This is a genomic window from Paenibacillus sp. FSL W8-0187 (genome assembly GCF_037969755.1).
GTDB lineage: Bacteria > Bacillota > Bacilli > Paenibacillales > Paenibacillaceae > Paenibacillus_AQ.
Window position 1 is genome coordinate 2,010,343 of record NZ_CP150206.1, and the last position, 57,671, is coordinate 2,068,013.

Below are 57,671 nucleotides of genomic sequence, written 5' to 3' on the forward strand. Positions count from 1 at the left end.
AAAAGCCTATTTCTTTAAGTGCTATGCTAAAATAATAATAGTGGGTTCTTTAGAAAAAGAAATAAAAAGCGGGGAGTTAGCATGCAAACATTACTGCTATGGTTGTTTTACCTTTCATCTTTTTATGCATTTATTCCCGGCATCTTGACCCGGATATTTGGATTCCGAGTATTTCGCAGGGGAGCAGGCTCGAACGACTTCGCCTTAACCTTTGATGATGGTCCTGATCCCGTCTATACACCAAGACTGCTGGATCTCTTGAAGCAGCATAATATGAAGGCAACGTTTTTCCTGGTGGGTTCTCATGCCGAGAAGCATCCAGAAGTTGTAAAACGCATTCATAGTGAAGGTCATCTGATCGGGATTCATAACTATGTTCACAAGAGCAATTGGTTCATGCGGCCGGTCACCGTCCGTAATCAGGTCAAGCGCACGGATGATATTATTTATTCCATCACCGGTGAGCGCTCGAGTTATTACAGACCGCCGTGGGGAATCGTGAATTTATTCGATTTTGCCAAGAATACCGGCTGCCGCATTATCCTATGGTCGTCGATGTTTAATGATTGGCGGAGCAAGATTGGCGCTGACAAGCTGACTCAGCGAATGCTTGCCAAGCTTAACGGTGGCGAGGTTATGCTCCTTCATGACTGCGGCACGACGGTGGGGGCGAACCCCGATGCACCGGAGCAAATGCTGATCGCATTGGAACGTGTTCTGAAAGTCGCAGAGCAGAAGGGAATGAGCAGCGTCCGAATCGACGACATGATAGCGAAGGAAAGCAAAGTGAAAACGAAGAAGCTGTCTCCTCTCAAGCGTATGATCGTCTCGTTGTGGCTTCTCTGGGAAAAAGGATTTCATGCGGTGTTTGCGCTCGAAACGGTTACTCCGGCAGATCCGATGCTGCATTTCCGGAAGCGTGCTTTTACCGGTAAAACGGTCGTGATGGAAGATGGCAGCCGACTTGAAAAGGGAGACCAGGTGCTAGAACTTCATTTTGATAACAAAAAATTGTTTGAGATCGGCAGCCGCTCCCGTTCGGAAGTACAGCTCGCCATCAAAATGATTCGTGCCGTGCAAAAAGACCTGCCTTCTCTGGCTAATATGGTGCTGGAACGGCCTGAGTACAAGGATATCAAGGGTTTGTATGCTGTTACCATGATTTCACGGGGACCGGAGCAATTCGGATTTCATGTCATGGATTTACCGCGGGGACTGTTTGCAAGCTCGTCCAGACTGTATCTGAAACTGCTGCTTAGCGTCATTCATCCGAAAGGGCAGGCCCGTCTTAAAGAGGGCAGTCAGATCATGGAGCCGAGAATGCTCATGATGCCGGTGGATGTGCTGATTGGCCGTTATGCTGAGAAGAAGAATCAGGCCCAGCCTCCATCCGAGGAGCAGCAGGAAATACAACAAGAACATGTGGGTGACATGGCCGTTGCCAGTGCATCGCAGGGTATGTAATTCATCGAACCGATTGTTTACTGTCATTATGTATGGATCATCTCTCAGATGGAATTTGGATTTAAAAAAGGGGTTATCCCTGCAGGCTTACCAATGCCTGCGAGGGATAACCCCTTTGCTTTGTTTGAATTAGATTTTCAATACGCCGCCTGAGCTGGCGTTCGTAACAAGCTTCGAGTAACGAGCGAGATAACCAGTCTTCACTTTCGGTTCGAAGTCAACCCATTTGCTGCGGCGTACAGCCATTTCCTCATCGGAAACGCCCAGCAATTGAATCGTCCGGTTATTCAGGTCAAGCTCGATGATATCTCCGTCTTCAACGAAAGCGATAGGTCCGCCTTCTGCCGCTTCCGGCGAGATATGTCCGATACTGATACCGCGGGATGCGCCGGAGAAGCGTCCGTCTGTGATCAGACCGACTTTGGCCCCAAGCCCCATACCTGCGATCTGTGAAGTCGGCGCCAGCATTTCTGGCATACCAGGTCCGCCCTTCGGCCCTTCATAACGAATGACAACCACATGGCCTTCTTTAACCTTGCCGTTGGCGATGCCGCTAAGCGCTTCATCTTGCGAGTTAAAGCAGATGGCAGGTCCTTTATGGTATCCTCCAACCGATGGATCAACGGCACCGACTTTGATGATCGAACCTTCAGGAGCCAGATTACCATACAGTACGGCGAGACCACCGCGCTCGGAATATGGGGAATCGATCGGATGGATAACGTTCTGATCCTGAATTTCGCAGCCCTCTACGTTCTCGGCTAGCGTCTTGCCTGTTACGGTGATGCGATCCCCGTGCAATGCGCCAGGCTTCTTAAGAAGCTCGTGCAGAACCGCGCTTACGCCGCCTGCCAAATGCACATCCTCGATAAAGTAATCCGAAGCTGGAGCCAGCTTGGAGATGTGAGGAACGCGGTCAGCAACTTCGTTGATTCGCTCCAGCGGGTAATCGAGACCGGCTTCTTGAGCGAGAGCCAATGTATGAAGCACCGTGTTGGTGGAGCCGCCCATGGCCATATCGAGCGCAAACGCGTTATCGATGGCTTCTACGGTTACGATATCACGCGGCTTAAGGTCCATTTTTACGAGCTCCATCAATTGTTTGGCTGATTGTTTAACGAATTCTTTACGCTCTTCGGCAATGGCAAGAATGGTGCCGTTGCCCGGCAGAGCCAGACCCAGCGCTTCGGCGAGACAGTTCATGGAATTGGCGGTGAACATGCCGGAACAGGATCCGCAGGTTGGACAACCGAATTGTTCCAATTCGAGGAGCTCATCATCATTGATTTTGCCAACCTGGTGAGCGCCGACGCCTTCAAATACGGAGGTCAGTGACAATTTACGGCCTTTGCTGTCCACGCCGGCTTTCATCGGTCCGCCGCTGACAAACACCGTTGGGATGTTGACGCGCAGGGCACCCATCAGCATGCCTGGCGTGATTTTGTCACAGTTCGGGATACATACCATACCATCGAACCAGTGAGCGGATACGACAGTTTCTAGGGAGTCGGCTATGATCTCGCGGCTTGGCAGCGAGTAGCGCATGCCGATATGTCCCATGGCAATTCCGTCATCCACGCCGATGGTGTTGAATTCGAACGGAACGCCGCCGGCTTCACGGATCGCTTCTTTCACGATTTTACCGAATTCCTGAAGATGCACATGACCCGGAACGATGTCGATGTAAGAGTTACATACGGCGATGAACGGTTTGCCGAAATCTTCTTCCTTAACGCCTGCTGCACGCAGAAGGCTGCGGTGCGGCGCGCGGTCAAAGCCTTTTTTGATCATGTCTGAACGCATTTTTTTGGTTGTCATGATGTCGATTTCCCCCCAGATCTATTATAAAATTGTTGCGCTTTAGCGCGGTCTTCCGGCAAAGCAGCCGGGTACCTGTAAACAGCGAATAGGTTTTAAATGAGTCTATCACAAAAAGGTAGGTTTTTCTACATGATATTAATAGGAAGCGATGGAAAGAGGCCTGTTGTGATGGCATGCAAAGAGCCTGTTCCCATAGGGTGGGCACAGGCTCCTATTTGAGTGATGGTGCTATTTCTTGCCGCCTTTGCGGCCAATTTCCTGATAAAATTCACGATTATGATTCCGCGAGGTGGCTTCGCCGCCCTTTTGACCGATTTCCTGGTAAAACTCGCGGCTATGGTTCTTGGACGTCGCTTTGCCGCCTTTTTTGCCGATTTCCTGGTAGAATTCGCGGCTATGCTTTTTAGCGGTCGCTTCGCCGCCAAGACGTCCTGCTTCTTCGCGGGTCATCTTTCGATTGCTGCTTGTTGCCATCACAAATCACTCCTTTACCGTCGTATTTGCTATGCGTATATGTTACTTACCACGGCTCATTTGTCATGAATCAAAACATTCGACTAAAGATTGGAAAATTCCCATTTCGGATCGATTTCTGAGTCCCAGCGTTAATTCCGTTTAAATCAGAGTTTATTTCATGGTTTAATAAGAGTATGATCAAGAATAGGATAGGGAGGTTTTTTACATTGCCGTTTGTTCAAGTGAAGGGACGAACCGTTCCCTGCAAAGGGATATTGTTTGATAAAGACGGAACGCTGCTCCATTTCATGGCGCTATGGGGAGGGTGGACCGATTATGTGCTCAAGTTCATGGAGGAACGGCTGGAATTAATGGGAGCCGGCTTCACGCTGCCGAAAGAGCAGGTGCTGGGCACAAAGCATGATGCAAGCGGGCGCGTTTCGGGTTACGATCTTCAGGGTCCGCTCGCCATGGGCACCGTGGAGGAGACAAACGGGCTATTGGCTTGGCAGCTGTACGCTGCAGGAATGCCCTGGAACGAAGCGATTATGCAGGTCCATCAAATTACGAAAAACGCCATGTATGAAGTTCGTCAGCAGAAGCCGGCATTCCCGATGCCGGGGCTGGAGAATTTTCTGAAGAAGTGCAGCTTGGCTTCCGTGAAGATGGCCGTGGTTACTTCGGATGAAACCTCAAATGCCAAGGAACAGCTGGAGTGGATGGGGCTTCACGCTTCCTTTACGGCCATTTTGGGAAGAGATCAGGTTCGAAACGGCAAGCCGCACCCTGAAATGACGGAGACCGCATGCCGCCTGCTTGGGATTATGCCCGAGGAAGCGGTGGTGATCGGTGACAGCAACGCGGATATGCAAATGGCGAAGCAAGCAGGCGCCGCTCTGGCTGTGGGTTTATTGACAGATGAGGGGGAACCTGTACATCTGACAGATGCCGATGTTATCATATCCGATTATAATGAATTAGACGTGCACAGGTAGACGTGTTATTTTAAGGGCTGTACGGAGGTGTAAAAGAGTGGAGAACAGGGAAAAGATCGAGCAGTTGGCAACATGGATCGAAGCGAGCGACTACATTGTTTTTTTCGGGGGAGCCGGTACCTCCACGGAGAGCGGGATTCCTGACTTCCGTTCGGCAGCCGGACTATACCAGAGCGAGCACCAATCTCCGTATCCGCCGGAGGTCATGCTCAGCCACACTTTTTTTATGAAGCATCCGGAAGTGTTTTACGACTTTTACCGGAGCAAGATGCTTCACCCGCATGCGCAGCCGAACGGCTGTCACCGTCTATTGTCGAGACTGGAGCATGACGGTAAGCTGAAGGCGGTGGTCACGCAAAATATCGACGGTTTGCATCAGACCGCTGGATGTTCTGAGGTGTTGGAGCTTCATGGCTCTGTGCACCGCAATTATTGCATGGATTGCTCCCGGTTCTACAGCCTGCAGGATATTCTGGACATCAAGGAAATTGTCCCGCGCTGCAAGGATTGCGGAGGACTGGTGCGTCCGGATGTCGTGCTGTATGAAGAGGAATTGGACCAAAACATCATCATGCGCTCGATCCAGGAAATATCGACGGCGGATTTGTTGATTATAGGCGGGACTTCCCTGACAGTACATCCTGCTGCGAGTTTGATATCCTATTTTCATGGGAGCAAGGTGGCCTTGCTGAATGCAGACCCAACCCCTTACGATCACCGGGCAGGCCTCTTGATTGCGGATCGGATCGGTCAGGTCATGACGCAGGTGGATAAGCTGATCAGCACGTAACGGCGACAGAGGCGGCGTGCTGCTGCACCTATAACTGTAATCGTTTTCTTGTCAAAGGACGACCAAACACGATAAGATGGAATTTAGCAATGGACCTATCACTTAGAGAGGCAGGGATTGTAAGTGACCTATGTGGCTAGCGAAGACCGCTATGAAGGAATGAAGTATAACCGCGTGGGGCGATCCGGATTGAAACTTCCGGCGATCTCCCTTGGATTATGGCATAATTTCGGTGGTGTCGACACGTATGAAAACGGGCGTAATATGATTACGCGCTCCTTCGATCTGGGCATAACCCACTTCGATCTGGCGAACAATTACGGACCGCCTGCAGGCTCTGCCGAAGAGACGTTCGGTAAAGTTCTCTCAAGAGATCTTAAGGCTTACCGTGATGAAATCGTCATTTCGTCCAAAGCGGGCTACTATATGTGGCCTGGACCTTATGGTGACTTTGGATCGCGTAAATATCTGGTAGCAAGTCTCGATCAGAGCTTGAAACGAATGGGTCTGGACTATGTCGATATTTTCTATCATCATCGGATGGATCCAAAAACGCCGCTTGAGGAAACCATGGTAGCGCTAGATCATCTTGTTCGTTCAGGCAAGGCGCTTTATGTTGGAGTCTCCAATTATTCGCCAGAGAAGACGCGGGAAGCGATATCGATTCTGAAAAGCCTGGGAACTCCGCTGCTCATCCATCAGCCAAGCTACTCCATGCTGGACCGTTGGGTGGAGAATGGACTGCTCGATGTCCTGGAAGAGAACGGGGTCGGAAGCATCGCCTTCACTCCGCTTGCTCAAGGACTATTGACCAACAAATATTTGAACGGCGTGCCTGGCGATTCACGCGCCGCAAGCGCATCCGTATTCTTGAACGAGAGCAATATCACGCCTGAAGCGCTGCGCAAGATCAGAGCCTTGAACCAAATCGCTCAAGCGCGGAACCAGAGTCTCGCCCAATTTGCTCTCGCCTGGGTCCTCCGCGGCGGCCGGGTGACATCTGCCCTGATCGGGGCAAGCAAGGTGAGCCAGATCGAAGACAATGTAGCTGCCTTGAACAACCTGGAGTTCTCGAAGGAAGAGCTGGATCGCATTGAAGCGATTCTGAAAACGGAAAACACCTCTTCCGCAGAAGGATGATCATTTGCCACTAATGATTGCATGCCGAACATAACATAGATTCCAACATACATGAATGGAGCGCCTCAGGATGATTACGGACCTGACAGGCGCTCCTTTTTTCATTGAGACATATCGGACTGACGATATCATTAAAGTTAAGTTAATGCGGATGATGAGAGGATATCCTTGCGGTACCGCGTTGGGGATCGGCCGACAAGACGCTTGAACTGACGCGAGAAATAGAGTGGATCGGTGAGTCCAACGGATGCGGAAACCTGCTCGATGGACAAATCGGGGCGTTCGCGCAGCAGCCGCTTGGATTGGTCGATTCTTAATTTAAGCAGATACGTAATCGGAGTCATGCCCGTTTCCTGCTTGAAGATGCGCGACAGGTATGCGCGGTTGTAACCTAGGCTAGCGCACATTTGTTCAATCGAGACGGGATGTGCGTACTGAGAAGCCATGTAATTGATCATTTGCTTCACCGTGCGCTGAACCTGCGGTTCTGCCAGTGTTAAACGGGATGGCCGGTCACTCCGATTCATGATCTCAGCCCAGATTAAATGCAGATAACCGATGGCGGCAATATGGGAGCTTTCTTCCCTGGATTGAAAATGGCTTTGAATAAGGGACACATAGCCGGGAATCGGGTTGTTCTCCATGAGATGGAGGACAGGCTTTTCGGGTGTGAGTCCCGAACGGGATACGCCTTCGCCGGCTTGCTCTCCATCAAAGGCAACCCACCGATAACGCCAGGGCTGGCTCGCATCGGATACATAACTGACAATCTGACCGGGATGGATAAGGAAACAGTCACCGGGGCCGAGTTGATACCTGTCGGTTTCGGTTCGAAATACGCCATGTCCCGACTCGATGATATGCAATAAGTAATGATCGTATATTTTCGGCCCCAATGCATGCTCCGGCCGGGTCTGGCTCTCACCAGCGAATCGGACGTGGAGCGAACCGCTGCCTTGCTGGGCAGGATTGGAAGCAACAGAATAGGTTGGTTTCATCATTCATTTTCCTTTACAATAAGTTTGGGAAAAAGAGGAATTACGGGGACATCGTTGATTTTATGAATTCATTGTACCTCCAGAAGTCACATAAATCCATATGTAACGCACAAGATTTCATTATCGGTTAACGAGATTTCCATTATACTGAAGACAGTAAAACTACCATATGTACAGGATGGAGTGATGGCAGTGACGACGCAAAAGCTTATGGAAAGATTTATGGACAAGCACGGTGAGAACCAGCATAAGGTTCGCATATTTAACGCACCCGGTCGCGTGAACCTGATCGGGGAGCATTTGGATTATAACGGAGGTTATGTGCTTCCGGCTGCCTTGGAGTTTGGCACCACCTTGATTATAAGGCCGCGCGACGATAACAAGGTAAGCTTTTCATCCACGAATATCCCCTATGAACTAACGATCAGCCTGGATGATGATTATGGCCACAAAAGCGATCAATGGACGGATTATCCGGTCGGCGTCATAACGGAGCTAAATAAAATCGGCTGCAATCTTAGCAGCGGTTATGACCTGCTCTACCATGGAGATATCCCGAACGGCGCAGGCCTCTCGTCCTCGGCGTCCATCGAAGTGGTCACGGCTTACGCTTTCTTGAAGATGGAAGGCAAGGAGACGGATACGGTGGAGATTGCGAAGCTTTCGCAGCGGGTGGAGAACCTGTTCGTTGGCGTCAACTCCGGGATTATGGATCAATTCGCCGTAGCCAACGGCAAGCAGGATCATGCCATTCTGTTAATGTGCGATACGCTGGAGTATGAGCTGGTACCTTTCCGGACCGGAGCATACAAAATCGTGATATCGAATACCAACAAACGGCGCGGACTCGTCGATTCCAAATACAATGAACGCCGCAGCGAGTGCGACCTCGCTTTGGAAATTTTGCAGAAGGAGCTGCCGGCGTTATCGTATCTCGCTCAACTGAATCCGGATCAATTCGCAACCTTGCAGGACAGCATCCGAGATGAAACCGTCCGAAGACGTGCCCAGCATGTCGTTGAGGAAAACCAGCGTGTGCATGATTCCGTGAAGGCTTTGAAGAACGGTGATCTGGAAGCATTCGGACAATATATGAACCAGTCCCACGACTCTTTACGTTATCTGTACGAAGTAACGGGCGATGAGTTGGATGCGCTGGTGGAAGAAGCTCAGCGGATTCCAGGCACGCTGGGTTCCAGAATGACGGGAGCCGGTTTTGGAGGCTGTACGGTATCTCTCGTGCACGAGGATGCGGTGGAGCGTTTCATCACGGAAGTGGGGCAACAGTACGAAGCCAGAATTGGACTGAAGCCGGATTTCTACGTATGCGGTGTAGGTCAAGGCGTGCATGAAGTGAAGGAGGGCGAATAATATGGCTATTTTAGTAACTGGCGGTGCGGGTTATATCGGTTCTCACACCGTAGCGGAGCTCTTGGAGCAGGGGGAAGAGGTTGTTGTGATCGACAGTCTGGAGACGGGGCATCGCGAAGCGCTGCTCGACGGAAAGCTGTATGTTGGCGATTTGCGTGACAAGGCGCTGCTGAAACAGCTGTTTTCGGAAAACGACATTGATGCCGTTATCCATTTTGCCGCGAATTCACTGGTTGGCGAGAGCATGAAAGATCCGGTGAAATATTACGATAACAACGTATACGGCACGCTGTGCCTGCTGGAAGCCATGAATGAAGCGGGTGTGCGGAAGATCGTCTTCTCGTCAACGGCAGCAACCTACGGCGAGCCTGAGAAGGTGCCGATCGAGGAAACGGACCGGACGCAGCCGACGAACGTGTACGGGGAAACCAAGCTGATGATGGAACGGATGATGTCCTGGTTTGATACCGTGCTTGGCGTGAAGTATGTGTCCCTTCGTTACTTCAACGCAGCCGGCTCGCATGCCAGCGGTAAGATCGGTGAGGATCACCGGCCGGAAAGCCATCTGATTCCGCTTGTCCTGCAAACGGCTTTGAAGCAGCGCGCAAGCATCTCGGTGTTTGGCGATGATTATGCAACGCCTGACGGCACATGTGTCCGTGACTACATTCATGTCAGCGATCTTGCGAACGCGCATCTGCGCGCGGTTGAGTACCTTCGCCGCGGAGAGTCCAGCAATGTATTTAACCTCGGCAACGGACTTGGGTTTTCGGTTAAGGAGGTTATCGAGACCTCGAAGCAGGTGACGGGCGCCGACATTCCGGTTGTCATGGAAGCTCGCCGTGCCGGTGACCCTGCGGTATTGGTGGCGTCATCGGACAAAGCGCGAACGGTTCTCGGATGGACACCATCCCGAACGACGCTTGAGGAGATTATCGAGAGCGCATGGAAATGGCACAGCAACCGTCCGGACGGTTACGGTGACAATTAATCCAAGGGGGACGATGACCATGAATGCAGCAACATCAGGAACTCCCGAATCCAAGCAGGTTCTTCATGCGATTGAAATGCTGGTGCGTTTTGCACTTCATAAAGGCCTGATTCAGGCAGCCGATGCCGATTACAGCCGCAATCTGCTGCTGGAGGATTTTGGATTCAGCGAACCGTACGGCGACGAAGTGAACGACCCGATACCGGATGGGCCTCAGACTATGCTCGACATCATGATCGATTACGGCGCGGCACATGGTATGATCCCCGAGAATACCGATACGTACCGGGATCTGCTGGACGCCAAAATCATGGGCCGGCTCATGGCAAGACCTTCGGAAGTAACAGCGCAGTTCCGGGCGGTCCAGCAGGAGCAGGGGATTATTGCGGCAACCCGGCAATTTTACAATCTGTGCATCGACTCGAACTACATTCGCATGGACCGCGTAGCCAAGAACGAATACTGGCGGCATGCCAGCGCGTATGGCGATATTGAGATTACTATCAATCTTTCCAAGCCGGAGAAGAGTCCGAAGGAAATCGCCATGGCTAAGCTGCTGCCTCCGCCGGTCTATCCGAAATGCCAGCTCTGCCGGGAGAATGTCGGTTATGCAGGCAGGGTCAATCACCCTGCGCGGCAAAACCTGCGGATTATTCCGCTGGAGCTAAACGGAGAACCATGGTTCTTCCAATACTCGCCGTATGTTTACTATAACGAGCACTGTATTGTATTCCATCACGACCATGTGCCGATGAAGCTGACTAAAGCGACACTTGCCCGCCTCTTGAGCTTCGTCGATGCCTACCCGCATTATTTTCTCGGATCGAATGCGGATCTCCCGATTGTCGGGGGCTCGATTCTCACGCATGATCATTTTCAAGGGGGACGCCATACTTTCCCGATTCAGAAAGCACCGAAGGTGGCCGGATTTACGCATGGGGATTATCCGGGCGTATCCGTGGCCATTGTGAAGTGGCCGATGTCGGTTATCAGGCTATCCTCAAAGGAACGGGAATCGCTCCTTGAATGCGCGAACAGCATATACGAGGCATGGAAAATCTACAGTGATCCTTCAGCAGATATTGAAGCGTTCAGCCAAGTGGACGGAGAGCGGGTCCGCCATAATACGGTTACTCCAATTGCCCGCCGAAATGACGAGGGCATCTATGAGATGGACCTGGTTCTGAGGAACAATCGCACGAATGAGCAATATCCGGAAGGGATCTTCCATCCTCACCGGGAGATGTTCCACATCAAGAAGGAAAACATCGGCTTGATTGAAGTGATGGGCCTGGCGATCCTGCCGGGCCGACTCAAGGAAGAGCTCGATCTAATCGCCGATATCCTGGCGGGGAACGAGGAGCTTTACGCGGACAGCAAGGCCACCGACCATCCGCTTGCCATCCATGGAGATTGGATCGAGGAGCTGCGAGGACGGGGAGCATCCTCGCCGGATAAGGCCGAGGCGATCGAGCTGATTCGCCGGGAGGTCGGCCACAAATTTACGACGATTTTGGAGCATGCCGGGGTGTACAAACAGACGGCAGAAGGACAGCAGGCATTTCAGCGATTCCTGAGTCATATGGGATACGTCTCAGACAGCAAATAGATATTCATCGATGGATATATGATGGATTGAAGTTAACGATAACGATGATCATCATTCAAACAGCCGATCTTTCTGGAGAAATACGGCTGTTTGTTTTGCATTAGGGGAATGGTATAGAATGAAAAAGCATGCAACATAGAATATAGATGCGAACAAGATGCAATGGAGGTAATGCACATGAGACCTTTTGTTTTTCATAATCCGACTCAATTGATTTTTGGCAAGGGCCAGCTGAGCGCTTTAAGTGGTGAAGTGGCCAAATATGGCCGAAACGTATTACTCGTATATGGTGGCGGCAGCATCAAGCGCAGCGGACTGTACGATCAGGTTATCGCATTGCTCAAGGAAGCGAATGCAGCAGTGACGGAGCTTGTCGGTGTGGAACCGAACCCGCGCCTGTCGACGGTTCATAAGGGTGTGGCATTGTGCCGGGAGCATGACATTGATCTTATTCTGGCCGTTGGCGGCGGAAGTGTCCTTGACTGCTCCAAGGCCATTGCCGTTGGCGCCAAATATGACGGAGATATGTGGGATTTCGTAGAGCGCAAAGCCGTTCCGCAAGCAGGTCTTCCACTTGGAACGGTACTTACGATGGCTGCAACGGGATCGGAGATGAACGGCGGCTCCGTCATCACCAATGAAGTAACGCAAGAGAAGATGGGCTGGGGAAGTCCTCATGCATACCCCTCATTTTCGATTCTGGACCCTGTACATACGTTCTCTCTTCCGCGGGATCAAACGGTGTACGGTATCGTAGATATCATGTCTCACGTGCTGGAGCACTACTTCCACCAAGACACCAACACGCCCGTGCAGGACGGATTCTGCGAAACGATACTTCGTACCGTTATCGATACGGCACCGAAGCTGGTTGAGGATCTGGAGAACTATGAGCACCGCGAGACGATCATGTACTGCGGAACGATGGCGCTCAACGGCATGATCAATATGGGGATGGCCGGTGACTGGGGAACCCATAACATCGAGCACGCGGTATCTGCCGTATACGATATTCCGCATGGCGGCGGACTGGCGATCCTGTTCCCGAATTGGATGAAATATAATCAAAGTGCGGATCCTCAGCGCTTCAAGTCACTTGCCGTGAACGTATTCGGAGTGGACCCGGCAGGAAAAAGCGATGAAGCCATCGGATTGGAAGGAATTAAAGCGCTTCGCAGCTTCTGGACTTCCATCGGTGCGCCAAGCACGCTGGGAGCGTACGAGATTGACGACAGCCAGATCGAGGCTATGGCCGATAAGGCGATGCGGTTTGGTCCTTTTGGCAACTTCCGCAAGCTGCAGCGTGAAGACGTCGTGGAGATTTATCGGATGTCACTATAAGGGTTGTCCTGCCGTTACATGACAAGGAATAGAATCATTTCAAAGCCTGCCGGCTCATGCCGTGCAGGCTTTTTAATTGGGACGTGGAATATAGATATGAAGAGATTTTCATACGTTTGAGGGAAATAATTGAAACTTTAGCAAACATTTTGCCGTATTACTTGTTATACACAGTAAGGAGTTCTAGAGGGGGCAATCAACATGGAAGCGTTATATTGGGGCTGTCTGATCGGAGGCGTAATATTTGCCATCGTAACCGTAGTGCTAGGCGACATACTTAGCTCGGCGCTTGACGGATTATTGGACTTTTTGTCAGTGGATTTTTTCAATCCGGTTGTGATCGCTGGAGGAATCACTGTATTTGGCGGTACCGGAATCATGCTGACGAAATACACGGAATTAGCGGCAGGTGCCCATGTAACGCTGTCTGTCTTAGCGGCTATCGTCATTTCGATTCTCGTCTACTTCGGCTACGTTAAACCGATGGCGAACAGCGAGAACTCGACGGGCTTCTCCATAAAGGAGCTCGCGGGCATGATCGGCGTTGTCACCGTACCGCTTCCTGCAGAAGGATTCGGTGAAGTGATGGTCAAGGTTGGCGCAGGCAACACGACGCACATCGCGTCTAGCTTTGATCGCCAAAGTCTCCCCGCAGGTGTCCGTGTGGTGGTTGTCGACGTTGTTGAGGGTGTCCTGAGAGTGTCCGAACTGGAAGAACGAAAAGGAGAGGATTGATTCAATGCCAGAATTCTTAGTAATTCCGTCGATTGTTGTAGGCGTCATTGTCGTGTTAGGACTTGCGTTCTGGGCCCGTTACAAAACGGTGAGCCCGGATGAAGCGATGATCGTAACCGGTTCTTTTTTGGGAAGTAGAAATTTGTCGGAGGATGAATCCGGCCGCAAAATCAAAATCGTGCGCGGCGGAGGCGCATTTATACTTCCCGTATTTCAGCGCTCCGAATTTGTATCGCTCTTATCTCATAAACTGGATGTTATGACACCTGAAGTGTACACGGAGCAAGGCGTTCCGGTTATGGCCGATGGGGTAGCCATCATAAAAGTGGGAAGCTCGATCGAAGATGTGGCAACGGCAGCCGAACAATTCATGGGTAAGCCGATTGAAGCGCTCAAGGGCGAAGCCCAGGAAGTGCTGGAAGGTCATCTTCGTGCCATTCTCGGTTCCATGACGGTAGAGGAAGTTTACCGTAACCGCGATAAATTTGCGCAGGAGGTTCAGGGTGTCGCTGCAAGAGACCTCAAGAAGATGGGATTGCAGATCGTTTCCTTTACCATTAAGGACGTTCGCGATAAGCATGGATATCTTGAAGCGCTGGGTAAACCACGGATCGCTACGGTAAAGCGGGATGCGGAGATTGCCGAAGCCGAAGCGGTGCGTGACGCGCGGATTCAGAAAGCGCGCGCGGAAGAAGAAGGACAGAAGGCCGAGGTTATACGTGATACCAACATCGCGGAAGCCGAGAAGGAACGGGAGCTGAAGGTCGCTTCCTTTAAGAAGGAGCAGGATACGGCGAAGGCCGAAGCTGACCAAGCCTATCATATCCAGGAAGCCCGTGCCAAACAAACGGCGGTTGAGGAGCAGATGAAGGTTGAGCTCGTTCGTAAGGAACGGGAAATCGATCTGCAGGAAAAAGAAATCATGATTCGTGAGAAGCAGTACGACGCGGACGTGAAGAAAAAGGCCGAAGCGGATCGCTATGCCGTTGAGCAGGCGGCCGAAGCGGATAAGGCCCGCAAGATGCGCGAAGCGGATGCCTTGCAGTATTCCATCGAAACCCAAGCTAAAGCCTCTGCGGAACAGAAGCGCCTGGATGGTCTGGCGGTTGCGGATGCTGAGCGTGCGAAAGGTACGGCTGAAGCCGAAGTCATTCGCCTGCGCGGTATTGCCGAAGCCGATGCCAAAGAGAAACTCGCCGAAGCGTTCCAGAAGTTTGGAGAAGCTGCTGTGCTCGACATCATCGTAAAAATGCTGCCTGAGCTTGCCGGCAAGATTGCTGAGCCAATCTCGTCCATCGACAAGCTGACGGTTGTTGATACAGGCAAAGGCGAGGGAGCAGCTCGCGTGAGCAATTATGTGACCGAGCTGATGTCCACGGCGCCTGAAATGTTGAAGAGTGTGTCAGGGATTGATGTGGAAGAACTGATTAAAGGATTGACCAAGAAGTCTGCCCCGGCCCAAAAGCCGGTAGCTGTGGAGCAGGAGCTTGTACCTGTACCGGTGCCTGTTGAGACAAGTGCTGCGAAGGAAGAATAGAACGAGCGGCAAGTAGGATTGGATAGCGCCCACAGGGAGCGGTACGGCACTTTGGAGTCTTTGGCAACCACATATGATTTTGCCGCGCTCTGATATTTCTGATAAGATATCCGAGTATACGCGTATGAATCAAAAAGAGGTGCAAACGTGAGCAGCTTACAAGTGGCTAAAGTGTTGAACAATAATGTAATCATAGCGAAGCATCCTCAACATGGCGAGGTTGTTGTTATTGGCAAGGGAATTGGCTTTAACCGGAAGAATAAAGACCGTATCCTGGCCTCCGCTGCCGAGAAGATGTTCATTTTGACCAAACCGGAGGAGCAGGAGCAGTATAAACAGCTGGTGCCTCATATCGATGAGAAGCTGATTGAGGCGATGAATGACATTATTCTGAACGCTGCCAAATCCAGCGACGCTCCTCTGAATGAGCATATCCACATTGCGTTGACTGATCATATTGCATTTGCCATTAAACGCCATGCCCAAGGTCTCTATATTCATAATCCCTTTTTATACGAAACCCGAGAGATGTATCCAGAGGAGTACGAGATGGCGGAATACGCCGTCCGTACCATCCGGGAGAAACTTGGGGTCGACTTGGGCCAAGAGGAAATCGGATTCATTGCCCTTCATTTTCACGGTGCGCTCACAAACCAGCACATTTCGGAGGTTCGCAAACATTCGGAGCTGATCGCGGATCTAGTACATACCGTTGAACAGCAGCTGGATTATACCATCCCGAGGGATTCATTGGATTATTCCCGTCTACTAACCCATCTCCGGTTTGCGTTGGAGCGGATTCGGCGGGGAGAAGCGGTAAACGAGACGAGTTCATTGGATGGTCTGCTGAAGCGTGAATATCCTGAGACGTATTCCTTGGCATGGAAACTGACAAAGATGATGGAGCAGCGACTGAAGAAGCCCGTATATCCCGCTGAAGCCGGTTATTTGACCATTCATCTGGAGCGGCTGGTCCAGCGCAAAGAGCAGGGCGAGCAAATGTGAAGATTTTATTAAGTCCCTTACCATGTGGTTGCAACGAAAAATGAACGATGTTACAATACGAACAGTTATGAAGCATAAAACTTCAAATCAAACGTGTAACTGATTCGATCAGGCATGAGTATTGCAGGAATTTGGTTGTTATTACCCATTTTTGGGTAATCTAATCCATGAGATTAGCCATCCATTTTCCCGTGGTTACTCATGCCTTTTTTTTGATTTGCTTGTTTTATGATGTTCTACATTCAGCTTGTGATCACAACTAGATAGAGGGTGAGAATTTTCATGTTTAAGCGGCTTTTTGGCGTCTTGCAAAGGGTCGGTAAAGCCCTGATGCTGCCCGTGGCCATATTGCCGGCGGCCGGACTATTACTCGGCCTTGGAAATATGCTGGTCAACCCTGATTTCCTGCAGTATGCACCGTGGCTCAATGCGGCTTGGGTTCAAGCAGCTGCCACTGTCATGATGAATGCGGGACAAATTGTGTTCACGAATTTATCCTTGCTGTTTGCAGTGGGGGTTGCCGTCGGCTTGGCCGGAGGTGAAGGTGTGGCCGGGCTTGCTGCGATCATCGGTTACCTTGTCATGAACGTTACCATGGGCAGCGTTATAGGTGTGACGCCATCGATGATTGGCACGAATTACGAATATGCGAGCGTGCTTGGCATTCCGACCCTGGCAACCGGGGTATTCGGCGGAATTATTGTAGGTATATTAGCGGCAAGCATGTACCGAAGATTTTTCAAAATAGAGCTTCCGTCCTATCTGGGCTTCTTTGCAGGAAAACGCTTTGTTCCGATTATGACGGCTGCAACGTCCGTTTTGCTTGGTCTGTTAATGGTCTTTATATGGCCACCGATCCAGTCTGCGCTTAACACTGCATCCCATTTTATGCTGGAGCAAAACCTGACGCTGTCCGCTTTTGTGTTCGGCGTTGTGGAACGCGGATTGATTCCGTTCGGTCTGCACCACATTTTCTATTCTCCATTCTGGTTTGAGTTCGGGGAATATTTGAATCAGGCAGGTCAAATGGTGCGCGGTGATCAAAATATATTCATGGCTCAGCTTCGGGATGGTGTCGAGTTTACAGCAGGCACCTTCATGACGGGTAAATATCCGTTTATGATGTTTGGTCTTCCTGCTGCTGCGCTTGCTATCTATCATGAAGCGAGACCGGAGAACAAAAAGTTCGTTGCTGGTATTATGGGGTCGGCAGCACTGACCTCCTTCTTGACCGGGATCACGGAACCGCTAGAGTTCTCCTTCCTGTTCGTCGCACCGATCTTGTTCGTCGTGCATGCGTTGTTCGCAGGTCTATCCTTCATGACCATGCATATTCTGGGTACCAAGATTGGCATGACCTTCTCGGGCGGCCTGATCGATTACATGATATTCGGTGTCATTCCGAATCGGACGCCATGGTGGAATGTTCTCATTGTTGGTGCTATCATGGCAGTAATCTATTATTTCGGATTCCGGTTTGTCATTCGGAAATTCAATCTGAAGACGCCGGGCCGGGAGGAAGCTTCTGCATCGGAGTCGGAATCAGGCTCCCAGGGAGCAAGTGGTGACAGCAAAAATGAACTGCCGCTTAACATTCTGACTGCGCTTGGCGGCCAACCTAACATTGCGCATCTGGATGCCTGCATTACCCGTCTTCGGGTAGAGGTGAAAGATAAGGGTCGTGTCGATAAGACAAGGCTGAAACAGTTGGGTGCGTCAGGTGTGCTGGAGGTGGGGAATAATATCCAGGCGATATTCGGAACGCGTTCCGATACGATTAAATCGCAAATCCAGGACATTATGTCGGGTATAACACCGACTACCGCACCTGCAGTAGCGGATGTGGAAACGATGCCGACTGCTAAAGAAGAGTTGCAGGCGGGTCAGAACGGAGAAACGCTTGTTATGGAGGAGATCGCATCTCCAGTCGATGGAGAGCTTATGGATATTTCTCATGTACCTGATCCTGTGTTTGCAGAACGAATGACGGGGGATGGATTTGCGGTATTGCCTCATAACGGAACGATCGCTTCTCCTATTAACGGAACCGTGTTTAACGTATTCCCCAGCAAGCATGCGGTCGGCATTATGTCCGATGGCGGCAAGGAAGTGCTTGTCCATATCGGCGTCAATACCGTTAAGCTGAAGGGGCAAGGGTTTGAAGTGCTTGTTCAGGAGGGGGATCTGGTATCTACAGGCCAACCGATCATGCAAGTGGATCTGGATTATGTGAAGGCGAATGCCAAATCGATTATCTCTCCTGTGATCTTCTCGAATTTGCCGGAAGGAGCTTCTGTGAAGCTGAACAAGACCGGTGAAGTAAAAAGCGGTGAACAAGGGATCATCACCATATTGAAACCTTAACTTCACGGTTATCTCAAGGATTCCAAAAAATTTAAATATACGAAAGTAGGATGATGAACATGCAACAAACATTCAGAATTATTGACGAAGATGGAATTCACGCACGTCCAGCAACAGCATTGGTAAATACGGCGAACAAATTCCAGGATACCAATTCATTTGCCGAAGCTAACGGCAAAAAAGTAACGTTGAAATCGATCCTGGGCGTTCTGTCCCTCGGATTGGAGCAAGGTGATACATTGACACTGATCACGGAAGGCGGCAATGAGAGCGAAGCGCTGACTGCACTGCAAGAAGTGATGGTGAACGAAGGGTTAGGCGAGCTTCATGAATAATTTGAAAGGAATCGCGGCTTCCGCAGGCATCGCGATTGCACGTGCATTTACGCTGGAGCATCCCGATTACTCTGTTACGGAAAAGCAAGTGGCAGACACAGATGCCGAGCTTTCGAAGCTGGATGCGGCGCTGGCTCAGTCCCAGGCTGAGCTGGAAGCGATCAAAGCCCGCACGCTTCAGGAACTCGGGGAGAAGAAGGCGGAGATTTTCGAATCTCACCTTCTCATCCTGAATGATCCGGAATTGATTGAACCGGTCAAAGCGAAAATCGCTTCCGATTCGGTTAACGCGGAATACGCCTTAAATGAAACGGCAACCCAATTCATTCAAATGTTCGAGAACATGAAGAGTGCCTACTTGCAGGAGCGGGCAGCGGATATGCGCGACGTAACCAAACGTATTCTTAAGCATCTGCTCGGCCTGAATTATGTCAGTCCATCCGAAATCAGCGAAGAAGTGATCGTGGTTGCAGAGGACTTGACCCCGTCGGATACAGCGCAGTTGAACCGCAACTACGTTAAAGGATTTACGACGAATATTGGCGGGCGTACCTCGCATTCTGCCATCATGGCCCGTTCGCTTGAAATTCCGGCTGTCGTCGGAACGAAAAACGTGCTCTCTTCGGTCCAAAACGGGGATTTGATCATCGTTGACGGACTGGAAGGGGATGTCATCATTAATCCTACTGAAGCTATTGTAGCCCAATACCGTGCGAAGCAGGATGCCTACGCCAAACAGGTCGAGGAATGGAAGAAACTCCGCTCCGAACCGACGGTATCCAAGGACGGGATCCATGTGGAACTGGCCGCCAATATCGGGACACCAAACGATGTAACTGGCGTGTTGGAGAATGGCGGGGAAGCGGTAGGATTGTATCGTACGGAATTCTTGTACATGGGCAGAGATAAACTTCCTTCCGAAGAGATCCAGTATGTCGCTTATAAATCGGTACTGGAGAAAATGGAAGGCAAGCCGGTTGTTGTCCGCACGCTTGATATCGGCGGGGACAAAGAGCTGCCTTATCTGGATCTTCCTAAGGAAATGAATCCGTTCCTGGGATTCCGGGCCATTAGGCTGTGCCTGGACCGTCAGGATATTTTCAGAACACAGCTTCGGGCACTGCTCCGCGCAAGCGTCCATGGCAATCTGCGAATCATGTTTCCCATGATCGCGACACTCGGTGAATTCCGCGAAGCCAAAGCGCTTTTGGAGGAAGAGAAATCCAAGCTTGTAAGCGAAGGCATTCCGGTATCCGAGGAGATCCAACTCGGGATCATGGTGGAGATTCCATCCACTGCGGTGCTTGCGGATCAGTTTGCGAAAGAGGTTGATTTCTTCAGTATCGGAACGAATGATCTTATCCAGTATACGATGGCCGCTGACCGCATGAATGAACGGGTTTCTTATTTGTATCAACCCTATAATCCGGCGATTTTGCGACTGGTTAAAATGGTTATCGATGCCGCTCATCGCGAAGGCCGCTGGGTTGGTATGTGCGGTGAAATGGCCGGTGACGCCACGGCGATTCCGATTCTCCTCGGTTTGGGGCTGGATGAGTTTAGCATGAGCGCTACATCCATTCTTCCGGCGCGCAGCCAGATCGGGAAGCTGTCCCGCAGTGATATGCAGGCACTCGCTGCCAAAGCAATTGAAATGGGTACCGCAGAGGAAGTAGTGGCTCTGGTGGAATCCATAGAAGTTGCAGGCGAGTAAGGGGAAGAAGCCCCAAACGATCTTAGGAATTGATGAAGCACTTCGTTTGTTTTGAGGACTCTACTAATCTTTTTCCACGAAAACCATACATTGACAACATCTGTCCATTTGGGCAGATGTTTTTTTGTCAAAAGAAAGACACCCGGCATATTTGCTAGTATAATAGCCTAAATATATAGTTAATTGGCATCAAACCCAAACCAAATCAGGGCTTTTGGCATATCATGGTATATGAAAGCGTTCTACATTCATGTGCTAGAGGTCTGTCTTATGATTCAGGCGCCCATACTAGGAAGTAAATCTACTTATAAGTGACGGTGATGATGACTATGGACATGATCAAGAGCTGCACTAGTGTTAAGCTGGGGGCAACCTACCGAAGAGAGGGAACGGCCTTTCAGGTATGGGCTCCGGAAGCGGTTCATGTGAGACTGGCTTTGTATGAAAGTCCGGGAGAGTATAACGAGCAAGGTCTCGTAACGGATCACGAGGGCGGTATTTTATATTCAATGGAACATAGTGGCGACGGTATATGGTCGACTGTCGTAAACAGGGATCTTCATGGAACGTATTATATGTACCAAATCGAGTCAGTGGACGGTGACGTGTGTTATGCCGTTGACCCCTATGCAACAGCGGTGTCCGCCAACGGCTGCCGCGGGGCGGTTGTTGATCTGGCGAAGAGCAATCCGCCGGGGTGGGAGCAGGATGTTAGACCCGAGCTGCTGAAGCCTACGGATGCGGTGCTCTATGAGCTTCATGTACGCGACTTCTCGATTCATACCGATTCGGGAATGAAATATAGAGGAAAATATAAGGCATTCACGGAGGGTGGCCTGCGGGATTCCGAAGGGAATACCATTGGCCTGGATCATCTTGAAGAATTGGGTGTAACCCATGTGCATCTGCTGCCGGTATTTGATTTTCGAACGGTCAATGAGCTGGACGGTTATGAAACCGGCTGCTTGAACCGCGAGTATAACTGGGGGTATGATCCGCAAAATTACAACGTTCCTGAAGGTTCATATGCGACAGACCCTATGGATCCAATTGTGCGCATCCGGGAGCTGAAGGAAATGATTCTGGCTCTGCATGCGAGGGGAATCCGTGTCATCATGGATGTGGTTTACAACCATACGTATACGGTGGATGACGGTCCGTTTGAACGATTAGCGCCGGGGTATTTCTATCGCAAGGATGGATATGGAAATTTATCGAACGGTTCAGGCGTAGGCAATGAGCTGGCTACGGAGAAGCCGATGGTACGCAAATACATCAAGGATTCCTTAAGGTACTGGGCCGAGGAGTATCACATCGATGGATTTCGGTTTGATTTGATGGCTTTGATTGATACAACAACGATGAAAGAGCTTGTAAGTGAGCTGCGTCGTGAGGTGGATTACTCTCTTCTGTTTTATGGTGAACCCTGGACAGGAGGCTTAAGCCCGTTAACGGAGCAGACCGTCAAAGGAAGCCAGAAGGGTCAAGGCTTTGCTGTATTCAATGATCATTTCCGGCATGCCATTAAGGGTGACAATGACGGTCGCGGCCCTGGGTTTGCTACGGGCGAACCATGGTACGAGGGTGCGGTCGTTGAAGGGATGATGGGCTCGATCCATGATTTTGCGCTGCATCCGGATGAGACGGTCAATTACGTCACCGTGCACGATAATTTGAATCTGTGGGACAAAATTTTGGTGGCACACGGGATGGAAGAGCAGGCAGGGCTGCTCCATCTGATGGACGGGAAGCTGGTTAACGGCGGCGATGTATGGCAGGCAACCGCTGCATCTAAGCCTTATGTCGATATTCCTGATGAAGATGTGATGTCGGCAGTGCCTGTGCGCCGCAGCTTGCTGGCTAACGGCATTGTACTGCTCTCTCAGGGGATTCCGCTGCTGCATGCCGGCGATGAGCTGCTTCGCACGAAATTTGGCGATCATAACAGCTACCGCAGCGGGGATGCCGTTAATGCCATCCGCTGGTCGAACAAGAAACGATTCAGACCTGTGTTTGACTACTACAAAGGCCTTATTGCCCTGCGCAAAGCCCATCCAGCATTTCGGATGGCAGCAAGAGAAGAGATTGAGGAACATATGGAAGTGCTGCGCAGCAGCGATCGGATTATTGCCTACCGGTTAACGCATCATGCCGCACAAGATAGCTGGGGACAGATCGTTGTGATCGTGAACGGGAATGAGCATGAAATGACTGTTGATCTGCCGCCTACGCCTTACCGCTGGAACATCGTGGTGAATGATCGCCAGGCAGGTACGGATACGATCGAGACGTTGGACCAAGGAGCTATAGCCGTCCCAGGGCTGTCGCTGATGGTGTTGTACGAGGATCAGGCCCAGAAGAAGCAAGGGCTGATTACCGTTGAGATCGAATATGAGAGACGTGATCAAGCTTATGATGGCTGGAACGTATGGGTGTGGGGAACGGGCGTGCAGGATGGCAGCGTGCCATTCTCAAAGGCGGACAGCGGCAAAGCTCGAGCGGTCTTCTACGCAGCCTCCGGAACCAAGCGGGTCGGCTGTATCGTCAGGTTGAATGATTGGGAGGATCGGGAAGGCGAGAACGACTGGTTTATCGATATTCCGCCGGATGAAGCAAAGGTACGGATTTCGCTGCGAAGTCACAAAGACGAAGGCTCTGGGGGCCAAGAGCAGCAGGATATGGCGAGTTGAGGATTGTATCGTAAAAAAATAAGGAGCCCTCCTTTTGTACTGAAAGGGGGGCTCCCATTATTTATATTTCAAAAGGGGTACCATTCATTACCCATTGGATTGAAATTTAAAACATCTGCATCTCATGATTAGTTAGCAGGGAAATAGGGTAATAATGAGATAGACTTTGTTTTCGATAAAGGAGGATGTCACTCATGTCAAAAGGAAACACAGTTCAACTCCAGGCAGATGTTCGTAACGAATTTACACGGGCTTCTCGCCGAGTGCTTCGCGAGAATGGCGGAATCCCCGGCGTCGTATACGGCGGGGGCGAGGAAAGCATCCCGGTTGCTGTTAATTTCAAGGATACGGCCAAGCTGTTTCACACCGGACGTTCGGAGGTATTCCAGCTTGATATTCCAGGCTCCGGTAAAATTCCGGTTTTGATTAAGGACATTCAAAAGAGACGCGGCACTGTATCCCATGTGGACTTTCTGCGGATCTCCATGAATAAGCCGGTTCGTGTCAGCATTCCGGTGGATTATCATGGTACTGCTGTCGGAACGAAATCTGGCGGTATTCTGCAAACCCAGGTGACCGAAATCGAAGTGGAGGGCTTGCCAGGCGAACTGCCTTCTACCCTTGAAGCAGACGTATCCGCTCTGGAGATAGGCGACAAGCTTACGGTTGCAGGTATTAAAGTACCGGAGGGTATTACATTACATGCTTCGGATGAGGAGGTTCTCGCAACCGTTATCGTGCCTCGTGCCGTTGAGGCTGCAGAGACAGAGGATGAAGCGGACGCTAAGGAAGCGAATGCGGGAGAGACAGCCGAAGAATCATAATATGCACATGTAAAAAGGCGTTTGCTTTGCTGGTATTCAGCAAAGCAAACGCCTTTTTGTCGGGAATTTTGAATGTGGAAAATCTATTTAACCTTTCGATCATGGATGCCTTTATAACTCATCGGGGCGTCTCCAAAGTATTTGTTCCAAATGGTCAAATACGTTCCGTCCTGCTGCATGGTAGCCAGTGCGTTATCAACGGCAGCGACGAGATCCGGATTCCCTTTTACAAAGGCGGCGGAAATCTCGAACACCTGATCGGCGGATTCAGCGGCAGCAACCGGCAGATCAGGGAACTGCTGCTTCAGGTTGGTCACGGATAACTGGTCCGAAATGACGGCATCCAGCTCTCCATTTGCGAGCTTGTGGGCTGCGTCTGATATATATTTGATCGGGACGATGTTCGCTCCATGCTTCTTGGCCATATCCTTATAGATTCCGGTGGGGTTCAGGCCGACACGCTTACCCTTGATATCCGAGAAGGTACGGATCTGATCTTCGCCCGAGGAACGCACAAGCAGAACCGGAGTAGAGGATAGATAAGCGACGGAAAAATCATAAAGGGCCCGCCGGTCCGGCCGGTCTTCAATCTGGTTAAAGACGGCATCGTATTTGCCTTCCGTCAGCCCTGGCAGCAGATTCTCCCATTCGGTTTCAACGAATTCTGCTCTTAGCTCCATATGACGGGCAACCTCTTCAGCGATTTCCACATCGAAACCCGTAAGTCTTCCGCCCGTTCCATGGTAGCTGAAGGGAGGATAATCCCGTTCCGTTGCAATTCGCAGGGTTCCGCGTTCCACGGCATTTCGAAGCAGGAAGCCGGTGTTCACCCGGTAAGGGTTTACGCCCATATTGGGGGTTGGCACCCGGTCATTGCTGTCAGGGGTGCAGCCGGTAAGGACTATTGAACCGATCAGTGTGAATAAACAGGCAAGACTGATCCAACGTATCGATTTTGTTCCGCGCATGACTCCAAAAACCATCCTTTCTTTATTCACGGTCCTTCGAGGCCCATTTCGTAAAGTTAGGATGTCCCAAAGGATGGTTCGTATATTCGTGAAATGTCGGTACCCGGCAAGAACTTAGGGTCTCTAATCAGATGAAAGAGGAAAATGGACGAAAAAGAGGCTGTGCTTCCTCCGCCTGCAGCAGCAGCGGAAAAGCACAGCCTCTTATCGCTAGAATGGATGAAACTTAGGTTGACATGCTTTTGATACAGCGCTTATGACCTTAACGGGCCATCCATCCGCCATCAACACAAAGTACATGTCCGTTCATATAATCCGAAGCGGTGGAAGCGAGGAATACGGCAGGTCCGCCAATATCCTCGGGTTTACCCCAGCGTCCGGCAGGAATACGGTCCGTAATGGAAGTACGTCGTTCCTCATCCTGACGGATAGCTGCCGTATTATCGGTTTCGATATAACCGGGAGCAATTCCGTTCACCTGGATACCACTGGCTGCCCATTCATTAGCCAATGCTTTCGTAAGACCGGCAACACCATGCTTGCTTGCCGTATATCCGGGCACGTTGATTCCGCCTTGGTAGGACAGCATCGAGCAGATATTAATGATTTTGCCGCTGCCGCGTTCAATCATATGTCTTCCGGCCAGTTGGGACAGTAAGAATACAGTATTCAGATTCAAGTCAATCACGTCAAGCCAATCCTGTGTAGCATGATCCTTGGCCGGTGTCCGGCGGATAATGCCGGCATTGTTCACGAGAATGTCCACGTGCCCTGTTAGCTCCAGCGCTTGGTCAAAAGTCTGCTGGAGTTTGCTCTGGTCGCTTAGATCGACCTGAATTTCGGAAGCTTTTCTGCCGAGTGAAGTGATGGCATCTATCGTTTCGGCGCTTGTATTCATAGACACGGCAACGATATCCGCGCCGGCTTCGGCTAGAGCTATCGCGATGCCTTGTCCCAATCCTCTGGCGGAACCGGTGACGATTGCAGTTTTGCCTGATAAATCAAACCTGTTCATGCTCCGTAAATCCCCTCTCACTTGCTCTCTATTAGATTCGTATGAAGCTAGTCCGGTCGTTATGTTTCATGCAGCGGTTACAGCATGGTAACGCCGGCAGCATCATATTGTTTGATCGTCTCGGGAGACAGTCCCGTATCGGTAATGATGCCGCTGATCTCCTGCAGGGATGAAAAAGTCCTTAATGCCGTTTGCCCGAATTTATGATGGTCAACAACGGCATAAACCTCCAGCGAGGTTTCGATTAATGCCCGTTTGAAAGGGATCAAGTCCCCGGTATATATGGACAATCCATGATCAAGATGGACGCCCGTCGCGGATATGAAGGCCTTTTGAATGTTCAACTGGGTTACATACGATACGCCTTCGGGGCCTGCGAGCATATTCCGGACCCGGTAGCCCCCCGGTACGACCAAACGGATATGATTCTTCGTCGCCAGTTCGCTGATGATATAGACATCGTTCGTAATGACTGTTAAGGGCACGTCTTCCAGCCTGCGAGCGATCTCCAGCGTGGTGCTGCCTCCGTCCAGGGCAATGATGTCGTCGGTATTGATATGCTTCAGTGCTTTCAACGCGATTTCGGTTTTTTCATTCGGGTGCTTGGCAAGTGGTTCTTTGGACGGCAGGATGCCGAATTGATCGCTGTGCGCAAGCACAGCCCCGCCATGCACACGAACGATTAGACCTTGTTCCTCCAGCTTGGTCAGATCCTCGCGAATCGTTTTTCCGGTCACCTGAAGCTGCTGGCTTAGATCGGCGACAGTCACTTCTTTATGGGTTAGAAGGTACTCCATTATTTTTTCATAGCGTCGTAACGGGTTCATATGAATCTCAACTCTTCCGTGGGTTAATGGATAATCCCCTCTATTTTAAATCTTTTATGGACACCGGGTCCATATCATCATAACGTTTATTATCTCCGGCCATACCCCAGATGAAGGTATAGTTGCTTGTGCCTACGCCGCTGTGAATCGACCAGCTTGGCGAAATCACGGCTTGTTCATTGCGCATAACGATGTGCCGCGTTTCATTAGGTTCCCCCATCAGATGGATGACCACCGCTTCTTCCGGTAAATCAAAATAGAGATAAGCCTCCATGCGTCTTGGATGGGTATGGGCAGGCATCGTGTTCCACATGTTTCCTTCTTTCAGCAGGGTCATACCCATAACAAGCTGGGCGCTCTCAATGCCTTTTTGATGGATGAAACGATAGATCACGCGATCATTGGAATTTTTGATATCGCCCAAAGCGCTGGAATCAGCTTCCTCCAAAGTGGCTTTGGCTGTCGGGAATGTTTGGTGCGCCGGAGCAGAATTTAAATAGAATTTGGCAGGGTTGGATGGATCCGTGCTTTTAAAAATAACCTCTTCCGTGCCCATGCCAACGTACAAACATTCTTTGTTGTTCAATTCATGCTCTGCACCGTCAACCAGCACGGTACCATGTCCGCCAATGTTGATAATGCCAAGCTCACGGCGTTCCAGGAAAGAGGAAACACCCAATTCTTTAAGGTCCGTTTCCAGTTTGACCTGCTCTCGAACGGGAGCGGCGCCACCGATAATCATACGATCTTCGTGCGTCAGGACAAGCTCCAGCTTGTCAGGCGTAAACAGGACTGGGATATGGAATTCCTTGCGGAGTCTTTCTGTGTCAAATTGTTTCACTTCGTTCGGGTGTGAGGCATAACGTCTTTCCATGTTCATTCATCTCCTCAAGATTGTATTTTAATGAAATTTATAATGTTCATATATGTACAAATTACTCCATTTACGTTCATATTACAAGAGCTAAATATAAAATGAACAAAAATCATACCTGGTGAACAATGAGCTGAGTTCATTCATATCTGACTGAACTTGGAGCAGAAAGGGAAGAATTAGCATCAGATGAGGAATGTGCAGGCCGCCCTGAAATGACCCTCCAGCGAGGTAGCTATGAAGTGAACATGGTACGACTAGGAGATTGATAGCCCAATGAAAAGAATGATTTTTATCGTAACAGCTGTGCTTGCAGTGACCGGTTCTCAAAATATGGCTGATGTCCCGCATTATCCTTTTCATCAAACCAGGGAACAGGAAGTCTGGATGAGGTCGGAGAATGAACGCGATCAGTCCTGGGTCAATATCGCCCATCGGGGGGCATCGGGTTATGCCCCGGAAAATACGATGGCTTCTTTTGTTAAAGCCTTAGATGTGGGAGCGGATATGCTGGAACTGGATGTCCAATTAAGCAAGGATGGACAGGTCGTCGTGATTCATGATTCTACGGTTGAGCGAACCACCAATGGAGAAGGAGAAGTAGGCGATTTAACCTTCGAGGAGCTGCGTATGCTGGATGCAGGTTCATGGTACGATTCGGCGTTTAAAGGAGAAGTCATTCCCGCTTTGGCAGAGGTGCTTGAGCATTTCGCGGGGCGTATCGGGCTGTTGATCGAATTGAAATCTCCCTCCCGGTATCCGGGTATCGAACAAAAGGTTGCAGACGATTTGAAAAGGTATATCATCGGCGCTGATGGTGGTGATCGGTACAAGGACCTGATCATCGTGCAGTCAGCAGATACGGACTCGCTGCTTCGGTTCCGCAAGCTGATGCCCGATATCCCGCTGGGCGTTGTTATCACCAGTGCGGGCGACTTATCCAAGCAGCGACTGGAGGATATGAAGGCCTATGCGGAGTATGTGAATGTATCGATGAGGCTGGTATCCAAAGGGCTAGTCCAAAAGATACATCAATCCGGGATGAAAACGATGGTCTGGACCATTCGAGATATGCTGCAAATTCCTTATGTGCTTCAAATTAACGTGGATGGGATTATTACGGATTACCCGGATCGGGTACCGATATCCTATACAAAATGATCATAATGAAGGGTTGTCACTTGGGTTCGCATTTTAACCTGCAGGGACAGCTCTTCGTATTATCAGGTTAGCCAGAATCTTCTGGTTGGCCTTTTTTGTGGTCGTTTTACGATGGGGGGAGCGTGGGAGCTTTAGGGGCAGTGATCCCGTAATAAAACTGTTCTCTCACGACCTCCAAAAGACCATGTTTGAGCTGGTAGGGGCGGTAGACCCCGTATCACAAGCGAAGCTATGGATTTGGAACCATCGTGGAAAAGGCCGGTGAAATCAAGGAGAAGGAGTGAAGAAATGGAACCTGTTGGTCACGTGGATGTAGCTAAAGGTTCAAGTGTGGTACAGGCATTCCGGAAACGAAACGAGCCATATGGAAAGCTGTAGACATCGAACATGGAACGAGTGGATTCGAACAATTCGGGGAAATGCTGGGTAGGCTTCAAGCTGAAACGGGTTTGGCTCCAGGGGTGATTCTGGAAGCAACAGGGCATTACCACCGTGCATTGGTTTCACGGGAATCTTTGTGCAGGCGAAGCTGAACAGTAGAGCCTTACTGGAGCAAGTGTTTCCGACATATGAGCAGGTATTCTACAATGTGTTTTCGGCAACGTCATTGACGGTATTGGCCCGTTGTTTAGAGGGAGATGCCAAAGATTGGAACGAAACTGGCCGCAGAAGGGGCAGCCCTACCAAGATTAAACCATATTTAACCAAAACCTCCATAGAAGTGGAGGTTATTCGGGTTGGTCGGAAAAAGTATATCAATGATTGTATTCTTAGCCGATCAGAAGATTGGCGTACCGGAGTGGAGGCAGATTTAAGAAATGGTTAAGGAATGGATAAAGATTGGATAAGGATTGGATTAGTATGATGAAACTGCGGCCGTAACCGGTTATGCATATCCGTGTAATGTACGGTAGATAGGATAGAAATGACGAAAGGAGCATCAGAATGAAAGCGAAGATGAATCGAGTAATCATAAATCTTCTCATAAGTGCCATCATTTGTACCGCTTTTGCTGTTCCCGCCCTTGCCGAGGGCCCGAGTACCGAGCAAACCCCTTCAGGCATACCTTACACCCGACTTGAGCAGGAGATCGATCATTATGTGAATTTGCATATCGGCAAATCCAGCCCGGGCGCGGCTATTGTAGTAACGAGGGGGAACAGGATCATTTTTTCCAAAGGGTATGGATACGCAGATGTAGAAAAGCAAACTTCTGTAGACCCTGCAAGCACCGTATTTGATTACGGTTCAATCAACAAGCTTTTTGTGTGGACGTCTGTGATGCAATTGGTAGAGGAAGGGAAGATCAGGCTGGACGAAGATGTCCGGAAGTATTTTCCCGAATCATTCGCGAAGAAGCTTCGCTACGACAAACCGATTACGATGCTGAATATTATGAGTCATACTTCCGGTTTTGAGCAGCATCCGCTCGCTCTGTTTATCAAGTCTCCGGAGAATATGAAATCCTTGTCCGAGACGCTGTTATCTCCACAACCCGCTCAGATATACGAGCCGGGCAAAGTGATAGCTTATTCAAACTATGCTACGGCACTGGCAGGATTTGCGGTTGAGAGTTTAAGCGGCAAGCCGTTCTATGAATATGAGATGGAACGGATTTTGCTCCCCTTGAAGATGAAGAATGCCTCGGGCCATCCGACGCTGCAGGATCGACCGGAATTAATGGATTCGGCAGCTACAGGTTACGGAGCTGCGTCGAATGGCGGATTTGTAGCAAGAGACCGTTACTACGTGCCTTTGTATCCTGCCGGAGTCATGAAAGGGACGGCGGAAGATCTTGCCCGTTTCGCTATGGCTTTAACAGCCGATGACAGTCCTCTTTTTGCCCGGCAGCAGACATTGCAAACGATGCTTGCCAAAAGTTACTCGCCGCATAAGGACATCCCTTCCAATGCCCATGGGTTCTGGGAATATAATGCCCATCCCAATGCTATAGGGCATGCCGGAAATACGATGGGCTTCTCCAGCAATCTTGTCGTGGTTCCCGAGGAGAAGTTGGGCATTGTCATTTTGACGAACGCGGAAGTGGAGCAGAGCATAACCTCGGGGGTCATCAACCTGATGATTAAGAGCAAGGAGACGGAGCCGTCGTCATCCGGCGGCGATTTGCTGTCATCCGTGGATGTGGCCGGGCATTATGTGCTCTCGGGAAATACCTATAGCACCTTTCAGGAGGTTATAAGCTACCTGGGATTAATTAGAATTGAAGCGAAGGGCGAGCATGATCTCATCGTAAATGTGATGGGAATGTCCGGAGAGTACAAGCAGATCAGTCCGAATATTTATAAAGTGGACGGTTCCCGGTTTCCTTCCATTTATAAACTTGCTCCAGTCCTGTATGTTGAAAAAACAGAGGGTAAAATAACGAGGCTAAGCAAAGGAAAGGCAACGGATATCGTACCTGTAAGGAAGGGACGTGATCTTCCCTTGTTGTATACCCATCTTGTCGTTGCCGTCGTAGCGGTCGTCTTTTTCTTGCTTGCACCAATCGTATTGTTCATCCGCTGGTTTATACAAAAAAGTAAAAAAACGTCGACATCGAATTCATCGAGCCGCTGGTTTGCCGCAGTGATATTATGCGGAAGCGCTTTGGTAGTGAACGTAGTACGTCTGCTCCTGCTTGCCTTTACAAGTGATATGGAGACCGCCAGTTGGCTGAATTTTGGAATTGCGATAAATGGAATCCTGCTTATTCTCGCTGTCCCGATGCTGATCATTTCTATTCTGAGAGGGAGGAAATATCCGTTAAGCAAACAGCAGAAGTGGTTTCGAATACTTTCAACCATGCTTCTTGCAGGTTTTATCATTTTGCTGGCCGACTGGAATTTTTACCGCTTCATAAATTAAATGCCTTACGCGATGAATGCACTGTTTCTCCTTGTTCCTTTCCATGATATCTTAAGTATGGGAAAGGATAGGTCCTAGTTTTCGCGGATAAATGGAGAATGAGAATGAATTATGATTGTTTGATTGTAGATGACGAGACTGTTTTGGCAGCAACCACTTGCGAGTATTTAAATATGTTTGATGTCCCTGCGGCTTACGTGACGAGCGCGGAGGAGTGTGAACGTTTCTTGAGGGAACACGAGGTTTCCCTAATCTTGCTGGACATTAATCTGGGCCGGACCTCAGGTTTTGATCTGTGCAAAAGGTTAAGGCAAACCTCGGATATCCCTATCCTGTTTATCAGTGCCCGCTCAAGTGAAGACGATATACTAATTGCGCTCAACATCGGAGGGGATGATTATATACAAAAACCTTATACGCTCAGTATTTTGCTGGCGAAAGTTCAAGCCGTGCTCAAAAGATATAAAAAAAACGGCGCTGCGGATTTTCTGGAGTTCGGTAGGGTTCAGATGGACTGCGTCAAGTCACGAGTTCGTGTAAGTGGTGAAGAGGTCAAGTTCAAGGCTTTGGAATATAAATTGCTTTTGTATCTGGCTCAGAATAAAAACCGGGTGGTTACTAAGGAGGAACTGTTTGCAAAGGTATGGGGAGATTTGTTTACGGGTGACGGAACCCTAAATGTCCATATTCGTCATTTGCGGGAAAAGATTGAAGAGGATCCCAATAGGCCGCAGTATATCATAACCGTATGGGGTAAGGGATACATGCTGGAGGATGGTGGACGTTGAAATCCAAATGGATGTACCTGACGATGGTTGCGGTTTTTATGGCAGGGCTTCTTGTTTTTGTACGGATGATGGCGACGGGAGTGGATACGGATGTGGATATCGTTATGGTCAACAAGGTGCTGAAGACGGTTGAGAATCACTGGGAGCACGTTGACCAAGGCGATTACAGCGGAATTACGCAGCGTTTTGTCGTTCTGGACCAGAAGGGGGCGGTTCGTTACGAGACTTCGGACGGATTGTTCACGAATGTTTACGATGCTATCAAGAACAGAGGGATCGTTCTGGATGTGAAGGTGGAAGGAAAGTTCGTAGGGAAACTGATCCTTTTTGATGATTATGAACAAAGGGTTCAACGCAGCAAGAAACACCTGGTTGTTGTCCTATTGACGATCTTTGCTGTATTAGCTCTGTTATGCACGCTATATATCATCATGTTGAACCGCTTGGTGATCAGGCCCTTCAAGAAGCTGCAAAGCTTTGCCCTGAACGTTGCCAGAGGAAATTTAGACGTTCCGTTAAGCATGGATAGGAGCAATCTGTTCGGTGCATTTACCGAAAGTTTCGATATCATGCGCGAACAGTTGGCGACCGCCCGCCAAAGAGAATATGAAGCCAACCGCAGCAAGAAGGAACTGGTCGCCAGTCTGAGCCATGACGTAAAAACACCGGTGGCCTCCATCAAAGCGGTTAGCGAGCTGATGCTGCTTCGCGTCGATGATGAGAAGCTGATCAGGCAGCTCAACATGATTCACTCGAAAGCCGAGCAAATCAACGGGCTGGTAACCGATATGTTCCAAGCGACGCTTGAGGAGTTACAGGAACTGAAGGTGAATGTTACCGAGGAGTACAGCAGCGTTCTCAATACGATCATCGCGAATGTTAATTTGGATAATCGGATCACCTTCGACGCTATTCCGAAATGTTTGATTCTTATCGATGTGACGCGTCTTCAGCAGGTCTTTGATAACATCCTGAGCAACTCTTATAAGTACGCAGGTACAGATGTTCGTATTTCCTCATATATAACTTCCATTTATTTACATATTGAGATAACCGATTTTGGAAAAGGCGTTGAAGAAGATGAATTGCCGCTGCTCTTCAATAAATTCTACCGGGGTCGTAACGCCTCGGGGCAAACCGGAGCGGGTCTTGGCCTGTATATCACCAAATACCTCATGCAGAGCATGGACGGGGATGTATCGTGCCATAATCGTGATAACGGTTTTACGGTCAAGCTTCAAATCAAATTGGTCTGACATGGACAGAGGAATGATTCATTGATGAAAAAGGCGATACTCAGAACGGAAAAGCTCTGCAAGACATACTCCACCGGCGGAATTCAACAGCATGTTCTGAAAAATCTGGATATCAGCATAATGGAAGGCGATTTCACCGTTATTATGGGCAGTTCCGGTTCAGGCAAAACGACCTTGCTTTATGCTCTTTCCGGCATGGATAAACCGTCGCTTGGGGAAATTCATTTCGAGGGGCACAAGCTCACCAGCATGAGCAATGATAAGCTTGCGATTTTTCGGAGGATTCACTGCGGGTTCGTATTTCAGCAAATCTACCTGCTGGATCACATGACCGTATTGGATAATATCCTCGCAAGCGGGCTCCTCGTGAACAAGAACAGGCAGGCCGTCGCCGCCAAAGCCAAACAACTGCTGGAAGCGGTGCAATTAAATGAGGAATCCTGGGCAAAATTCCCTTCCCAACTGTCCGGAGGCGAGGCGCAACGAGCCGGAATTGTGCGCGCTCTGATCAACAGTCCGAGGATCGTATTCGCTGACGAGCCGACGGGAGCGCTGAACTCGGCGTCAAGCAACATCGTGCTCGATGTGATGACTGAGGCCAACCGCCAAGGACAAAGCATGGTGATCGTTACCCATGATCATAAAACGGCTCTGCGAGGCAATCGGATTCTATACCTTCGGGACGGTATGATCTGCGGTGACCTGGATCTTGGGGAATACACTTCGGATAGCAGCCCTGTTCGTCAAGAGAGGCTGAATTTCTTTTTGGCCGAAATGGAGTGGTAGCGTGGATATCTTTAAATTGTCCATGACTAATATGAAAAAGGCGAAGGGCGCGACGATCTCTTTATTTATCATGATATTGATTGCGGCTATGCTGTTGAACATGGGCCTGACGATCATGACTAAAATGAACCGTTTCTATGAAAACAAGACCAGGCAACTGGATGAGGCTCACCTCAGCATGACAATGAACAAAGATAGCTTCGAACCGGCGTATGAAGATTTTTTTAGAGCTTATCCCGGTCTGGAAAAGACGATGACAGAGCCAATCATGTTATTGCCGATGGTCACGATTCGTTATAAAAAAACGGATTTTGGCATCAGTGCCGCGATATTGAATGCGGATCTCGGCCGGACTATAGCGCCTTTGCGACTCATTGAGGAATCCAGGACTGAACCTGGAAGGAGAATTTATCTGCCTTTCAGTCTGAAGGTCGACGGGGACTATCGACTGGGCGATCACTTTAAACTGACTTATCAAAATAAGACCTATGGTTATCGGGTAGCAGGCTTTTTTGAATCGACGTTAATGGGTTCGACCAGGCTTGGCATGCTGAAGTTTTATTTGCCGGGTGACGACTATAGCGAGTTATCCCGGGAACTCGGCTCATCGGCCAGCGGGGTTCTGATGTCGGCAACTTTTAAGAACAGCGAAGATTCGAGCGGGATGATACGTGATTATCATGAAAATTTCTCGTATTCCAACCATTTGAAGGATGCCGGTTTCTGGAGTGGCGATATAAAGATGGCGAAGGACAGCACCGTGACCGTTGATATGATCGCTATGATTCTGGTGGCATTTGCGGTTGTACTCGTTCTGGTATCGGTCATTGTCATCGATTTTCAGATTTCTAACAGCATTGATGACGGAATGGTAAACATCGGTGTGCTAAAAGCGTTAGGGTATACCGGGCGGCAAATCATATCCTCGATGGTATTCCAATTTATGCTGGTCTCGTTCGCGGGAAGCATTGCAGGCATAATCGCTTCTTATATGGCAATGCCCGCATTCTATGACGTTTTTTCAAATTTGAATAAACTGCTATGGTCGGGCGGGCTTCACCCCGGAACGGATTTGGCGAGTGTTTTGATCGTAAGCCTGCTGGTGCTTATCGTAGTTTTGTTTTCATCCATACGGATTCGTCGGCTGCACCCTATCGCTGCCTTGCGAGGAGGGATGGCGACCCATAATTTCAAGCGCAATTGGTTTCCGCTGGATAAGGCCAGAGGCGGCTTGCAATTTGTACTTGGGTGTAAAAATCTGATTCATAATCTAAAGCTTAATATAATGACCGTCGGTATTATTGCCTCGATTACCTTTGCCTCTGTTTTTTCGGTGGTGTTGTACTACAATATGGCTCAGGATAAAACAGATTTTTTTCTAATGATCGGTACCGAGACGCCTGATATCGGAATTCAAGTGGCAGCCGGAAAGGATAGCGAGGCATTGCTTCGTGAATTAAAGCAGATGGAAGGCGTAAAAAAGGCGATCATTCAGGATACTTTCGCAACAATGATCGACGGTCAGATGGTGACCGCCGAGTTTTCGGACGATTTCAAGAAATTGAACGCGAATAAGATCTTCAAGGGCCGCTATCCGGAGTTTGACAATGAAATTGCGATTTCCGGTAGATTAGCCAGGCGGCTCGATAAAGACGTTGGCGATATGATTAGCGTGGGGACGGGCAAGAACACGCATGATTATCTGATTACCGGATTGAGTCAAGAAATTCGCTCGGCCTTGGCCGGAGTATCCTTGACCCCGGATGGGGCGGAGCGCGTGATTGACGGTCACAAAGGGATGTCAATAAATGTCTATCTGGATGATCCCGGCGAGACGGATATGGTAAGCAGGATTGAGGATGAATATGGAAACAGGATTCAAGCCATTACGGATGTAAAGGAATCGTTGAAGAGTCAAAGCGCGGATATCACTTTTGCCATTTTCTCGCTCATGACCAGTATTCTCGTAATCACCCTCCTGATCTTATTCCTGATTCTGTATCTGGCCGTTAATACGATCATCCGCAAACGGAAGAGAGAATTAGGCGTTTTGAGAGCGATTGGCTATACCACCTTCCAGCTGAGGACGCAGATTGCCTTGGGCTTTATGCCGGTTGTCGTCCTCGGCGTAATGGTCGGCGGAGTGTTCGGCTCCCGATACTTTAATTCCGTGCTGAAGTTGATGCTTTTTGATTCCGGAGCCGCCAACATGAAACTTATCGTGAATCTTCCTCTGGTTATAATACTATGTACTGCAATTATTTTAGTATCCTATGCGGTCTCCATGCTGGTCTCACGCAGGATTAAGCAGATCACCCCGTACGGCTTGATAACTGACTAGAAATGTTTGCAGTCTGGCCGAGGCGCCAGAGAACTTTTAAAGTGACGGTGGACCTACTCCTAATCAAGATAGGGCGAAAAATCATGCAAGCAAGCCCATGTAGTCCGCTACAGGATCGCATGGGCTCTTTTTTACCATGATCCGCAGACGCGCGGATCTTTTTTGTATTCAACGAAAAAAAAAATCTGCACGAACCGTGTTGACATTATTGAACTACAGTTGTAGTATTGATTTGTAACTACAGCTGTAGTTTATAAAAACAAAAAATCATAGGAGAGGAGCATTACCAAATGAAGGCAGCGACGAAAGTAGCGATCGCGACACTAAGCAGCATTTTATTAATGGGTTCTTCCGTAAGTCTCGCGGCGAAGGCGCAGTCCAACGAGAAAGCCCAAGAAGCCACTGTTAAAAAAACAGACGAAGCAGCCAAGCCTATATCTGCAGAGGAAAAAAAGTTTATCGAAGCTGAGATCCAGAGAGTGAAGGAGTTGGCCCAAGAATCGGGTGATATGTATGTCCTGTATCATAAGTACCCAAAATTAAATAGCGGATTTGATATTAGCTATTGGGGAGGGATTCATGAATTCACAACATACGAGGACTACTTGAAAAAAGCTTCAACCCTGAAGGGATCCATTCTGCAGCAGCCTGCCAACCTGCCAAAGGGATATAAGTTTTTATCAGCGGTCATTGAAGGTCCGATCGAAGGAAAGTTCGTTGATGAAGTAAGGGCCGAAGGTAAGAAGAGCGGAAAGCCCATCTATGTGAAAAAGATCGATTGGAAAGAGGCGGCAACCATCCGTCTTAAATATGCGAGCGGAAAAGACACGCTGGGCTTTTCCAAGGATACGGTAGATTCGAAGGGAAGCAAGAAAAAAGGTTTCTTTGACGATAAGCTGCCGAAGAATGTCTTTCCAAAATACGTTTTTTGGAATGATGGCGGCAAATTCGAATACAGCATTTCAACCTCCTCTTTGGATATGTCCAGGAAACAGAAGATCGAAATGCTAAAAGCAGCCGTGAAAAAATAACATATTGCGCCAGCTATATTTTTTCTCGGACAGGCGCTCCAAAATACGATGACATGGGTTCTTTTGCAGATCATCATGCCCACAGGCGGTGCGAATCATTTTTTCGTGTAACAAAAACGAGAAATTACGCTCTGCCAAACAAGTTGACATTACTAAACTACAAATGTAGCATGTGTATTATAACTACATATGTAGTCTGAGTAAATTGACTTTGGAGGTTTCATGCATGAATCAAATACCACCGATTACGGATGCAGAGCTGGAAATTATGCGCGTATTGTGGACAAATCCGGACTGCCCTTCCAGCGAGGTCGTAAAACAAATGACGGATCAAATGGGGTGGAGCCCCAATACGACCCGGACGCTCCTCAGTCGTCTGGTGCAGAAGGAAGCAGCGGGTGCGAAACTGGAAAAGGGTTCAAAGCGCACCCAACTATTTTATCCGATCATCAGCGAGCAGGAGTATCTGCAGTCCGAAACCAAATCCTTCATGAAAAAGCTTTATGGGGGATCTTTAAAGCCGATGCTGGCCAACTTTCTGCAGGATAAAAAACTGAATGCGCAAGAAATCGAGGATCTAAAAGCATTGTTTGACGATAACCGCAGCGACGGGGAAACAGAAAAGAGAGAGCCCTGATGAGTCCTACATTGCATGAAAATTTATTGTCTTTTTTTGGCTGGGTGATTCGCGGATCGTTCATGGCCTCCATCCTGATCGTACTTGTGCTGATTCTACAGTTTCTATTAAGAAACAAAATTGAGGCTAGATGGAAATATTGGCTTTGGCTACCTGTAGCCATACGTTTGCTGCTCCCTTGGGCTCCGGAATCCTCGCTTAGCCTATACAATGTTTTGTCTTTGGAGGCCATAGCACCCGGTATTCATCAACAAACTCTAGTTTCATCGGGTGGGAAGGAAGCGGGGAGAATAAGCGAGGCGACGGTTCATGTTGAGCGCTCTATAAACCCGGAAGCAAGCGGAACCTCGGAAGTACCTGCTCCATCCCTTGAATCGGGACTCGTGCAGGAGAGCGGCTTTTGGTGGAATGGGTTCAACCAAATAGGCTTCACCAATACGCTGATTGCGGTTTGGTTTGCGGGCGTGCTGCTTCTTGCCGCGAAAACGGTATACGACCAGCTTCGATTGAAACAAGCCCTGCGCGCGGGCCGAAAGATAGATACGCCTTTTCTATCGGCAGTGTTTCACGAGACGAAACAGCAATTAGGCGTGAAGCAAAAAGTGCAATTTCTGTCCAGCGAGCGAATTCCTGGACCTGCCGTGGTCGGTTTTAGCAAGCCGGCGATCGCCATTTCGCCCAGTCTGCTCATCACGCTGAAAAAAGATCAACTTCAATATATTCTGGCGCATGAGTTCGCGCATATTCAGCGGCGGGATGTCGCCGTGAACTGGTTAATGCATATCATCCTGATCATCCATTGGTTTAATCCGTTATTATGGCTAGCCGTACGTAAAGCAAGACAGGATCAGGAGATGGCCTGCGATGCATGCGCGTTGAATCGGATGAGCCCGCAGCAAAACAATGCATACGGACAAACGATCATCCACGTGTTGGAGCATTTTTCAGGAAACCAACGCCAGCCGGGGCTTGCCGGCCTGTCCGCCACACATAAACAAATGAAAAGGAGACTTACGATGATTAAACATTTTCACAAAAAATCATACCGTCTATCCATTCTGGCAATGGGGATGATTATCGCGCTTGGCAGCGTGACATTGGTTAATGCTAAGGAAAGCGATGCAGGGAGCGTAACACCAAAGGCTTCCGTGCAATCGGAACAGGATTTAAAAGCTGCTGATATGATCTATCCCGAGGGAGATATAGACCGCGAGCTCTACAAGAAAGAACTGGAAAAGGCGCAGAAAAAAGCAGAAGTTGCAGCCAAGGCTCTAACTCCAGAGGAAAAGAAGTATATCGAAGCTGAGACCAATAGAGTGAAGAAGCTAAGTAATGAGACAGGCGATATGTACGTTCTGTATCATAAATATAAGGATCTTAACAGCGGATTCGACCTAAGTTATTGGGGAGGGATAGAAACATTTACCGCTTACGAGGACTACTTGAAAAGAGCTTCCACGCTGGAAGGTTCCATCCTGAAGCAGCCCGCCAACTTGCCGGAGGGATATAAGTTTTCCAAAGCGAGAATTGAAGGTCCAACTGAAGGCAAGTTCCTTGATGAAGTAAGGGCCGAAGGCAAGAAGAGCGGAAAACCTATCTATGCGAAAAAGATAGATTGGGAAGAGGCGGCAACCATCCGTCTTGAGTATACGAACGGGAAAGACACACTGGCCATTTCAAAATATACGTTGGACTCAGAGGGAAGTAAGAAGAAAGGCTTCTTTGAGGATGACTTCCCGGCGCATATCTATCCAAAATACGTGTTTTGGCATGAAGGCGGCTTCGAATACAGCATTTCAGCCACATGGGATATGTCCAAAGAACAGAAGATCGAAATGCTGAAAGCAGCGGTGCAGAAATAATATTTTGAGCAAGTCATTAAGCATCACAACCAATCCGGGAAATCCGGTGGCGAAAAAAAACTGATCTATTGGCTGAAATTGCGGTCAAGAAATAGAGTGCACTTTTCAATTTTGCAGTTCGTAGATCCTGATTCAAGGCCCAATATACGATTAAATAAAAAAAGCCTGGTTTTCCAGGCTTTTTTTATTTTGATCTTGCTATTTCTGAGATGCGGGGGTAGAATGTGAGTGATTCAACTTGTACGTACATTTATGATTTTATCTATATATTTGTTTATAGGTATGTACAAGTTGGTAAGCAAGCATTCATACAGGAGGCGTTATAATTATGAATTTGAAACCGCATTCTTTTTGGTTCGTCACCGGAAGCCAGCATTTGTATGGCCCCGAAACGCTGGAGCAGGTAGCTGAGCATTCCCGCATCGTGGCAACGGAGTTTGATAAAGATCCTGTATTTTCCTATCCCATTGTGTTCAAGCCGATCGTAACGACACCCGATGAAATATACAACCTGATTCTTGAGGCCAACAATGATGAGTCCTGCGCAGGTATTATGACCTGGATGCACACCTTCTCCCCGGCCAAAATGTGGATCGCGGGTCTATCCCAATTGCAGAAGCCGCTTCTTCATTTCCATACCCAATTCAACCGGGATATCCCTTGGGAAACGATTGATATGGATTTTATGAATTTGAACCAATCCGCGCACGGTGATCGCGAGTATGGTCATATTGGTGCCCGTCTCGGCATTGCTCGCAAGGTGGTTGTGGGCCATTGGGAAGACGGGGAGGTTCGAGGCAGCATTGCCGGCTGGATGAGGACCGCTGCGGCCTATGCCGAAAGCCGCAGGCTGAAAGTGGCCCGCTTCGGCGATAATATGCGCCAAGTGGCGGTAACCGAAGGGGATAAAGTAGAAGCCCAAATCAAGCTTGGCTGGTCCGTGAACGGTTATGGCATCGGCGATCTTGTGCAGTCCATGAATGAAGTCGGCGATGAAGAGGTTAAGGCGCTCCTGAACGAATATGCGGAGTTGTATTCCATAACCAAGGAAGGGCTTAGCGACGGTCCCGTGCGCGATTCGATTGCGTATCAAGCCCGGATCGAGATTGCGCTTCGTCGTTTCCTCGAAGAGGGCGGCTTTGGCGCATTCACGACGACCTTTGAGGATCTGCATGGAATGAAGCAACTTCCGGGACTCGCCGTACAGCGTCTGATGGAGTCGGGATACGGCTTCGGCGGGGAAGGGGATTGGAAAACAGCTGCCCTGACGCGTGTATTGAAGGTGCTTGCGGGCAATAAAAGCACTTCTTTCATGGAGGACTACACCTATCACTTCGAGCAAGGGAATCATATGATTCTTGGATCGCACATGCTGGAGGTATGTCCGACCATTGCACTGGATAAACCGACGCTGGAAGTTCATCCACTCGGGATCGGAGGCAAGGGAGATCCCGCGCGACTCGTGTTTAACGGCCAAGACGGCCCGGCGGTCAATGCTTCCCTGATCGATCTGGGTCACCGCTTCAGACTGCTGGTGAATGTCGTGGATGGCGTCAAGGTGGAGCAGCCGATGCCGAAGCTGCCGGTAGCCCGTGTGCTGTGGAAACCGCAGCCATCGCTCCGCGAATCTGCGGAAGCGTGGATATTGGCCGGTGGAGCGCATCACACCGTTCTCTCTTATGCCATGACGGCTGAGCATTTGAGCGATTGGGCGGAGATGGTCGGCATTGAAGCGGTCATTATTGATAAGGATACAACGATACCGCGCTTCAAGAACGAGCTCCGCTGGAGTGAAGCCGCATACCGCCTGCGGTAACTGGTTCTGTCAGCATTCCCCTGGCCTGTGTTACAATAGCGAGATAACTTAGGATTGCAGGTGATCCTAACATAATGAGTGCGTGAGGCTAGAGGTGAATGATGAATAATAGACGGATACCCAAATATATTGTATTAAAAAACGAACTGCTCTCCTGGTTTGAATCCGGCCGGCTTCAAGCGGGCAAACAAGTTCCTTCGGAGCATGAAATCGCCGACCAGTTCGGCGTAAGCCGCCAGACAGTCCGCCAAACCTTCGGCGAATTGGAGAAGGAAGGCTGGCTGGAACGGATTCAGGGCAAAGGGACGTTCGCTAGAAATCCCGGGCGGCGGGAGAGCAAGCAGGTTAAGACGATTGGCATCATAACAACCTATATCTCGGATTATATTTTCCCGCATATCGTTCGGGGAGCGGAGGCGGAGCTGCGCAGCAAGGGATACCGCCTGCTGCTCTCCAGTACCGATAACAACAAGGAGAAAGAGATGGAGAGTCTTCAACTCATGACCAGTCAGCCGCTTAGCGGGCTGATTATCGAGCCGACCAAGAGTGCGGAGGGCAACCCGAATTTGACGTATTTCCTATCCCTGCAGGAGAAGGGAATCCCGTTTTTGATGATCAATGAGAAGTATGGGGAGCTGGAATGTCCTTGTCTGAAGCTTGATGATGAGCTTGGCGGTTACAAGGCTACACGTCATTTGATCGAGAACGGACACCAGGCGATCGCCGGATTCTTCAAACGGGACGATCTTCAGGGTGTGAACCGGCTGAAAGGCTTCTTACGTGCGCATCGCGAGGCGGGAATTTCCGTTTCGCCGGAGCGGGTGGTTACGTATACAACGGAACAGAAGGGAAGTTTTCCGTATGATCAGGCCGTCCAGTTGCTGAAGCAGCCGGATGAGCTGCGACCGACGGGGTTTGTATGTTATAACGACGAGCTGGCTGTGTCTTTAGCAGAGGCTGCCGGACAATGCAGGCTGCAAATCCCGCAGGATGTGTCACTGGTCGGGTTCGATGATTCAACGCTAGCCGAAGCTTCCGGCGTGAAGCTGACAACGATGACCCACCCGAAGACAGAGATGGGGATTATGGCGGCCAGACAATTAATTAGCATGATTGAGCATCATAGCGTTATAGAGGATACGGTATTTCAACCGGAGCTGGTGGAGAGAGAATCGGTGAAGAAACGGTAGAGGATAAGGGAGTGAAAGGTCCGAAGTTTCGGACCCTTGTTTGCCAAGTTGTACGTACAACTACATTTTTGAAATATAGAGAGGAGCGGTTGTTCATGTTGGAGGATTTAAAGCAGCAGGTGCTGGAGGCGAATCTGGAGCTTCCGATGCACGGACTCGTTACCTTTACATGGGGAAATGTAAGCGGTATCGACCGTGAACAGGGACTGTTTGTCATTAAGCCAAGCGGCGTGCCTTACGAGGATTTAAAAGCGGACGACATGGTCGTGCTGGATTTGAAGGGAAATGTCGTTGAAGGCGATTTGCGACCATCCTCCGATACCCCGACACATCTGGTCCTCTATCAGAACTTTAAAGAGATCGGCGGAATTGTGCATACCCACTCTCCATGGGGAACGAGTTGGGCTCAAGCCGGACGCGCGCTTCCTGCTTACGGAACAACGCACGCCGACTATTTTTATGGGGAAATTCCGGTTACGCGGCCCATGACCCGCGAAGAAATCGAGGGGGCCTACGAGTTGGAGACGGGCAACGTCATTGTTGAGCGATTCGCAGACCTGGATCCGAACATGGTGCCTGGCGTGCTTGTCCATTCGCATGCGCCATTCGTGTGGGGCAAGGATGCGCATAACGCGGTTCATAATGCGGTAGTGTTGGAGGAGTGCGCCAAGATTGCAGCCCGGATGCAGCAGATTAATCCGGAAACCGAACCGATGGATCAGACGCTGCTGGATCGCCATTTTTTACGGAAGCATGGAGTTAATGCCTATTACGGTCAAAAGTAATGCTTGTATTCATCATTCATGATTTCATCTGTAGGAGGAAATGAGATGGGGAATAAATACACCATTGGTGTCGATTACGGAACGCAGTCCGGGCGTGCGGTGTTGGTTAATCTGGCTGACGGGCAGGAAGTAGCGGATCATGTTACGCCTTACCGGCATCATGTCATCGATGAGTTTTTACCGGTTTCAGGGAAGAAGCTGGAGCACGACTGGGCGCTTCAGCATCCGGGCGATTATCTGGAGGTTCTAAAGGTATCCGTGCCTGCCGTCATCCAGCAATCCGGGATTGATCCGGCGGATGTGATTGGCATCGGCATTGATTTTACGGCTTGCACCATGCTGCCGGTTGACGAGCTTGGGGAGCCGCTCTGCTTCCAACCGGAGCTGGCCGACCAGCCGCACAGCTGGGTTAAGCTGTGGAAGCATCATGCCGCCCAGCCGGAAGCGGACAAGATCAACGCGATTGCCGCCGAGCGCGGAGAAGCCTTTTTGCCCCGTTATGGCGGTAAGATTTCTTCCGAATGGATGATTGCAAAGGTCTGGCAAATTCTTGACGAGGCACCGGCGATCTATGAACGTACGGATAGATTCTTGGAAGCTACCGATTGGGTCGTTTCCCAAATGACAGGCCAGATTGTCCGCAACAGCTGTACGGCTGGCTACAAGGCGATATGGCATAAGCAAGACGGATATCCAAGTAAGGAATATTTTAAGGCACTGGATCCCCGGTTGGAGGATCTGGCCGATACGAAGCTGCGCGGAGAGGTCCGCCCCCTTGGGAGCAGCGCAGGCGGTCTGACTGAGAAGATGGCGGTGATGATGGGCTTAACTCCAGGGATTGCTGTGGCCGTCGGTAACGTTGATGCTCATGCCGCGGTGCCTGCGGTCGGTGTTGTCACACCGGGCAAGCTGGTGATGGCGATGGGTACATCGATCTGTCACATGCTGCTCGGTACCGAAGAGAAGCAGGTTGAAGGCATGTGCGGTTCCGTCGAGGACGGCATCATTCCCGGATTATACGGTTATGAAGCCGGGCAATCGGCAGTAGGCGATATTTTTGAATGGTACGTCGAGGAAGCGCTTCCTGCGTATGTAAAAGAAGCTGCGTCCGAGGAAGGGATTGGCGTGCACCAATGGCTTGAGCGGGAAGCGGCTGCATACAACCCGGGTCAAACCGGTCTGCTTGCACTGGATTGGTGGAACGGCAATCGTTCCGTGCTGGTGGATACGGATCTGACCGGGCTGATGTTAGGGATGACGCTGTTGACAAAGCCGCAGGAAATCTACCGCACCTTGCTTGAGGCGACCGCATTCGGCACGCGCAAAATCGTGGACGCTTTTCATGAGAACGGTGTCGCCGTGGATGTCCTGTATGCATGCGGCGGACTGCCGCAAAAGAACCGTCTCCTGATGCAGATCTATGCGGATGTTACCAATCGCGAAATTATGGTGGCTGATTCCAAACAGACCCCGGCGCTTGGCGCCGCGATGTTCGCCGCAGTCGCGGCGGGCCAGGCGCAAGGCGGGTATGATTCCATTATCGATGCCGCCGAGAAGATGGCACGGGTGAAGGAAGAGACCTTCAAACCGATTCCGGAGCATGTGGAAGTGTATGAGCAGCTGTATCAGGAGTACAGCAAGCTGCATGACTATTTCGGCCGGGGCGAAAACAACGTGATGAAGCGGCTGAAGCGGATTAAGCAAACGGCTGAATAGGCCCTGGCAGACCAGAAGCTTGTATAGACACGACAGGATGGGATGAAGGAGAGGAACGAACGTGACGGATTACTTGAACGATGCAAAAGGTTTAATGAACCGGATTAGGGAGCTACAGCCCGCGTTCCGCGGACTAGAAACCATGGTGCTTGGGCCCGGCGCTATGCATGACGTGCCTCCGTATCTTAAACGGCAGGGCCTTGGTTCACCGATCGTTGTTGCAGATGCGAATACGTATGAAGCAGCGGGTAAAGAGCTGGTGCAGTGCCTAAAAGCCGATGGTCTGAAGCCCCGGCTGTGTCTGATTCAGCCAGATGAGCAAGGCGACGTTGTGGCGGATGAACGCTCCTTAATGCAGCTGTTTATCGAAGTTGAGCCTGAAGGGATAGGATGCCTGGTCGCTGTGGGGTCCGGGACCATTCATGACATTACGCGCTTTGTGAGTCATCGGAGCGGCAAGCCGTTCATTTCGGTACCTACGGCACCTTCGGTTGACGGCTTTACTTCGGCGGGCGCGCCGATCGTGGTCCGGGGAGTCAAACAAACCTTTGCGGCCACGGCTCCGATCGCGATATTCGCCGATCCGGACATTCTAGTGAAGGCACCGCAGCCGCTGGTAGCGGCAGGTTTTGGCGATATGCTCGGCAAATACACATCGCTGCTGGATTGGAAATTCTCTTCGACCACGGCCGGTGAGCCCTATGATGATCAAGTGGCAGCCATTACGGAGAGGGCGCTTCAAGCTTGCATTCAGCATGTGGAAGCGATCGGCCAGCGCACGGACGAAGGCCTCCGCATTCTGATGACGGCTTTGATCGAGTCGGGGATCGCGATGCTGCTGTTCGGTCAGTCCCACCCTGCCTCCGGGGCGGAACATCATCTCTCGCATTACTGGGAGATGGAGTACTTGCGCCGCGGCAACCGGGCCCTGCTGCATGGTGCCAAAGTGGGGGTGGCCTGCAGCGAAATATCGAGCCTATATCACGACGCGGCCGATAAGGGAGTGTATCCTAATGCCAAGCCTACGCATTGGGAGACATATGGAGAGCAGGTTCGGGAGTGGCTGCGCAAGGTCCCTTCGAAGGAGAAAATTGCCGATCTGCTGCGGCAAGCCGGAGGTCCTTCCACCCTGCAGGAGCTTGGCATCGATGACGAGCTGTTCCGGGAGAGCCTGCGGGAGGCGCACAATCTGCGCGACCGGCATACCATTTTGAGGGCGCTGAACGAGGAAAAGGTTGAGGTAAGATCATAAGGAGAGTTATTTTAAGCGGATTGCAAGAAGCGAACTAAAGATTGCACAGTGATCGATTCTGGTTTTGCTATTCGCATCTTTATAGTAGAGATTATGTTTTGTCAAAGAAGAAAGGGACTTTCAATGATCATTGAAAGTCCCTTTTTGTGTATTGAAATTCAGTATATTATTTTGGACGCGCGGAGCAGATCGCTGGGGCAAGCTTCGGTGATTTCTTTTATTGTATATGCCGTAACAGATAGATTAAGAACGCTTGGAAAATAATAAACATAATTTACGGATATATAGAAAATAATTTTCTTGTAAGCATTTACATTTAACTTTTTGTTTGATAGGCTATGGATAAAGCAGCAAATCATACATCACTAAATCAGAAGGAGCGAGGATGATATGGGAAACAGGCTGAAGTATGATGTGGTGGTCATGGGCGGCGGCATATCGGGTGCAATGGCGGCCGTTGCGGCATCCAGTTTAGGGGTGAAGACGCTGATCGTAGAGTCCCATGGGTTTCTTGGCGGGACACTTACTGCGAATGGGGTAGGGCCGATGATGACATTCCATGCTGGAGAGAAGCTTGCCATTCAAGGGTTTACAGATCAGCTGATTGAACGGCTGAAGAAGCAGGGCAAGTCGCCGGGGCATATTTTCGATACGGTGGGCTTTACGTATTCGGTTACCCCGTTTGATGCCGAAGCGATGAAGCATGAGCTGGAGCTGATGGTTACCGAGAGCGGAGGGGAGATTCTGTATCATACAATGCTGGCTGGCGTGAAGACCGAGGACGGGCGAATCGTCGGCATTACGGTATGCAACAAGTCCGGTCTAAGCGACATCGAGGCCTCCGTGTTCATCGACGGGACGGGAGACGGCGATTTGTCCGTCGGGGCAGGGGCCGAGTTCACCAAGGGCAGGGAATCGGATGGGGCCATGCAGCCGATGACGTTGAAGATGAAGATGTACAACGTCGACATTCCGAAGGTAAAACAATATATTCACGCCCATCCGGAAGACTTTCCACTGTATCAGGGCGACACGTCCATCATCGAGAAGGCGCCTCGCTTGTCGGTAGGCGGGTTCGACAGTCTGTTTAAACTGGCGAAGGAGAGGGGCGAGATCTCGATTCCGCGAGAGAATGTGCTATTCTTCGAGACCAACAACCCAGGCGAGGTCATCCTGAATACGACCCGGATCCTCGGTCATGATCCGACGGATGCGTTCAGTCTGAGCAAGGCGGAGATGGAAGGGCGGAAGCAGTGCCGCGAGTTAGAGCTGTTCATGCGTAAGTATATTCCGGGCTTTGAGCATGCGGTCGTGGAATCGACCGGCCCGAATATTGGCATTCGGGGATCCCGCCAGATTAAGGGCGTGTACACGCTGACGGCCGATGATTTGCTGGAACAGCGGCTGTTCGAAGATACGATCGCGCATTCTGGCTACCCGATCGATATCCATAGTCCGGACGGCGAAGGTACGAAGCATCAGAAGCTGGAATGGGGCGGTATGTACAGCATTCCTTACTCCTGTATGGTCACGGATTCTGTGCAGAACCTGATCGTCATCGGCCGATGCATTTCGGCCACCTTCGAAGCGCAGGCAGCGATGCGGACGACACCGACGACGGGGGCGATCGGCCATGCCGGCGGGGTAGCATCCGCGTTGGCCGCGAAGAAAGGCGTTCGCGTCCGGGATGTGGACATCAAGGAAGTGCAGTCCGTGCTGAAAGCACAGGGCGCTTATTTAGAAATATAGATGAAGATAAGCCTATTGAGAACTTGATTCGAGAGGAGAATACAACGTGACATCTTTCATGTGGGTTCAAGCCATCGGCATTTTACTTGTTTTTCTTGTGTTTGTCGGGTTAATGATGACCCGGAAGCTTCCGACCATTCTGGCACTGCCCTTGATGGCGATTCTGTTTGCCGTCATTGCCGGCGTGCCGTGGATGTCGAACGATCCCGAGACGACCACGATTGCCAAGACGATTCTGTCATCCGGCTCGATGAGGTTATCGGGCGCCATCGCGGGATTAGTGTTCGGGGCCTGGTTCGGACAAATTTTGAATAAAGTCGGCATTACCAAGTCGATTATTCGAAAAGCGGCCGAACTCGCAGGCGACAAGCCGATGCTGATTGCGGTTCTGTTTTTCGCAACCGCATCCATTATTTTCTCGGCGGCCGGTGGACTGGGCATGGTCATCCTGGTCGGTACGATCGTCATTCCGATTATGCTGACGGCAGGCATCTCCCAGTTTGTCGCATCGATTGTCGTTATTTCCGCCGTCGGCGTCGGCGCGCTGTTCAACGTCTCCAACTGGGCCGTTTATGTTGATGTGCTGGGCCTCTCGGTTCAGACGATTGCGGATTATACGCTGGTCGCCGCGCTGCCGCTCATTCTTGTGTCGCTCGGGATGATTATATTCTACATTAAGCGGGACGGCAAAGGCCGCAAAGCGTGGGCGATGCCGACGGCTTCCGGCGGAGAAGGCAAAAAGGTGCCTGCCTTTGCCCTCATTAGCCCGCTAGTGCCGGTCATTCTCGTCTTTGCATTCAAGCTCGACATTGTCCCGGCGGTGGTCATCGGCGCATTGGTTACGATACTGCTGACCTGGCCGAAGCGGCCGATTCATGTCCTGTCCAGTGCGCTGGTGGAAGGGATTCAGGACGTTGCCGGTGCGATGGCGCTCATGATCGGCATCGGAATTTTGTTGAATTCCGTTATGGCGCCACAGGTGTCGGCACTGATCAGCCCGTTGATTGAAGCTGTACTGCCGACCAACCCGTTGATGTACATTCTGTTCTTCACGTTGCTATCTCCGCTCGCCATCTATCGTGGTCCGCTGAACGTATGGGGCCTTGGCAGCGGCATTGCTGCTCTGTTCGTCACGGCGGGTATGACCCCGGTCGCGGCGATGCTGGCGCTGCGCGTCGTCAGCAATGTGCAGGCCGTATCCGACCCGACCAACTCGCATAATGTGTGGGTCGCGGATTTTACGAAGAGCGACATTAACGATATTTTGAAAAAGACGCTTCCTTGGATGATGGTTGCGGTGCTGATTTCGATGGTGTTGGGTTCATTCATGGTCTTTTAGAAGCAGATAGAATCCGGGCGGAGACTTGCGAGTGTCTGCCCGTTGTTGCAGGAGGAGAACGATGGAGAGAAGAAAAGTAAGGGTCGGGATTGATGTCGGAGGCACCTTCACGGATGCGGCCGTCATTGACAATGAGACGTACGAGGTTATTGGGAAGATGAAAATTCCGACGACACATCATGACGAAGATGGCGTGGCGAAAGGGATTGTACAAATATTGAAGCGGATTTTGGAGAGCGAGGGCATTGCTCCGGACGATGTGACCTTTATCGCCCACGGGACAACGCAAGCGACGAACGCCTTGCTGGAGGGGGATGTGGCCCGTGTCGGCATTATCGGCATGGGTTCCGGCCTTGACGGCATGAGCGCGCGCTCGGAGTCGAATCCCGGGGACATTGAGCTGGCGCCGGGCAAATATTTGAAGACATACCACACGTACCTTGATTCCAAAAATTTGCGGGATGAGGATATCGAAGCGGCGATTGACGAACTAGCGCGGCAGGGGGCGGAAGTGATCGTCGCTTCCGAGGCGTACAGCGTTGATGATCCGGCCAATGAGCTTCGTGTCGTTGAGATAGCGAGCCGCAAAGGTATGTATGCTACCGGCGGGCATGAAATTTCCCAGTTGTATGGACTCAAGACACGGACAAGAACGGCGGTCGTGAATGCATCTCTCATTCCGAAAATGATGGAAACGGCGAACATGACGGAGAAATCCGTCAAACATGCGAATATTCAATCCCAGCTCATGATTATGCGCTGCGACGGCGGCGTTATGAGTATCGACGAGGTACGCAAACGTCCGATATTGACGATGCTGTCGGGACTTGCCGCCGGTGTTGCCGGTGTGCTGATGTATGAAAAGGTGTCGGACGGCATCTTTTTCGAGGTCGGCGGCACAAGCGTCGATATTTCCGTCATCAAAAACGGGAAGGTCATGATCAAGAATGCCCAAGTCGGCGGCCACCGGACTTATTTGCAGTCCTTGGATGTCCGGACGCTTGGCATTGCCGGCGGAAGCATGATTAAGGTGGCGAACGGGAACATCATCGATGTCGGTCCGCGAAGCGCCCATATTGCGGGCCAGGAATACGAGGCGTTCGCCGGGGCGGAGCAGATCGTCAATCCGAAGGTCAAGTTCGTCAGCCCGCGGGAAGGGGATCCGGCCGAATATATTATTTTGGAGAGTGAGACCGGCAAGGAATTCTCCTACACACTGGCCGGCGCGGCCAACATTCTCGGCTATATTCCGGAGGGCGATTACGCGCGAGGGAACAAGGAAGCGGCCGTGCGGGCATGGGAAGCCCTTGCTGACCATGTAGGCCTGAGCATCGAGGAGGCCGCCAGACAGGTTATGAATATCGCGATTGATAAGACGATGAAGACCGTCAAAGAGATGATCGAAGACTATGAGCTGGATCGCTCGTTTGTGACGTTGGTCGGCGGCGGAGGCAGCGGGGCTGTGCTCGTTCCGGCGATGGCGGAACGGGAGCAGTTCCGCTTCCAGATCGCGAATAACGCGCCTTATGTATCGACCATAGGCGTCGCCCTTGCGATGGTGAAGGAGCAGTTGGAGAGAACCGTCGTGAATCCGACGGAAGAGGATATCAAGCGCATTCGGTCCGAGATCGTCGAGCGCATCGTCAAATCCGGCGCCAGTGAGGATACGGTCGAGGTAACGATCGAGATTGATAGCCAGAAAAATATTTTGCGGGCAGTCGCTACCGGCTCGACAGAGCTTCGCTCCAAAGATCTGGGTCAGCAAGCGCTGTCTGTCGAGGAGATGGCCGCCATAGCCGCTAGCTCAGTCGATCAACCGGCGGCCAGCATGATGCTGGCGTCCCAGTGCGGCCGATGGAGCCTATTCGCCTGCGAGGAGACGAAGAAATCATTTTTCGGACTGATCAAGAAGAAAACGACCTATGTGAGCGTGCTCGATCGGGAAGGCGTCGTTCGGTTCAAGAAGGGGAACGTCCACTTCACGAAGCTGACCAAGGCTCAGTTCGGGGACCGATTACAAGATTTTTTGGATGACAATACGATCTACTCCGATGCAAACGCGACGATCCCGAAGGTATTTGTCTTTTATCGGGAGAAGATGCTCGATTTGACCGGAATGCAGACGAAGGAGCAGTTGATGTCGATCCTCGAGATCGAGACGGAGATGCTGACACAGGAAGAAGAATTGATCGTCGTTGTTTATCAATAAGGAGGGAAAGGTATGCCGGAGCCGGACGAGGTTATTCGCCGATTGATGGAAGAGGAAGGGGCTGATGAGTTACTGGCGTGCGCGGAGCTGGGGCAGGACCCCCTTTTCCACAAAATACCGAAGGATCGAATAGCGTACTATGTAAGCATGTCGCTGAAACGGGGCAGAGAGACGGCGGCTGCCTACAAGAACAAGGGCAAGTCCATCCGGGAACTGTGTCAGATGGAAGGCTTACAGTATCAAGTGACGAATCGGTCCGGCACTTTCCACAACGTCAGCTTCCGTGCGCAGATTGATTTCGCGAAGAGCCCGCCGGCGATTATCATCTATGCCTCGTCGCTCCACGATATGCGGAAGGCGTACCGGACGGTGATGGGGAATGGATGCGAGGAGCGGGAACAGGAGCTGGAGCGGCTGATCGACCTTCATTTAGCACATGAGTTTTTTCATTATACGGAATACCGGGCGGGGCAGTTCACGAATGAGACGCTGGAGCCGATTGATATGTTCAAGCTGGGAAGCTGGTATACGAAGAGGTCAAGCATTGTGAAATGCAGTGAAATCGCGGCGCATGCATTCTGCAAAACGATACTGGGCCTGCCCTGCTTGCCGAATGTGCTCGATTACGCGTTTCTTGTAGAGACGAGGGCGATGGATGCAGGTGAGCTTAGCCGGCGGGTGGAATATTGGAAGATGATGTTGGCCTGATTTTATCATTACTTCCCTTGATATGATATAATGGGGTGTACTGGCGAAGTTACCGGATTCGCATTTTTCCCATTGGCAGTCAGGAGGAGGTACCATGTCTTCACAGGTTCCGGCGGTTATCGCAAAAATTGTATCGCAAACTCAAAAACTAACATACGGTGAAAATCAGATCGCCAATTTTGTTATACACAATCCGGAATTCATCACCCGTAACACCATTACGGCTATCGCGAATGAAATCGGTGTGTCCGAGACAAGCATCAACCGTTTTTGCAAAAAGGTGGGCTTCAAAGGGTTCAACGATTTTAAAATCGCGTTCGCCCAGGATGCGTTTTACCGGGATATGCAGGCCAAGAAGAAAGAGAGACGCGAGATTAACGTCATTGATGCGCTGGCTCTCGACTATAACGAACTGATCGTTAACACTTCGGCGCTCATTACGGAAGATCAGCTTCATCAAGTGGTCAAGCTGCTGAAGGGCGCGCGCCGAATCCTCCTCATCGGCTTGTTCGATTCGTTCCTCGCGGCCATGGCATTGAAGAACCGGCTCGCGATTATCGGCGTTCATGCTGATGCAATAAATGACAGCAGGGAGATGAAAATCGCGGCCTCCCAATGCGGTCCTGAGGATGTCGTAATTGCCTTCTCGCGTTCAGGTTCGACCCGGGAGATTATCGATGCCGTCAACATCGCGCAGGTCAATCAGGCCAAGACCGTGGCAGTCACCTGTTATGACTCATCAGCGATTACAGAAAATGCGGTGGTCGATATTATTGCGCCAGATAAAATCTCGGTCAATAACAGCGCTTTTATGTCCAACCATATCACGTTTCTGTTTGTCGTCGATCTCATTATGAGCGTTTTCATTTCATCGGATAAGCAGTATTTGAAGAAAAAGCTGGACAGCGAAGGGATATTGGCAAGCGATCAATCGATAACGAATTATTTTCTGTGATTGTAGAAACAAAACGCTCTTGTCGCGCAAATGCGCGGCGAGGGCGTTTTTTAATGCTGCTTATGACTTGTTGTTTTGGTGGTAGTGGGAAAGGAGGAGCGCGAGCAGATATTCGATATTCTTATCGTTCAAGCCCGCGCCTGCTTTCAGCATGTTTAACCTACTATAGTGATTCTAATTCACCCTTCATTCGACTCTCTAGCCTTCCTTCACATCATACAGTACGCGAGCCAACAGGTCCTGGCTATAGTTGCCGAAATGCTTGCCGTAAATGGTTAAGCCGCGTTTATTAACAGATTGCTCGTTAACGGCGATCCTGAAGGTGAGTTCGCTTTTGTAATCAAGCTGAATCTGGTCCAGACCAACATCCGAGATGCGGCATCCATCGATAAAGCTGCCTTCCTTATTAATTCGGATTAGCTTCAGCATGCCGTATTGGTTCAAATGAGGCGGCCACCATTCGGGGTTGAAAGTACCGCGTTTGTCCCCGAAATCCCCCGGACTTGTCCAGCTGCCAATCTCGATCCCGTTTACGTAAAAGAAAATGTCCGATGGATAATTGTCGCAATATCCCGGCGCCTCGGAGCCAAGCTCTAACGAGAATTGAATCTCGCGGAACGATTGATTGGACTTCAAATAATTCGGGATCCGGTATTCCAGGAATCCTTCGGTAAGCCAGATGATCTCCGAGTTGATCCGCTCCGGATCGGCGAAATAGCGCGGATCGTCAAAATCTCCGATGATGCTGTCCTTGGTCGCAAGCCCGCAGGTCGGGGTAGCCTGGTAATCACTGTAATGGCCAACCTGAATCTCCACCTCGTACAAGTTATCCATATCCTTGCTGCGAAGATCAACCATCAGGGTGTCTTTATTCAGGTAGCAGATCTTCTGAATGCCGTGTTTACCACCCGTGGTATTAATTTCGATCAGGCCACTATCTTCCAATTTCTTGATATGCATGGTAATAGCGCCATTGCTGAGGTTCAGCCTGTTCGCGAGATCGTTTAAGTTTAGACTTTGGTTCTTGGCCAGCAGTTCCAGAATTTGAATGCGAATTTCCGAGCTGAGCGCTTTAAAGATATCAAGCCCGCTCATTAAATCTTTAATGTAGATCATCTTATCTCAAACCTTCTTCCGATTAAAGGATTTATATAACGATGATAATAGGTACAGAGGGGTAAAGAGGTTTATTTTAAACAATTATAAATCAATATGTGCGTTAAATAAAGATGTGATCTAATTCTTCAAAAATTTCATTTGAAAACCAAGAATTCCAATACTCAAAATCACTTTATTTTAAATTATTATAAAAATAATAATTCGGAATACAAGAAAAACAAGTGTTTTACACCGCCATTTAGCTGATTTTTAGAATTAATTTCTAATATATATAAATCATTTTATGTTTGTGTATTTACAGCAAACCTCCCATATGATATTTTATATTTGAAAACGAATTCATTCAGTATTATTTGAAATGATTCATAATTACATCAACGGAAGGTGAAGGACTTGGCAGCTGAGAAATTGAAAGCACGAATGATCGTGGATAAGTCGTTTCGGATCGCGCAAGTTGATAACCGCATATATGGTTCGTTCATTGAACATCTTGGCCGCGCTGTATATGGCGGCATTTACGAACCCGGCCATGAAACTGCGGATGCAGGTGGTTTTCGTAACGACGTGAAGGATTTGATCAAGGAACTGGATGTCCCGATTATAAGATATCCCGGCGGAAATTTTGTGTCAGGTTATGACTGGGAAGATGGCGTAGGTCCTGTAGCCGAACGGCCGAAACGGCTGGAGCTGGCGTGGAGAACGCTGGAGCCGAACGATGTCGGCACGAATGAGTTTATTTCCTGGGCCAAGGAAGTGGGCTCGGACGTTATGATGGCCGTGAACCTGGGTACTCGGGGGATCGACGCTGCCAGAAATCTGCTGGAATACACCAACCATCCCGGAGGCACATACTGGAGCGATCTAAGACGCAGTCATGGTTATGAACAGCCGCACAAGATCAAAACCTGGTGTCTTGGCAACGAGATGGATGGGCCTTGGCAGATCGGACACAAGACCTCGACAGAATACGGCCGACTTGCACTGGAAACGGCAAAAGCCATGCGGCTCGTCGATCCGACCATTGAACTGGTTTCATGCGGAAGCTCGAGCACCGGGATGCCGACATTCCCTGAATGGGAAGCCGTAACGCTGGATCATACGTACGAGGCGGTTGATTACATATCGCTGCATCAATATTACGGTAACCGTGATAACGATACCGCCAACTATCTGGCACTTTCCCTGGATATGGATCACTTTATTCATACGGTCAAATCCACCTGCGATTACATCAAGGCCAAGAAACGCAGCAAAAAGACGATGTATCTCAGCTTCGACGAGTGGAATGTCTGGTACCATTCCAATGACGCTGACAGGCAGATTGATCCATGGAGCATCGCTCCGCCGCAGCTGGAGGATGTATATAATTTCGAGGATGCGATTCTTGTCGGCAGCATGCTGATCACCTTCCTGCGCCACGCAGATCGGGTGAAGATGGCTTGTCTGGCACAGCTCGTCAACGTAATCGCGCCGATTATGACCGAGAACGGCGGCCGTTCTTGGAAGCAGACCATCTTTTATCCGTATCTTCACGCTTCGAAATTTGGCCGGGGCGTATCGCTGCTACCTATCGTCGAATCACCGAAGTATGATTCCAAGGATTTTACCGATGTTCCGTATCTTGATAGTGCGGTCGTTCATAATGAAGAGGATGAAGAAATTACGATTTTTGCCGTGAACCGTCATCTGGAGGAAGCATTGGAGCTGGAATGTGATGTGCGCAGCTTTGAAGGCTACCGGTTGCTGGAGCATATCGTGATGGAGCATGAGGATCTGAAAGCGGTGAATACCGCATCTGAGGAAAAAGTCAAACCACATCATCAGGGTGGAGCTAAACTCGATAACGGTATGGTTACCGCAAGGCTTGCCAAGGCATCATGGAACGTTATTCGCTTGAAAAAAGCTTAAGGAAAAGCAGCGGGCAGTTCTCACCAGGGGCTGCCCCATCTCCCAAACAGTCATATCAAATTACACACATTATGAAAGCGCTTTATTTCTGGATGGTAGCAGAAGTACCGATTTTTGAAGTGTAGGTTTGTATGAACGAAAATTAAGGGAGGTCCAGTATGATGATGAAAAAATGGATGATTGTATTCACGGTATTATGTATGACATTGTTCTTGTGGGGATGCGGTAAATCGAACAATGCCGGCGGCGAAACCTCGGTTCTGGATGGAGGGGCAGGGGAAAGCGCCACAGAGCTGTCTTATTGGACGTTTGTTGAGCTGCACGGACAGCATTT

General features: G+C 50.1%; 45 protein-coding genes and 1 pseudogene (1 of these 46 running past the window's edge). 38 read left to right on the top strand and 8 right to left on the bottom strand.

The genetic code is table 11. The features are described 5' to 3' along the window. Positions 1–81: 81 nt before the first annotated feature. On the top strand, positions 82–1,464 hold the full coding sequence (locus MKY48_RS08880; RefSeq protein WP_339292756.1) for a polysaccharide deacetylase family protein: 1,383 nt from the start codon (positions 82–84) through the stop codon (positions 1,462–1,464). A gap of 129 nt (positions 1,465–1,593) precedes the next feature. On the opposite strand, the gene ilvD is transcribed toward MKY48_RS08880, so the two are convergent. After that, positions 1,594–3,282 carry a dihydroxy-acid dehydratase gene (gene ilvD, locus MKY48_RS08885; protein ID WP_076320468.1) on the bottom strand — a complete coding sequence of 563 codons (1,689 nt, stop codon included), beginning with the start codon at positions 3,280–3,282 and terminating at the stop codon, positions 1,594–1,596. A gap of 237 nt (positions 3,283–3,519) precedes the next feature. Then, positions 3,520–3,759, bottom strand: a pseudogene (locus MKY48_RS08890) (general stress protein); the annotation flags it as partial. A gap of 209 nt (positions 3,760–3,968) precedes the next feature. Between MKY48_RS08890 and MKY48_RS08895 the strand changes: the two are divergent. From MKY48_RS08895 to mgrA, 3 genes are all read left to right on the top strand, one after another. Continuing rightward, a complete protein-coding gene (locus MKY48_RS08895) occupies positions 3,969–4,736 on the top strand; it encodes an HAD family hydrolase (protein ID WP_339292757.1) in 768 nt (255 codons plus the stop codon). Between the two features lie 37 nt (positions 4,737–4,773). Beyond that, the gene (locus tag MKY48_RS08900) at positions 4,774–5,526 is read left to right on the top strand and encodes an NAD-dependent protein deacylase (protein WP_339271798.1); all 753 of its coding nucleotides are present in this window, start codon (positions 4,774–4,776) and stop codon (positions 5,524–5,526) included. 123 nt (positions 5,527–5,649) lie between these two features. Then, positions 5,650–6,666, top strand: coding sequence for an L-glyceraldehyde 3-phosphate reductase (mgrA, locus tag MKY48_RS08905; protein ID WP_076320471.1), 1,017 nt, complete (start codon positions 5,650–5,652; stop codon positions 6,664–6,666). Positions 6,667–6,803: 137 nt separating this feature from the next. Here the strand turns inward: mgrA and MKY48_RS08910 are convergent, their stop codons facing one another. Continuing rightward, on the bottom strand, positions 6,804–7,667 hold the full coding sequence (locus MKY48_RS08910) for an AraC family transcriptional regulator (RefSeq protein WP_076320472.1): 864 nt from the start codon (positions 7,665–7,667) through the stop codon (positions 6,804–6,806). 189 nt (positions 7,668–7,856) lie between these two features. Between MKY48_RS08910 and MKY48_RS08915 the strand changes: the two genes are divergently transcribed. The 12 genes from MKY48_RS08915 (at position 7,857) to MKY48_RS08970 (ending at position 24,180) form a co-directional block, all read left to right on the top strand. Then, complete coding sequence (locus tag MKY48_RS08915) at positions 7,857–9,035, top strand: galactokinase (RefSeq protein ID WP_339293483.1); 1,179 nt, start codon at positions 7,857–7,859, stop codon at positions 9,033–9,035. Between the two features lies 1 nt (position 9,036). Further along, complete coding sequence (galE, locus tag MKY48_RS08920) at positions 9,037–10,026, top strand: UDP-glucose 4-epimerase GalE (protein ID WP_339292758.1); 990 nt, start codon at positions 9,037–9,039, stop codon at positions 10,024–10,026. A gap of 19 nt (positions 10,027–10,045) precedes the next feature. Further along, a complete protein-coding gene (locus tag MKY48_RS08925) occupies positions 10,046–11,635 on the top strand; it encodes a UDP-glucose--hexose-1-phosphate uridylyltransferase (protein WP_339292759.1) in 1,590 nt (529 codons plus the stop codon). 177 nt (positions 11,636–11,812) lie between these two features. Next, the gene (locus MKY48_RS08930; RefSeq protein WP_339292760.1) at positions 11,813–12,976 is read left to right on the top strand and encodes an iron-containing alcohol dehydrogenase; all 1,164 of its coding nucleotides are present in this window, start codon (positions 11,813–11,815) and stop codon (positions 12,974–12,976) included. Between the two features lie 201 nt (positions 12,977–13,177). Then, positions 13,178–13,711: a protease gene (locus MKY48_RS08935; protein WP_076320476.1), complete on the top strand. Its 534-nt coding sequence runs from the start codon at positions 13,178–13,180 to the stop codon at positions 13,709–13,711. A 4-nt stretch (positions 13,712–13,715) separates the two neighbouring features. Further along, positions 13,716–15,248 carry a flotillin family protein gene (locus tag MKY48_RS08940; protein WP_076320477.1) on the top strand — a complete coding sequence of 511 codons (1,533 nt, stop codon included), beginning with the start codon at positions 13,716–13,718 and terminating at the stop codon, positions 15,246–15,248. A gap of 147 nt (positions 15,249–15,395) precedes the next feature. Continuing rightward, positions 15,396–16,253 carry a PRD domain-containing protein gene (locus MKY48_RS08945; protein WP_076320478.1) on the top strand — a complete coding sequence of 286 codons (858 nt, stop codon included), beginning with the start codon at positions 15,396–15,398 and terminating at the stop codon, positions 16,251–16,253. 282 nt (positions 16,254–16,535) lie between these two features. Further along, entirely contained in the window at positions 16,536–18,617 is a 2,082-nt protein-coding gene (ptsG, locus tag MKY48_RS08950) for a glucose-specific PTS transporter subunit IIBC (protein ID WP_339292761.1), read from the top strand. Between the two features lie 59 nt (positions 18,618–18,676). After that, a complete protein-coding gene (locus MKY48_RS08955; protein WP_009591829.1) occupies positions 18,677–18,952 on the top strand; it encodes an HPr family phosphocarrier protein in 276 nt (91 codons plus the stop codon). Continuing rightward, a complete protein-coding gene (gene ptsP / locus MKY48_RS08960) occupies positions 18,945–20,666 on the top strand; it encodes a phosphoenolpyruvate--protein phosphotransferase (protein WP_339292762.1) in 1,722 nt (573 codons plus the stop codon). Before MKY48_RS08955 ends, ptsP begins: the two co-directional genes overlap by 8 nt. A 329-nt stretch (positions 20,667–20,995) precedes the next feature. Next, entirely contained in the window at positions 20,996–23,356 is a 2,361-nt protein-coding gene (gene pulA, locus MKY48_RS08965) for a type I pullulanase (RefSeq protein WP_339292763.1), read from the top strand. A gap of 194 nt (positions 23,357–23,550) precedes the next feature. After that, positions 23,551–24,180 (top strand): 50S ribosomal protein L25, encoded by a 630-nt coding sequence (locus MKY48_RS08970; protein WP_339292764.1) that lies wholly within the window; start codon positions 23,551–23,553, stop codon positions 24,178–24,180. A gap of 83 nt (positions 24,181–24,263) precedes the next feature. Here the strand turns inward: MKY48_RS08970 and MKY48_RS08975 are convergent, their stop codons facing one another. The 4 genes from MKY48_RS08975 to kduI all read right to left on the bottom strand — a co-directional run bounded on the left by MKY48_RS08975 (position 24,264) and on the right by kduI (position 27,864). Continuing rightward, entirely contained in the window at positions 24,264–25,148 is an 885-nt protein-coding gene (locus MKY48_RS08975) for a transporter substrate-binding domain-containing protein (RefSeq protein WP_339292765.1), read from the bottom strand. Positions 25,149–25,410: 262 nt separating this feature from the next. Next, positions 25,411–26,163: a 2-dehydro-3-deoxy-D-gluconate 5-dehydrogenase KduD gene (gene kduD / locus MKY48_RS08980; RefSeq protein ID WP_339292766.1), complete on the bottom strand. Its 753-nt coding sequence runs from the start codon at positions 26,161–26,163 to the stop codon at positions 25,411–25,413. A 77-nt stretch (positions 26,164–26,240) separates the two neighbouring features. Beyond that, entirely contained in the window at positions 26,241–26,990 is a 750-nt protein-coding gene (locus tag MKY48_RS08985; protein ID WP_339292767.1) for a DeoR/GlpR family DNA-binding transcription regulator, read from the bottom strand. Between the two features lie 40 nt (positions 26,991–27,030). Then, positions 27,031–27,864 carry a 5-dehydro-4-deoxy-D-glucuronate isomerase gene (gene kduI, locus MKY48_RS08990; RefSeq protein ID WP_339292768.1) on the bottom strand — a complete coding sequence of 278 codons (834 nt, stop codon included), beginning with the start codon at positions 27,862–27,864 and terminating at the stop codon, positions 27,031–27,033. A gap of 276 nt (positions 27,865–28,140) precedes the next feature. Between kduI and MKY48_RS08995 the strand changes: the two genes are divergently transcribed. The 20 genes from MKY48_RS08995 (at position 28,141) to MKY48_RS09090 (ending at position 54,310) form a co-directional block, all read left to right on the top strand. Then, entirely contained in the window at positions 28,141–29,025 is an 885-nt protein-coding gene (locus tag MKY48_RS08995) for a glycerophosphodiester phosphodiesterase family protein (RefSeq protein ID WP_339292769.1), read from the top strand. Between the two features lie 517 nt (positions 29,026–29,542). Continuing rightward, positions 29,543–29,851, top strand: coding sequence for a hypothetical protein (locus tag MKY48_RS09000; RefSeq protein WP_339292770.1), 309 nt, complete (start codon positions 29,543–29,545; stop codon positions 29,849–29,851). Between the two features lie 119 nt (positions 29,852–29,970). Continuing rightward, positions 29,971–31,890, top strand: a complete 1,920-nt coding sequence (locus MKY48_RS09005; RefSeq protein WP_339292771.1) for a serine hydrolase domain-containing protein — start codon at positions 29,971–29,973, stop codon at positions 31,888–31,890. A 104-nt stretch (positions 31,891–31,994) separates the two neighbouring features. Then, positions 31,995–32,678: a response regulator transcription factor gene (locus tag MKY48_RS09010; protein WP_339271825.1), complete on the top strand. Its 684-nt coding sequence runs from the start codon at positions 31,995–31,997 to the stop codon at positions 32,676–32,678. Continuing rightward, positions 32,675–33,934, top strand: a complete 1,260-nt coding sequence (locus tag MKY48_RS09015; RefSeq protein WP_339292772.1) for a HAMP domain-containing sensor histidine kinase — start codon at positions 32,675–32,677, stop codon at positions 33,932–33,934. The genes MKY48_RS09010 and MKY48_RS09015 overlap by 4 nt, the downstream gene beginning before the upstream one ends. 24 nt (positions 33,935–33,958) lie before the next feature. Further along, entirely contained in the window at positions 33,959–34,720 is a 762-nt protein-coding gene (locus MKY48_RS09020) for an ABC transporter ATP-binding protein (RefSeq protein WP_339292773.1), read from the top strand. A gap of 1 nt (position 34,721) precedes the next feature. Continuing rightward, the gene (locus MKY48_RS09025; protein WP_339292774.1) at positions 34,722–37,061 is read left to right on the top strand and encodes an FtsX-like permease family protein; all 2,340 of its coding nucleotides are present in this window, start codon (positions 34,722–34,724) and stop codon (positions 37,059–37,061) included. Positions 37,062–37,351: 290 nt separating this feature from the next. Further along, positions 37,352–38,092: a hypothetical protein gene (locus tag MKY48_RS09030; protein ID WP_076320487.1), complete on the top strand. Its 741-nt coding sequence runs from the start codon at positions 37,352–37,354 to the stop codon at positions 38,090–38,092. 226 nt (positions 38,093–38,318) lie between these two features. Then, positions 38,319–38,729 carry a BlaI/MecI/CopY family transcriptional regulator gene (locus MKY48_RS09035; RefSeq protein ID WP_076320488.1) on the top strand — a complete coding sequence of 137 codons (411 nt, stop codon included), beginning with the start codon at positions 38,319–38,321 and terminating at the stop codon, positions 38,727–38,729. Continuing rightward, positions 38,729–40,591 (top strand): M56 family metallopeptidase, encoded by a 1,863-nt coding sequence (locus MKY48_RS09040; RefSeq protein ID WP_339292775.1) that lies wholly within the window; start codon positions 38,729–38,731, stop codon positions 40,589–40,591. Before MKY48_RS09035 ends, MKY48_RS09040 begins: the two co-directional genes overlap by 1 nt. Before the next feature lie 328 nt (positions 40,592–40,919). Next, positions 40,920–42,407, top strand: a complete 1,488-nt coding sequence (araA, locus tag MKY48_RS09045) for an L-arabinose isomerase (RefSeq protein WP_339271835.1) — start codon at positions 40,920–40,922, stop codon at positions 42,405–42,407. 101 nt (positions 42,408–42,508) lie between these two features. Continuing rightward, on the top strand, positions 42,509–43,597 hold the full coding sequence (locus tag MKY48_RS09050) for a GntR family transcriptional regulator (RefSeq protein ID WP_339292776.1): 1,089 nt from the start codon (positions 42,509–42,511) through the stop codon (positions 43,595–43,597). Between the two features lie 95 nt (positions 43,598–43,692). Then, positions 43,693–44,382 (top strand): L-ribulose-5-phosphate 4-epimerase, encoded by a 690-nt coding sequence (araD, locus tag MKY48_RS09055; protein WP_339292777.1) that lies wholly within the window; start codon positions 43,693–43,695, stop codon positions 44,380–44,382. Between the two features lie 45 nt (positions 44,383–44,427). Then, positions 44,428–46,098, top strand: a complete 1,671-nt coding sequence (locus tag MKY48_RS09060; RefSeq protein WP_339292778.1) for a ribulokinase — start codon at positions 44,428–44,430, stop codon at positions 46,096–46,098. Between the two features lie 61 nt (positions 46,099–46,159). Continuing rightward, positions 46,160–47,350 (top strand): sn-glycerol-1-phosphate dehydrogenase, encoded by a 1,191-nt coding sequence (locus tag MKY48_RS09065; RefSeq protein ID WP_339292779.1) that lies wholly within the window; start codon positions 46,160–46,162, stop codon positions 47,348–47,350. A gap of 390 nt (positions 47,351–47,740) precedes the next feature. Then, the gene (locus MKY48_RS09070) at positions 47,741–49,099 is read left to right on the top strand and encodes an FAD-dependent oxidoreductase (protein ID WP_339292780.1); all 1,359 of its coding nucleotides are present in this window, start codon (positions 47,741–47,743) and stop codon (positions 49,097–49,099) included. Between the two features lie 46 nt (positions 49,100–49,145). After that, positions 49,146–50,438: a citrate transporter gene (locus MKY48_RS09075; protein ID WP_256720371.1), complete on the top strand. Its 1,293-nt coding sequence runs from the start codon at positions 49,146–49,148 to the stop codon at positions 50,436–50,438. Between the two features lie 61 nt (positions 50,439–50,499). Next, positions 50,500–52,647 carry a hydantoinase/oxoprolinase family protein gene (locus MKY48_RS09080; RefSeq protein WP_339292781.1) on the top strand — a complete coding sequence of 716 codons (2,148 nt, stop codon included), beginning with the start codon at positions 50,500–50,502 and terminating at the stop codon, positions 52,645–52,647. 12 nt (positions 52,648–52,659) lie between these two features. Next, entirely contained in the window at positions 52,660–53,355 is a 696-nt protein-coding gene (locus MKY48_RS09085; RefSeq protein ID WP_339292782.1) for a hypothetical protein, read from the top strand. Between the two features lie 94 nt (positions 53,356–53,449). Next, positions 53,450–54,310, top strand: coding sequence for a MurR/RpiR family transcriptional regulator (locus MKY48_RS09090; RefSeq protein ID WP_076320497.1), 861 nt, complete (start codon positions 53,450–53,452; stop codon positions 54,308–54,310). A gap of 198 nt (positions 54,311–54,508) precedes the next feature. On the opposite strand, the gene MKY48_RS09095 is transcribed toward MKY48_RS09090, so the two are convergent. Then, positions 54,509–55,426 (bottom strand): winged helix-turn-helix transcriptional regulator, encoded by a 918-nt coding sequence (locus tag MKY48_RS09095; RefSeq protein ID WP_215162168.1) that lies wholly within the window; start codon positions 55,424–55,426, stop codon positions 54,509–54,511. A 423-nt stretch (positions 55,427–55,849) separates the two neighbouring features. Here MKY48_RS09095 and MKY48_RS09100 point away from each other — a divergent pair, with 423 nt between their 5' ends. Both MKY48_RS09100 and MKY48_RS09105 read left to right on the top strand, forming a co-directional pair. Beyond that, complete coding sequence (locus MKY48_RS09100; protein ID WP_339273438.1) at positions 55,850–57,337, top strand: alpha-N-arabinofuranosidase; 1,488 nt, start codon at positions 55,850–55,852, stop codon at positions 57,335–57,337. A gap of 161 nt (positions 57,338–57,498) precedes the next feature. Next, positions 57,499–57,671 carry the start of an extracellular solute-binding protein gene (locus MKY48_RS09105; RefSeq protein WP_339273439.1) on the top strand. Its footprint extends 1,156 nt past the window's final position, so only the first 173 of its 1,329 coding nucleotides appear in the window; the start codon lies at positions 57,499–57,501; its stop codon lies beyond the right edge, outside the window.

Excerpts from the sequence above, each read along its gene's own strand:
- MKY48_RS08880 (WP_339292756.1), top strand. The coding sequence starts at position 82 with ATGCAAACATTACTGCTATGGTTGTTTTACCTTTCATCTTTTTATGCA.
- ilvD (WP_076320468.1), bottom strand. The coding sequence starts at position 3,282 with ATGACAACCAAAAAAATGCGTTCAGACATGATCAAAAAAGGCTTTGAC.
- MKY48_RS08910 (WP_076320472.1), bottom strand. The coding sequence starts at position 7,667 with ATGATGAAACCAACCTATTCTGTTGCTTCCAATCCTGCCCAGCAAGGC.
- galE (WP_339292758.1), top strand. The coding sequence starts at position 9,037 with ATGGCTATTTTAGTAACTGGCGGTGCGGGTTATATCGGTTCTCACACC.
- MKY48_RS08925 (WP_339292759.1), top strand. The coding sequence starts at position 10,046 with ATGAATGCAGCAACATCAGGAACTCCCGAATCCAAGCAGGTTCTTCAT.
- MKY48_RS08930 (WP_339292760.1), top strand. The coding sequence starts at position 11,813 with ATGAGACCTTTTGTTTTTCATAATCCGACTCAATTGATTTTTGGCAAG.
- MKY48_RS08935 (WP_076320476.1), top strand. The coding sequence starts at position 13,178 with ATGGAAGCGTTATATTGGGGCTGTCTGATCGGAGGCGTAATATTTGCC.
- MKY48_RS08940 (WP_076320477.1), top strand. The coding sequence starts at position 13,716 with ATGCCAGAATTCTTAGTAATTCCGTCGATTGTTGTAGGCGTCATTGTC.
- ptsG (WP_339292761.1), top strand. The coding sequence starts at position 16,536 with ATGTTTAAGCGGCTTTTTGGCGTCTTGCAAAGGGTCGGTAAAGCCCTG.
- MKY48_RS08955 (WP_009591829.1), top strand. The coding sequence starts at position 18,677 with ATGCAACAAACATTCAGAATTATTGACGAAGATGGAATTCACGCACGT.
- ptsP (WP_339292762.1), top strand. The coding sequence starts at position 18,945 with ATGAATAATTTGAAAGGAATCGCGGCTTCCGCAGGCATCGCGATTGCA.
- pulA (WP_339292763.1), top strand. The coding sequence starts at position 20,996 with ATGGACATGATCAAGAGCTGCACTAGTGTTAAGCTGGGGGCAACCTAC.
- MKY48_RS08970 (WP_339292764.1), top strand. The coding sequence starts at position 23,551 with ATGTCAAAAGGAAACACAGTTCAACTCCAGGCAGATGTTCGTAACGAA.
- MKY48_RS08975 (WP_339292765.1), bottom strand. The coding sequence starts at position 25,148 with ATGCGCGGAACAAAATCGATACGTTGGATCAGTCTTGCCTGTTTATTC.
- kduD (WP_339292766.1), bottom strand. The coding sequence starts at position 26,163 with ATGAACAGGTTTGATTTATCAGGCAAAACTGCAATCGTCACCGGTTCC.
- MKY48_RS08985 (WP_339292767.1), bottom strand. The coding sequence starts at position 26,990 with ATGAACCCGTTACGACGCTATGAAAAAATAATGGAGTACCTTCTAACC.
- kduI (WP_339292768.1), bottom strand. The coding sequence starts at position 27,864 with ATGGAAAGACGTTATGCCTCACACCCGAACGAAGTGAAACAATTTGAC.
- MKY48_RS08995 (WP_339292769.1), top strand. The coding sequence starts at position 28,141 with ATGAAAAGAATGATTTTTATCGTAACAGCTGTGCTTGCAGTGACCGGT.
- MKY48_RS09005 (WP_339292771.1), top strand. The coding sequence starts at position 29,971 with ATGAAAGCGAAGATGAATCGAGTAATCATAAATCTTCTCATAAGTGCC.
- MKY48_RS09010 (WP_339271825.1), top strand. The coding sequence starts at position 31,995 with ATGAATTATGATTGTTTGATTGTAGATGACGAGACTGTTTTGGCAGCA.
- MKY48_RS09020 (WP_339292773.1), top strand. The coding sequence starts at position 33,959 with ATGAAAAAGGCGATACTCAGAACGGAAAAGCTCTGCAAGACATACTCC.
- MKY48_RS09030 (WP_076320487.1), top strand. The coding sequence starts at position 37,352 with ATGAAGGCAGCGACGAAAGTAGCGATCGCGACACTAAGCAGCATTTTA.
- MKY48_RS09035 (WP_076320488.1), top strand. The coding sequence starts at position 38,319 with ATGAATCAAATACCACCGATTACGGATGCAGAGCTGGAAATTATGCGC.
- MKY48_RS09040 (WP_339292775.1), top strand. The coding sequence starts at position 38,729 with ATGAGTCCTACATTGCATGAAAATTTATTGTCTTTTTTTGGCTGGGTG.
- araA (WP_339271835.1), top strand. The coding sequence starts at position 40,920 with ATGAATTTGAAACCGCATTCTTTTTGGTTCGTCACCGGAAGCCAGCAT.
- MKY48_RS09050 (WP_339292776.1), top strand. The coding sequence starts at position 42,509 with ATGAATAATAGACGGATACCCAAATATATTGTATTAAAAAACGAACTG.
- araD (WP_339292777.1), top strand. The coding sequence starts at position 43,693 with ATGTTGGAGGATTTAAAGCAGCAGGTGCTGGAGGCGAATCTGGAGCTT.
- MKY48_RS09060 (WP_339292778.1), top strand. The coding sequence starts at position 44,428 with ATGGGGAATAAATACACCATTGGTGTCGATTACGGAACGCAGTCCGGG.
- MKY48_RS09070 (WP_339292780.1), top strand. The coding sequence starts at position 47,741 with ATGGGAAACAGGCTGAAGTATGATGTGGTGGTCATGGGCGGCGGCATA.
- MKY48_RS09080 (WP_339292781.1), top strand. The coding sequence starts at position 50,500 with ATGGAGAGAAGAAAAGTAAGGGTCGGGATTGATGTCGGAGGCACCTTC.
- MKY48_RS09085 (WP_339292782.1), top strand. The coding sequence starts at position 52,660 with ATGCCGGAGCCGGACGAGGTTATTCGCCGATTGATGGAAGAGGAAGGG.
- MKY48_RS09090 (WP_076320497.1), top strand. The coding sequence starts at position 53,450 with ATGTCTTCACAGGTTCCGGCGGTTATCGCAAAAATTGTATCGCAAACT.
- MKY48_RS09095 (WP_215162168.1), bottom strand. The coding sequence starts at position 55,426 with ATGATCTACATTAAAGATTTAATGAGCGGGCTTGATATCTTTAAAGCG.
- MKY48_RS09100 (WP_339273438.1), top strand. The coding sequence starts at position 55,850 with ATGATCGTGGATAAGTCGTTTCGGATCGCGCAAGTTGATAACCGCATA.